The organism is Flexistipes sp. (assembly GCF_036172515.1).
In the GTDB taxonomy this organism is placed as follows: domain Bacteria; phylum Chrysiogenota; class Deferribacteres; order Deferribacterales; family Flexistipitaceae; genus Flexistipes.
The window spans coordinates 1-57,671 of sequence record NZ_JAXKVW010000006.1; the positions used below are offsets into that span (position 1 = coordinate 1).

The following is a 57,671-nucleotide window of genomic DNA, read 5'->3' on the forward strand; positions in this document are numbered from 1 at the left end:
AGCGAACAAGTTGATAAGGCAGGCATTTGGTGTATTGAAAAGTGGCAAACCGTATGATCCGGATCATGCAAATAATTTAACTTTGGTTGCAAAAAATGCTTGACTTTTAACACGGAACATCCCGAGCGAAGCCGAGGGATCTCTATCTATGTACTAACAATATCTGTGTATTGTCATAGCTCTAAAAAATGGGGGGGCGCCAAAAATTATTTTGTTGAATCAGCTTATTTAATATTATATGATATTTTTAAGCGGGCATAGCTCACCTGGGAGAGCGTCAGCTTCCCAAGCTGAAGGTAGCGGGTTCGAGCCCCGTTGCCCGCTTAATTTTATATAAATCCATATGTACTTCATAAGGTGAGATACATACTTGTAAATCATCTGGATATTTTCACTCGAAACAATAATAGTGAAGAATCTTGTGAAGTGGTTGAAGCTGAACACCATGAAATAAAAATTTTATGATAAATATAATAATTTTTACTGCTACGGTTTTTTGTATAGCAAGAAAACTGAGTTCAGAAAATTCAGGACAAATGGGTTGTACAATGTCCGGTTTTCGGCAGTTTTGCGGCACAAAAACGTCATATAAATAGCCATTACAGGAGGTTAGAATGAAGGCTAAGAAAGTTAACGTATCTGGTCTTGGACGTCTTTCTGCTTTTTGCCATGCAGTGATTGCAGGGGATTTTATTTATGTTTCCGGTACACTGGGAACAAAATCAAATTCTATGGAACTTGTAGAGGGCGGAACCGGTGCGGAAACCACTCGGGCCCTCCGGAATATTGAAATTATTCTGAATGAATGCGGAGCCTCACTGTCGGATCTTGTGAAAGTTAATGTTTTTCTGGCAGATATAAAGACTTTTCAAGACATGAATGAAGCATACCTTGAAGTTATGGGCAGTAATCCTCCAGCACGTATCACAGTCGGTGGAGCCGAATTAGCACGCGGAGCTGCAGTTGAGATTGATGTGGTTGCATATAAGCCAAATCCGGATTAAGGTGTGTTAAAACCCAATAAGGAAGTTTAATGAATTTTGGAACACTTTATCGGAAATCAGCTTTTACAGATAATCCCAAAGGAGGTAATCCAGCCGGAGTTTGGGTTGGTGAGACCTTGCCATCTGGCGATGTTATGCAACGAATTGCAGCTGAAGTGGGTTACTCCGAAACTGCTTTTATGGCACCAACAACCGGCTATTATCGAACAGTTCGTTACTACAGTCCTGAGATGGAAGTGACGTTTTGTGGTCACGCTACCATCGCTGCAGGTATAGTGCTCGGTGAGACTGAAGGGGACGGTAAATATCAATTGACAACTGCTGCGGGAGAGGTTTCCGTCATCGTTCAGAATGAGGGTGGGGTGCGTGAAGCCGCGTTGACTTCAGTGGAGCCAAAGTACACAGGTGCTTCCGATGTGCTTATCAACGAAGTGCTCTCTGCGCTTGGCTGGCAACCGAGTGATTTGGATGGTTCAATTCCTCCAGCCAGAGCATATGCCGGTGCATGGCATTTGGTATTGGCTGTCAATGATCAAAATAGACTGGCAAAGTTAAATTATGATTTTGAAAGGTTGAAGACCATTATGCTTAGGGAAGGACTTACTACGCTACAATTGGTATGGCGGGAGAGTGCAGATGTATTTCACTCTCGCAATCCATTTCCAGTGGGTGGAGTTGTGGAAGATCCTGCCACGGGGGCGGCAGCCGCAGCGCTTGGGGGGTATCTCCGGGAAGCCGAACTTATTACAGTGCCGGCTACCATATTAATCCGTCAAGGGGAGGCAATGGGCCGTCCGAGCCGCCTGACAGTCGAAATACCCGCTACAGGAGGAATCGTGGTAAAAGGTACTGCAGTTCCTATTGAAACAGAGTAAAGTTTAAAATAAGTTTTTGAAAAGATTAACCGGATTAGTGAAACTTTATTGATAATAAATTTACTTTGCTTTATCTTATTTTAATGAAAATATTTTTACTTGGCTGTGGCTTTGCGAGTTTATCGGCGGGTTTTTTGGGGATTTTTCTTCCAGTTTTGCCAACTGTTCCATTGCTTTTGCTGGCGGCTTTTTGTTTCAGCAAAAGTTCCGAAAGGTTTCACAACTGGCTTATTAATCACAGGTTATTAGGAAGTTACATCAGGGATTACCGCTCAGGAGAAGGAATTCCTGCAAAATCGAAAATAAAAGCAATTCTTCTTTTGTGGCTAACTATTGGAATTTCATTTTATCTAGTCCCATTTTCACTTATCAGAATAATTCTTTTTCTGATTGCAGCCGGTGTGACATACTATCTTATTACACTTCCCACAAAAAGTTTAAAAGAAGAATATTAGTTTTACTGTCAAGTTGCAACATAGCCTCGTATATATCATGAGTTCAGTTTATCTTTGCATCCGGGCAATATCCGGCATCATTTAAAGATCCATTTTTAAAAGTATAAGTCAAGTTTCGCACTTCTTTCGGTCATTGCGAAACCCTGTGGAGACAGGGTTGTGGCAATATCAAAATGATATAAAAAGAGAGATTGTTTCGTTGTATCACTCCCTGCCCTGTTAAATGCCACAGGCAATCAGCGAAGCTGATATTTAACAGGGTGAACAAAGACGTGCAATAAATGCAAGTGCGAAATTTGTGGTATAAAAAATACTCTCTCAGAGAAACTCGGGTATTAACAGTAATTGAAAAAGTTTATGAATGGTACTACCATTCATAAAGCGAATGTAGTTATATGTGATTCGGGTTAAACTTATAGTACTCGTAATAAATAATAAAACGTTATAAAATTAATTCTTTATGAAATGTTGTTGACAGAAATAGTATTTGTATGTACTAATGGTACTACCATTTGAATGTGGGGAAGATTATATGGAAAGTATTTTTGAAAAAGCAGATTCCGTAAGATCTGTTGAAGATATATGCCTGCAGATTGAAGCAGTAATTCTTGATGGTAGATTAAAACCGGGCGACAAACTTCCCAGTGAGAGAGAATTACAGACACAGTTCGGAAGAGGGCGAGGCTTGATCAGAGAAGCTTTAAGAATGCTGAAACAAAAAGATTTAATTGAAATCAGAAAGGGGGCCAAAGGCGGAGCTTATATTAAGAATGTGGGTTTATCTAATATCAGTGACTCTTTGTCTCTGTTCCTCAAACAAAAAGACATTGAACCCGATAAGATAATTGAGTTTAGAGAAAGCTTAGACAGAACAATTACAACGCTTGCAATCAGCAAAGGGAGCAGGGAACAAAAGTCAGACTTGTACAAAGAGGCTCTTTCCTTTTATGAAAAGATTAAAAACGGTATGGCTGATATGAACATCATAGGAGAAACTGACAGGAGGCTCAATATTACACTGGCAAAGATGGCTGCCAATCCGCTTTTTTTATGGGTTGTAGAAGCTATCCAGCAGGGGTTTTCTTCATATGATTATGCTTTGTATGAAGAAGAAAAGTTTCGTATAGCAACGGCTAAAAACTGGCATGACACGGCAAGAGAGATAATGAATGAAGACCCTGTTAAAGCACATCTTTATATCAGTAACCACTATTGTCTTTTAATGGAATGTCTTGATTAGAAATACAAAAATATTCGGAGGTGAACTGTGGGAACTTCAAAACAGTATGATTATATTATAGTCGGAGGAGGATCAGCCGGTTCTGTATTGGCTAACAGGCTTAGTGAAGATAACAGTGTGTTTGTTGTTGAAGCGGGTAAACCTGATTACAGGCTGGATTTCAGAATTCACATGCCGGCTGCTCTAACTTATCCGTTACAAAGTAAGACTTATAACTGGTGGTATGAATCAGAGCCTGAGCCTTATATGAACAACAGAAGGATTTACCATCCAAGAGGAAAGGTTCTTGGGGGTTCCAGTTGTATTAACGGGATGATATACATCAGAGGCAACCCTATGGATTATGAAAAATGGGCTAAGGAAGAAGGACTGGAAGATTGGGACTATGCTCATTGTCTTCCATATTTCAAAAAATTTGAAACACGTCTTAAAGGTGCTGATCCTTATCATGGTGATAGGGGACCCTTGAAAATTACTACTCCTGATTGCGATAATCCTCTTTTTGATGCTTTTTTTAAAGCTGTTCAGGAAGCAGGACACGATTTGACTGAAGATGTGAACGGCTACAAACAGGAGGGTTTTTCACCATTTGACCAGAATATTTACAGAGGAAGGAGGCATAATGCTGCCAGAGCTTATGTACATCCTATAAAAGACCGTGAGAACCTTACAATAAAACTTCATTCTCAGGCGACCAAGATACTTTTTGAGGGCAAAAAGGCTGTTGGTGTAGAGTATATTACAAAAGACGGAACAAGAGAAACCGTTTATGGCGGTGAGATTATAAGCTGCGGAGGAGCAATCAATTCTCCTCAGTTACTGCAGCTTTCAGGTATAGGAAATGCCGATGAACTTAAAAATTTAGGTATTGAGCCTGTTGCGGATTTAAAAGGTGTGGGTGAAAATCTGCAGGATCATCTTGAGCTGTATGTGCAGTATGCATGCAAAAAACCTGTCAGTATGTATCCTTCTTTGAAATGGTACAGACAGCCGTTTATAGGTGCCAATTGGTTGTTTTTCAGAAAGGGTGCCGGTGCTACCAATCATTTTGAAGCCGGCGGATTTATCAGAGGTAATGACGAAGTTGATTATCCTAATCTGCAGTTTCACTTTTTACCTATTGCAATAAGATATGACGGAAGTGCACCGGCTGAAGGGCACGGTTTCCAACTGCATGTCGGGCCGATGAATTCGGATGTAAGGGGTCATATAAAAATCAAATCAGACAATCCTCTGGAATATCCGTCCATATTGTTTAACTATCTTTCAACCGAAAAGGAAAGGAAAGAATGGGTGGAAGCAATTCGCAGGTCAAGAGAGATTATAAGCCAGCCAGCTTTTGATGATTTAAGGGGTAAGGAGCTGTCTCCCGGAGAAGATGCAAGAACAGATGAGGAAATTCTCGATTTTATTGCAAAAGAAGGGGAGAGTGCCTATCACCCGAGCTGTACCTGTAAAATGGGCTATGATGAAATGTCCGTTGTGGATTCTGAGTTGAAAGTGCACGGTGTGGAGAATCTCAGAGTAGTGGATGCTTCTGTAATGCCTTACATAACAAATGGAAATATATATGCTCCGGTAATGATGATAGCTGAGAAGGCTGCTGATAAAATTCTCGGAAACACTCCTGAGAAACCGGCTGATGTGGATTGGTATAAATATGAAAAATAGTTCGGAGGATGTTCGATGATTTATGGAAAAATGTATATCAACGGCTCCTGGACTTCTTCTGTAAATGGGCTAATAAGGGATATAATTAACCCATACAACTCTGAGGTTGTTGCAAATGTTTCTGAAGGCTGCAGAGAAGACGCTGAATTGGCGGTAAGTGCGGCCAGAGACGCATTTGATAATGGAGAGTGGCCGGGCTTAACCGGGGATCAGAGAGGCGAATACCTTTATCGTCTGTACGAGCTCATAAAAAGAGACAGAGAAGAGCTTGCGGAGCTTGAAAGCTTAGATACGGGAAAAACCGTCGAGGAAAGCCGCTGGGATATGGACGGAATTGCTGATACGTTTAAATATTATGCTGAACGGGCTTCAGAAGAGAGAGGCTACATTGTAGATTCCCCGATACCGGATACTTCGAGTATTGTTGTTAAAGAACCTGTAGGGGTTTGCGGCCAGATTTCCCCATGGAATTATCCATTGCTTCAGGCAAGCTGGAAGATAGCACCTGCATTGGCTGCAGGCTGTACAGTTGTTGCTAAACCAAGTGAAATTACCCCTTTAACAACCCTTAAAATTACTGAGCTGATTGAGGAAGCAGGAATACCGGCAGGTGTTTTCAATCTTGTGCTGGGTAAAGGCGATGAAGTCGGCGCTCTTTTGTCTGAATCGGAAAATGTTGACTTGATTTCTTTTACCGGCGGTATCGAAACGGGAAGAAAGATTATTAAATCAGCCAGCTCCAATATAAAAAAGATTGCACTGGAGTTGGGGGGGAAGAATCCCAATATTGTTTTTGCAGATGCAGATTTTGATTTGGCTGTTGACTTTGCGCTGAATGCGGTTTTTTTCCATGCGGGTCAGATTTGTTCGGCAGGCACAAGATTAATGATAGAAGATAAAATTCACGATGAGTTTGTTGAGGCCTTGAAATTAAAGATGAGTAAAATAAAGCTTGGCAGTGGATTTGACAAAGATACACAGATGGGGCCACTGATATCCGAAGAGCACAGACAGAAAATTGAAAGATATGTTGAAACGGGAATAACTGAAGGAGCTGATCTGGTTCTCGGCGGTAAAAGGCCGGAGGGAGAAAAGTATAAAAAAGGATTTTTTTATGAGCCCACTCTTTTCCTGAACTGCAATGAAAATATGCAGATAGTTCAGCAGGAAAGTTTTGGCCCGATTATCACTGTCGAGCGTTTTTACAGTGAGGATGAGGCTGTTAAAAAGGCTAATAATACTAAATACGGTCTATCGGCCGGTTTCTGGACTACGGATAATTCCAGAATAAACAGAGTATCTTCAAAACTTAAATTTGGAACAGTTTGGGTCAATGATTTTAATATATATTTCCCCAAAGCCCCCTGGGGAGGCTATAAACAGTCGGGAATCGGCAGGGAGCTTGGATTTGCAGGTTTGGATGAATATTGCGAAACAAAACATATTTATCAGAATTTTAACAACTCACCGTTTAAATGGTTCGGCTAATCATAACTATAAACAGTAATAAAGTAAAAAGCATATAGCGGAGCGGCTTAAACCAGAGCCGTCCGCACCTGAAAAACACAATCAAAAGGAGGAAGCATGAGTTATCTATTAAGAAACAGTATTATTGCAATTTGCATTGCCGTTATTTTTACCATTGCAGGTTTCTCTCCTGCAGGAGCCAAAGAGAAGGAAGTGCGTTTTGTGCACGTATCCTGGACGGGAGTGACAGTGAAAACTGAGCTGGCTTCCAAAATACTTGAAAGCCTGGGATACGAGGTAACCAGAAATATGGTTTCCGTGCCGATATGTTATAAAGCGATGGCTACAAATGAGGCGGATATTTTCCTTGGGAACTGGATGCCTTCAATGAAGAGCATAGCAAACCCTTATTTTGAAAAAGGTACCGTAGTAAAATATGTGGCTAATATGGAAAACGCCAAGTATACCTTAGCTGTTCCTGAGTTCGTTTATGAGGCCGGATTGAAGGATTTCTCCGATATAGCAAAGTATGGGGAACAACTGGATTGGAAAATATACGGAATAGAAGAGGGCAATGACGGAAATAAGATCATTCAGAAAATGATTGATAAAAACATGTTCGGCTTGGGGAAATTTGAGCTGGTTCCTTCAAGTTCAGCGGCTATGCTGTCTCAGGTTAAGTCGTTTGTTAAGAAAGGCAAATGGATTGTTTTTCTGGGATGGGCTCCACATTATATGAATGAAATAATCGATATGAAATACCTTTCAGGATCTACCCCCGAAACATTTGGACCCAACAATGGTTCAGCGACTGTTTACACAAATATAAGGAAAGGATTTGACAAAGAATCCCCAAATGTGTCTAAACTGCTTAGAAATATGAAGTTTCCTGTTTCAATGATGAATCAGATTATGAAGATGCTTTATACAAATTCGGATTTAACAACTATGGAAGCAGGACTTATGTGGATCAAAGATCATCCTGAAATGTATAAAAAATGGCTTGCAGGAGTAAAAACTCTGGACGGAAAGCCTGCCTTACCGGCTTTTGAAAATTATTTAGATTCTGTGGAGCTTTGAAATCTGAACTAAAATTATGTAATCGGAAGGGCGGCTATATCCGTCCTTCCGAAATATTTTTGTATATTATTTTTCAGCTAAACTCCAATAGAATATTTAATTTCAAGTTACAGATCTGAATGAGAAATGAGGCAGTTTTTCCAAATCCTGCTGAATTTTTTTCAAATACGTTTTTGAAATAGCTTTCCGGACTAAGTCATTGTTTTTAAATCGTTTGTCTAATATTTTTCCGTTGGTATTGATTTTTTGTATTATTATCTTTTGGTCGTTTTTCAAGTGGATATCTTTTTGTTTTAGAAGATTCAGAAATTTGAGAAAATCTGCTGCAGAGTAGGTTTTCCAAAGTGTGTGTCTTATTTCAAAATTTACTGAACTGCCTTTATGGATTTCGTAACTTTTTATCTCATTTAATGTCTCTAAAAAGATATCAAGTGTATAGTTTCTATTTCTTGTAACATATTGGATGTCTTCAGTATTCAACCCTTTCAGATCAAGGGCTATATAATCCAGATGACCGTTTCGTAAAAGTGTTTTTAATTTTTGCGGAAAGCTTCCGTTTGTATCCAGCTTAATGGATATTTTCATATCTTTTAATTTTTCAGTTATCTCAGCAATACGCGGATCCATTAACGGTTCACCGCCTGTAATAGTTACAGCATTTATGTTATTTTTTTTAATATAGTCAAAAAATTCATTGCTCACATTGTAGACTGATAATGGTAAGACCAATTCAGGGTTATGGCAAAAGCGACATCTTAAATTACAGCCATATATAAAAGCTGTTGAGGAAACTTTGCCGGGAAAATCAATCAAAGAAACCGGCGTAAAATCCACTATCATCAGCTATAGGCCGATAAATTTGTGTATACAATAATGTCCATTAGCATTTTTTTCATCCCTAACAATGTTATCTTTTATTTTTAAAACTAAATGCCGTAGGCAATCAACCTCTTTCAATTTCCTTACCCACCTCAACTACCTCTAACTACCCCCGAGCACATAAATTTTATGTGCTCGGTGCTCGGCCTCTAACTACCTCTTTTTTGTAGTCTTGCCTATGGTAAAATTCGTCTTTTTTGCCATCGTTCCAGTTTTCAACCGGTCTGTGATATCCGACTATCCTGCTGTATACTTCACACTTAGTACCCTCAGTGTTTTCAATTTCTTTTTCCAGTTCTTTGATACGTAACTCCAGCTCCTTTTTTGTTCCGTATTTTTTTTCTGCGATCATGTTGCCTCCTTTTTAATATATTCTACATATTTACCAGTCTTTCAGACTGATATTAAGTGTTTATTTATAAATATTGTATACACAAGTTTATCGGCTTTCAGCCGATGCTACATGCATTTGCAATTCTTTAAGCTCTTTCATAAGCTTTTCCTGAGCTTCCTGTCTGCAAAGCGGGCAGTTTCCGTACTCACCTTTGATATACCCGTGTACCGGGCAGATTGAAAAAGTTGGTGTTATTGTGAAGTAGGGGAGTTTATATCCATTTGAGACTTTTCTGATTAGTTCTTTTACAGATGAAGTGTCGTCCACAGATTCACCGACGAATATATGAAAGACTGTTCCCCCGGTATATTTCGTTTGCAATTTCTCCTGATGGTTCAAAGCCTTGAAAAGATCAAGTTTGCAGTTTACCGGCAGTTGGGTTGAATTAGTATAATAAGGTTTGCTTGTTCCGGCTGTTATAATATCGGGATATTCTTCTTTGTCTTTTTGGGCTAGTCTGTAACTGGTACCCTCAGCCGGTGTTGCTTCCAGATTGAACAATATATCATCTTCATCCTGAAATTCCTGCATTTTTTCGTTCATAAAATTCATCACTTTGTCTGTAAATTCCAGTCCCTCATCATGAGTGATATCCACTCCAATAAAATTCATAAGGGCTTCATTCATACCTATAATTCCAATTGTGTTAAAATGATTACTCCAGTATTCACCGAATCTTTCTTTTATATTCGAAAGATAATATTTTGCATAAGGATACAAATTTTCCTCGGTCAGTTTCTCTAATGTTTTTCTTTTTATGTTTAAACTGTTCTTTGCTGTTTCCATAAGTTTTTCAAGATTGCTGAAAAAATCATCTTCACTGTCTGAGGTGTACCCAAGTCTAGGTAGGTTGATAGTTACGACTCCTATTGACCCTGTTAATGGATTTGCACCGAAAAGACCCCCGCCTCTTTTTCTAAGCTGCCTGTTATCCAACCTCAGCCTGCAGCACATGCTTCTCGCATCTTCAGGATCCATGTCGGAGTTTACAAAATTTGCAAAATAAGGCAGTCCATATTTTCCCGTCATTTTCATTAAGTCATCCAGTATTTCTCTGTCCCAGTCGAAGTCTTTGCTTATATTGTATGTTGGAATGGGAAAAGTAAAAATTCTACCTTTGGCGTCTCCTTCTGTCATTACTTCGATGAATGCTTTATTAATAAGATCCATTTCGTTTTGAAACTCGCCGTATGTGTTTTCAATAAGTTTTCCGCCGTATACAACACTTTCGTTTTTCATCATGGATGGCACTTCCAGATCAAAAGTGAGATTTGTGAAAGGGGTCTGAAATCCCACACGGGTTGGAACGTTCAGGTTAAAAATAAATTCCTGGACTCCCTGTTTCACCTCCTTGTAAGTTAATTTGTCAAATTTAACATAAGGAGCCAGATATGTGTCGAAGCTTGCCAGAGCCTGAGCTCCTGCTGCTTCTCCCTGGAGGGTATAGAAAAAGTTTACAATTTGTCCCAATGCACTTCTGAAATGTTTCGGGGGTTTACTTTCCACTTTTCCATGGACGCCCCTGAATCCTTTTAAAAGCAAATCCCTTAAGTCCCAGCCGCAGCAATATACTGACAGAAGCCCCAAATCGTGTATATGAAAATCACCATTGGTGTGGGCTTCTCTTATTTCCGCAGGATATACTTTATTCAGCCAATATTTTGCAGTGATGGTGGAGGAGATGAAATTATTTAGCCCCTGAAGTGAAAATGTGGTGTTACTGTTTTCTTTAACTCTCCAGTCTGCACCTTTTATGTAATTTTCTATTAACTGCTCCATTTCATCAAAAGAGGCTTTCAAGTCGCGTATATCGGAACGCTGCTTTCTATAGAGTATATATGCTTTCGCCGTTTTTGCATGGCCTTCTTCAATTAGTATTTTTTCGACTTCATCCTGCAATTCTTCCACAGTTATCACACCGATATCAGCATATTTTTCATTAACAAATTTAACTGTTTGCAGGGCAAGTTTATTGGCTGTTTTTCTGTCTTCACCACCAACTGCTTTTGCAGCTTTGAAAATGGCATTTGCAATTCGCTCATAATCAAAAGGAACAACTCTTCCGTCTCTTTTAATTATTTTTTCAAGATTCATGTTTCCCCCTCTGACAATTTTTTCATTTGAGCAACTATTTTAAAAGATAGGGCAATTACAACAGAAAAGAATTCGGTTTAGCTGCATTTACTCAGGCAGAAACCTTCTGCTTTGCATGGCCCATACTTAGCCGGTATCAGACTGATGCTGAAAACAAATGGAAGCTTTAAATCGTAAGACTAAATGAAAAAAAGATTTTAGATATGTTGATAAGAGCAATAATGGAAAATTATTCATTCCACCCTCCGTAGATTTTACCGTTATGACGGTCAGGTTAGATATCCTGGCTTGCCATCTCTTCTGTCTGCCTGTAGCATCGGCCAAAGGCCGATAAATTTGTGTACACAATAAGTCAGGCAGACAGAAAACCTACTAACCGGCCTTCCCACCCCGCCCCAAAATTAATTTAGGTAATTTTGGGGCGAGACAGTGGCCAAAAAAAGCTTTCGTCCGGCTTACAGTTGCGGGGGCAGCACCGGCCTTTCACCGGTTTCCCTAACCTGATTAAAGAGTACCAAACTTATACTCGCCTTTCAACAAAAAAGACAAAAAAATTTAGAAAACCAATCCCAGCTTTTCAATAATTTTAGGAAATACGGCAAAAATATAGTTTAAGGTTAAATGTTGTGTATGATTACGGGATGATTTAAGTTTCACCTGTTTGGATAAACATTTACCATTTTGCAATCCTTCTATTTCCCTATTTCACAATTCACTATCTTCCTACCTTCTTATTTTCTCGATAAAGCCAATTAAAAAGTTTATCTGTTTTAACGTGTTTTTTGAAGACAGGGTTTTAATATATTGACATAGTTTAAGACATAATATATATGTAAGCCCACTTGTATACCGGCTTAAGTTTTGTGATTTTAAACAGCCGGAAATATTGGACAGTGTTGATGAAAATTCGTGTAATACTTGCTTCCAAGTTCAGAGATAAAAGTTATGAAAATATTGTTAACGAGTATATAAAAAGAATTTCTGGTTTTGGAGAAGCGGAGCTCATTGAGTTGCCGGATAACAAAATTGGCAGTTTAGATAATGACAGTACTATGTCGGACCGGGGTGTTGAAAAAATCTTAAAACAGGCGGAAAATCATTATCTGATTTCCTTGGATTTTACTGGAAAGCACTTTACCAGTGAAAATTTTGCTTCGTGGTTCAAGGGACGGATTGAATTACACAGGAAGCTGGCTTTTTTGATAGGGCCGTCAGGGGGATTGTCAAAAAGCTTGACAGAAAAGTCTAATGAGTTAATTTCCTTATCAAAGCTGACATTTGCCCATAAAATTGCAGCAGTTGTTTTGTTCGAGCAGATTTACAGGGCGATATGTATAAATACGAACCATCCATACCATAAGTAGGAGGACTTTTATGGAAGACGCAAAACTCCAGTACTTTAAAACGAAACTGCAGGAGCTGCGCAAGCAACTACTGGAAGATTTAAAAAACAGATATGATGAAGCAATAAATATAGGCAAGGATTCAGGTAAAGATTCTGCTGACGAAGCTTACAATATCTACAGCAGAAATTTGATGCTTGGCAGAGTGGAAACGGATGCGCTGAAACTCAGACTGGTAGAACAGGCTATAAGCAGAATCAAAGACGGCAGCTACGGTGTGTGCCTGGAGTGCGGTGAAGATATTGAAGAAAAAAGGCTGGAATATGTTCCTTTTGCCAGATACTGCACTGAGTGTAAAAGCGAGCTTGAAAAAAAAGGTGTAATTAAAATGTAACCTTAATCCTTATTTATAATACAAAGGAAGGTTCTTTATGACCGGAAAGAAGAAATTGATTCTTTTAATATTGGATGGTTGGGGGTTCCGGGAGAGTAAAGATCATAACGCTGTACAACTGAGCAACCCCGTTAACTTTAACAGACTTTGGAATAATGAGCCGCATATGCTGCTAAATGCCAGTGAAGAATATGTCGGACTGCCGTCCGGGCAGATGGGTAATTCTGAAGTCGGGCATATGAACATCGGTGCAGGCAGAGTTGTTTATCAGGATTTTCTCAGGATAAACAAAGCAATTGATTCCGGGAAAATTTTAGAAAATGATAATATCTCCTCCTTTTTTGCCAAAACCAGGAATTCCGGCGGGACACTTCATTTTTTCGGTCTTGTCAGTGACGGAGGGGTACACAGTCACATAAATCATCTCAAAGGACTTGTTAAAGCTGCAAAAGATTCAGGCATAGAGAGAGTCTGTATTCATGCTTTTATGGATGGGCGGGATACACCTCCGAAAAGCGGTATAAATTATATAAAAGAGCTGGATGAATATCTGAGTATAAACGGTTACGGAAAAATTGCCACTATTTCCGGACGTTATTATGCGATGGACCGGGATAAGCGGTGGGACAGAATAGAGAAAGCCTATAATGCAATTGTAAGAGGAAAAGGCAGGATAGCTGACTCTCCTGAAAAAGCAGTAAAGTATGCTTATGAGGTCGGAGAAACGGATGAGTTTATCACCCCAACTGTTATCGATGACGATTTTGTCAGAATGGAAAAGGGTGATGGTATATTTTTCTTTAATTTTAGAGCTGACAGAGCAAGACAGCTTACGACAGTATTTACCGATAAGAATTTTAATCAGTTTAAAACAGAGCCCGTAAATCCTTATTATATGACAATGACCAGTTATGACAAAACTTTTGATGTTCCTGTGGCTTTTCCGCCATTGTCTCTGGAAAATATTTTCGGTGAAGTGTTGAGTGTAAACAAATTTACCCAGATGAGAATTGCCGAAACGGAAAAATATGCCCATGTAACCTTCTTTTTTAACGGCGGCAGAGAAGTTGAGTTTAAGGGAGAGATACGTGAGCTTATACCTTCTCCCAGAGAAGTGGCCACTTATGATGAAAAACCGGAAATGAGCGTTAAGGAAGTTTGTGACAGGTTTGAGGAAAGATTTTTAAGCAAGGATATAGATTTTACCGTAATGAATTTTGCAAATCCTGATATGGTGGGACATACCGGTGTTGAAGAAGCTGCGGTCAAAGCATGTAAAGCTGTTGATGAGCAGCTGGGCAGAGTTGTTAAGATTGCCCGCGATACCGATTCAGTACTTGTTGTAACAGCGGACCACGGCAACAGTGAGCGTATGTGGGATGAGGAAAATAACCAGCCTCATACTGCCCATACTCTTAACAGGGTTCCCTTTATTATTTTTAATTATGATTGCAAACTCCGCTCATCATCTGATGCTAAACTGGCAGATATTGCACCGACTCTGCTGGATATTTTAAAAATAAAAAAACCGAAAGAAATGACTGGTGAATCGCTGCTTGTTAAATGAAATTTTTTATTCAGAATGTGCCGGCTGCAGTACAACAATTGAGCCTGGAAAATATCTTTGCAGGCAGTGTCTTGGAACTCTCCCCTTTGTAGCGGAAAGATGTGAATCATGCGGCTATCCCCTCGAGATTTCCGCCTCGTACTGCAGAAACTGCAGTTCAAATAAATTTTTTGATTATCTGTTTATCCCTTTCTGGTATAAAGGCGAGGTTAAAGAGGCGCTTAAGAATCTGAAATTCAGATATGGTTTCAGGGAGATAAGTTTTTTTAAATATCTTACCGGTCTTACAGAATGCCGTGCCGGCGATTATGACTTTATAACGCCGGTTCCCTCACATTTCCTGAGAAAATTCAGGCGGTTCTGCCACCCTGCTGATATCATTGCATCAACTATTGCTGAAAGATATGACAAGAAAAAGGTGGAAATTTTAAAAAGAAGAAAGTATACAAAATATCAGTGGCAGCTGAAAAAGAATATGCGTCACGTAAATGTCAAAAAAGCGTTTGAACTCAGAGAAGAAGTAAAAGATTCAAAAATTTTGCTTGTTGATGATATAATGACGACAGGAAACACTTTAAATGAATGTGCAAAACTGCTAAAAAGCAATGGAGCTTTCGGAGTGGATTGCTTGGTTTTATCGAAGGGTGTTTTTATTTAACAAAATGTTCATGCAGTTAAAGGTTTAGCTGCTTTGACAGATAAGTTTATAAAAATCAATTAGATAAAAAAGGAGGAACTAATGTCAGTTAAAGTTGCAATTAACGGTTTTGGAAGAATCGGAAGGTGTGCATTCAGAGCTGCTGTGGAAAAGGCTATGGATATTGATTTTGTTGCCATCAATGATTTGACAGATGCTGCAACCCTTGCCCACCTGCTACAATATGATTCTGTTCATTCAAAAGCCGGTTTCGAAGTGGATTATACAGATGATTCAATTATTGTTAATGGCAAAAAAATAAAGGTTTTGGCGGAAAAAGATCCCTCAAATCTGCCGTGGAAAGATTTGGGAGTGGATGTTGTTATTGAATCCACCGGTCTCTTTAGAAAAAGAGAGCAGGCTTCCAAGCATCTGCAGGCCGGCGCAAAAAAGGTCGTTATTTCAGCGCCTGCGGAGGATCCGGACATTACGGTTAATCTGGGTGTTAATTTTGATAAGTATGACAAAGAAAAACACAATATTATTTCGAACGCTTCCTGTACAACAAATTGTCTTGCACCTGTTGCCAAGGTTCTGAACGATAAATTCGGCATAGTCAATGGTCTTATGACCACAGTTCATTCATACACAAACGACCAGAAAATCCTTGATTTACCCCATAAAGATATCAGAAGGGCCAGGGCTGCCGCCGTCTCCATGATACCCACTTCCACAGGTGCCGCTAAAGCTGTGGGGCTTGTACTGCCGGAACTTAAAGGAAAACTTGACGGTATTGCAATCAGAGTACCCACCCCCAATGTCTCACTTGTGGATTTGAGCTGCACGCTTAAAAAACAGGTTACCAAAGAAGATGTTAACAGTGCAGTTAAAGAAGCATCAGAAGGTGAGATGAAAGGCATTTTGCTTTACACTGAAGAGGAGCTTGTTTCAGTGGATTACAACGGTAACCCTTATTCTTCAATTTTTGATGCTCCTCTTACAAAAGTGATGGACGGAAACAATGTAAAGGTTTTCAGCTGGTACGACAATGAGTGGGGGTATTCAAACCGAATTGCCGAGCTTGTAACAAAAATACTTTGAAATATTTAGAAGCACCTGAGGTAGTTAGAGGTATTTGAAGTAGTTGAGATTCCCCTGTTAAATGCCTGTAAAGGCAGCATTTAACAGGGGATTAAAAGTGCAGACCGTGCACTCAAATTAATTATTTTACTATTTTACCAATTCACCACTTCTCTACTTTACATTTTACTGCCTCACTGTATTAATTAATGTTTTGACATATGGAGGTTTGATAATGCTTGAAGGTGTGAAATTTATAAATGAAATAAACTTAAAATCTAAAAAAGTTTTTATTCGTGTTGATTTTAACGTTCCTGTTAAAAACGGTGTTATTCAGGATGCCACAAGAATAGACGAAGCTATGGAAACAATTTCATATGCCAAAAATGAAGGGGCAAAGGTTATGCTGGCTTCTCATATGGGAAGACCAAAAGGGAGTGTTAAACCTGAATTATCACTAAAGCCTGTCGCAGAGTATATTACCGGTAGATATTTTTACACTTATTTCGCAGAGGATTGCATAGGTGAAAGTGTAGAGAAAAATGTTAATAACATGGAAGATGGTGAAGTGCTTCTTTTGGAAAATCTTCGCTTTCACCCGGAAGAAAAGGCCAATGACCCTGATTTTGCAGCGAAATTGTGTGAATTTTGCGACGTTTATATCAACGATGCATTCGGGTCAAGTCACAGAGCTCACTCATCGGTGGACGGACTGCCCAGAAAATGCAGTGAAAAAGCTGCCGGTTTTTTAATGAAAAGAGAGCTTGAATATTTTGATATGCTTGTTAATAACCCTGAAAGACCTTTTTATGCTGTCTTGGGCGGAGCTAAAGCCAGTGATAAGATTGGTGTTATCGAATCGCTTATGGACAAGGTTGATAAGATTCTAATAGGCGGCGCAATGGCTTATACCTTTTTAAATGTACTTGGTGTAAAAACTGGGAAGTCACTGGTGGAAAATGGTCTTTTTGATACAGTGGAGAAAATCATCAGGAAGGCAGATAATAAGAATATGAAGATAGTCCTTCCTGTGGATCATATTTGTTCCACGGAATTCAACGGCAAGCCTGAATATGTTGATGAAAGAGATATTCCGGATAATCTTATGGGGCTGGATATAGGTAATAAAACCGCTGAGCTTTATAAAAAGGAATTGAGTGATGCGAAAATAGTTATGTGGAACGGCCCGATGGGTGTCTTTGAATCAAAAGATTTTTGTAAAGGGACATTCGATATTGCTGAGTATTTAGGCTCATTGGGTGCTGTTACTGTTGTGGGTGGTGGAGATTCTGTAAGTGCTGTTAAAAAAGCCGGAGTGAGCGGCAGTATAAATCATATATCCACAGGCGGAGGAGCTTCACTTGAGCTGCTGGAGAAGGGGACACTGGCAGGGATTGAAGCACTGAAAACGTGATGATGGTGAGATAGTGAGGTAGTGAAGTGGTGTATTAGTATATTGGTTTAGTTGTGTATTAGTTTAGTGGGCATTCAACATTGAACATAACCCATTACGCATCACGCATTACCCATTACCCATTACCCATCACTCCTCACGCATTACGGTTTTACGGCATCACAGCTTTTAAATGCGTAATTTCAGGAGCTGTCCAAACTATTTTGGTACTTGATTATTGCCCTGTTTAGTGATAAAAGTCACACTTTAAAAGATTCTTGTTATAAAAGGAGTAATCATGGATTACAAGGATACACTCAACCTTCCTAAAACCGGTTTTCCTATGAAAGCCAGCCTTGCGAACAAGGAGCCTCAAAGGCTTAAAGCATGGTATGACAAGGAGCTTTACCAGCGGATTCTTGAGAAAAGGCAAGGAGCAGAAAAATATGTGCTGCATGACGGTCCGCCGTATGCAAACGGCCACCTTCATATGGGTCATGCTCTGAATAAAATTCTGAAAGATTTCGTCGTTAGAATTAAATCAGCAGAGGGATATTTTTCACCTTATGTGCCCGGTTGGGACTGCCATGGTCTGCCTATTGAGCATCAGGTGGATAAGAAGCTCGGTTCCAAAAAGAAGAATATGAGTGTATCAGATGTGAGAAAAGAATGCAGAAAATATGCAAACAGATTTATAGATATTCAGCGGGATGAATTTAAACGACTGGGTGTTCTCGGTGACTGGGACAATCCCTATATTACGATGGATTTTGAATATGAAGCTGTTACACTGGCTGAATTATATAAATTTTTTAATAACGGCGGTGTTTATAAAGGTTTAAAGCCGGTGCATTGGTGTACAAGTTGTGTTACGGCATTGGCAGAAGCTGAAATTGAATATGCACAGCATACTTCTGATTCTATTTTTGTCAAATTTGGAGTTGATGAGAAAACGGCTAAAGAATTTGGCATTGAGGGAGAAAAAATCAGTGTAATTATCTGGACAACCACCCCGTGGACATTACCTGCAAACCTGGCGGTGGCTTTTCACCCTGAGCTTGAATATTCTTTTGTCAAGATTAAGTCCTCCGAGAATGGAAATCTTAAAGCCGGTGAGATAGTTGTTGTTGCGAAGAAGCTGGTTGAGGATTTGATGCAGGAGTTTGGTGTGGATGATTATGAAGAAATCAAGACAGCCTCCGGCATGGATTTTGAGAACAAGTATGCACACCATCCTTTTTATGACAGAAAATCCTTAATGATTCTCGGTGAACACGTTACCACCGAGCAGGGCTCCGGTATTGTACATACTGCTCCGGGACATGGTCAGGAGGACTACGAAGTCGGAAGAGAATACGGACTTGAAGTTCTTAATCCAGTGGATGACTACGGTATTTTTAAAGACAGCCTGCCTGTATTCGGCGGTAAAAATATTTTCAAAGCGAACCCAGAAATAGTTGAACATATGAGAGAAAACGGTTCACTGATTAAAAGCTCTAAAGTGGAACATTCTTATCCTCACTGCTGGAGATGCAAAAAACCCGTGGTTTTCCGGGCAACTCCCCAGTGGTTCATATCGATGGAAAATAATAATCTGAGAAAAAACGCTCTGAGCGAAATAAAAAAGGTCAAATGGATTCCTTCCTGGGGGGAACAGAGAATTACATCCATGATTGAGAACAGGCCTGACTGGTGTATTTCAAGGCAGCGTACATGGGGTGTACCTATAGCTGTTTTCACATGCCAGGATTGTGATGAAACAATAATTGATGAGGATATACAGGAGAAAGTACTTGAAGCCTTCAGAAAAGAAGGTGCTGATGCATGGTTTGATTACTCAGTTGAGGATTTTCTCGGTTCAGATTTTGGATGTCCGAACTGCGGTGGTAAGAAAATCAGAAAAGAAACAGATATCCTTGATGTCTGGTTTGATTCCGGCACAAGCCATGCGGCTGTCTGTGAAAAAAGGGATGAGCTGACTTGGCCGGCAAATATGTATCTTGAAGGCAGTGACCAGCACAGAGGGTGGTTTCACAGCTCCTTGCTGGAAAGTGTGGGAAGCCGGGGCAAAATTGCCTATAAAGAGGTGTTGACACACGGTTTTGTTGTTGACGGAGAAGGGAGAAAAATGTCCAAGTCAGTCGGCAATGTTATAACACCTGATGAGATTGTAAATAAATATGGAGCGGAAATTCTCAGACTGTGGGTCAGTGCGGAAGATTATTCTGAAGATGTGAGAATTTCCGCTGATATTATTAAGCGTCTTGTAGAATCCTACAGAAAAATACGAAATACTTCCAGATACCTTCTCGGGAATCTTTCCGATTTCCAGCCGGATGAGGATATGGTCAGCTACGACCAGCTGCTGGATCTGGACAGATATATACTGATTAAGTGGGAGAAAGCCAAAAAACGTATATTGACAGCTTTTGATAAATATCAGTTTCATACATTTTATCATACCTTTATTAATTTCTGCATAAATACGCTTTCATCCTTTTATCTGGATATTTTAAAGGACAGGCTATATACATATAAAGCCGATTCTCATTACAGGAAGTCGGCACAGACAGTCGTTTTTACCCTTATGAAAGAAATGTGTATTATTATGTCCCCCATTTTATCGTTTACAGCTGATGAAATCTGGGAATATCTTCCCGAATATGAAAGTAAAAGTGAATTTGTGTTTGAGGAAACTTTTCCGAAAATGCAGGAACACAATGAAGCACAGCTTGAAGAGAAATGGGACAAAATTACGGCTGTCAGAAAGGAAGTAAATAAAGCTCTCGAACTCGCAAGGGCAGAGAAACTAATCGGCCACCCTCTTGATGCAAGGGTTACTCTTGGCTCAAAAGAGGATTTAAAGGACGTATTAACAGCTGATGAGGGGATAAACAGAATTTTCATCATTTCTGAGCTGATTATTAAAGATTATGAGGAAATTTCCGATGGCTTTGAATCAGAAAATATGCCTCTTAAAATTTTTATCGAACAGGCTCCATATGAAAAGTGTGAGCGGTGCTGGGTGCGTTCGGATTCCATAGGTGAGGATGAAGAGCATCCGGGGATATGCTCAAGATGTGTATCTCAGGTTAAATAATCTTTATGAGGGGGATTTGCCCCTCTTTTTATTCCGGTGGTTCTGATGAAGAAATATATACTGCTTATTGCAGCTGTTGTAGGTTTGGATCAGTTTACAAAATATCTTGTTGTACATAATATGTCCCTTTATGAAAGCTTTCCTGTGATAGAAGGGTTCTTTAACATTACATTTATATTGAATCCCGGTGCGGCTTTCGGCATGATGGCCGATTTAAATGAGGCTTACAGGCAGCTGTTTTTTATAATAATCACGATAATTGCCATAGTTATAATTTCGATTCTGGCATACAGGGAAAAACAACACAAACTACGGTTTTTTTCTTATATGCTAATTATTTCGGGAGCTTTAGGCAATCTTATAGACAGGATATTTGTTGGAAAAGTCGTGGATTTTCTGGACTTTTATATAGGAAAATATCACTGGCCGGCATTTAATGTGGCCGATTGTGCTATTTCTGTTGGTATTTTTTTTCTGATTGTTGATATAATTTTTGTTAAGGAGGTAAAAAGTGGTGATTAAACCTAAAAGGGCTCTTTTGAGTCTTTCGGATAAAGAGGGGTTGACTGAGTTTGCTGAAGGCCTGGATAGATGCGGTATTGAGATAGTTTCCACCGGTGGGACTGCAAAACTTTTAAAAGAAAAGGGTTTCAATATTATTGAAATTTCTGATTTTACCGGTTTCCCTGAAATTCTGGACGGTAGGGTAAAAACACTAAACCCTAAAGTCCATGCCGGTATATTGAATATAAGAGAAAATGAAGAGCACAGGCAGACAATGGAAAAGCACGGTTTTGTTGATATAGATATTGTAGCTGTGAATCTTTACCCTTTTGAGAAAACTATAAGTTCCGCTTCAGTTACAACGAATCAAGCAATAGAAAACATAGACATCGGCGGTCCGACAATGATTAGAAGTGCGGCAAAGAATTTTAAGTATGTGACTGTTGTAGTGGATAAACGGGATTATGCCGTTATTTTGGATGAAATAAACACAGAAGGTGGTGTAAAATTCGAAACAAGAATGAATTTGGCGCGTAAAGCGTTTACACATACGGCGATGTATGACAGTATTATTTCAGGATATTTCAATGATTTGATGGGTATAAATTTTCCTGAGGAAATTGCGCTCCCCATGAGAAAAAAGCAGGACTTGCGCTATGGAGAAAATCCACACCAAAGAGCCTCATTTTATACATCACCGGCTGCTTCTGAGCCGGGTGTGACCAATGCGCATCAATTGCACGGCAAGGAACTTTCGTTTAATAATATTATTGATACCAATGCAGCTCTTGAACTGGTTCAGGAGTTTGATACACCAGCCTGTGTAATTGTAAAACATACCAATCCATGCGGCGTTGCTCTGGCTGATGATATTACAGAAGCTTACAAAAATGCTCTGGAATGCGATCCTCTAAGTGCTTTCGGGGGTATTGTGGGGTTAAACAGAGAGGTGGATAAAGAGCTGGCTGAAAATTTATCTGAAATTTTTCTGGAAGTTATTGCAGCACCCTCTTTTTCAGAAGATGCCATGGATATTTTAACAAAAAAGAAAAATATAAGATTGCTTGAAATTAAAGGTGATTTTTCTGTAAAAAATAAAGAATTGGATATGAAAAAGGTTGTTGGCGGCTATTTGCTTCAGGAGAAGGATCTTCAGACTTTGCCTGATGACAGGGATTTGGAAATTGTCACCGAAAAGAAACCCACGGGTGATGAGTATAGCGATTTAATATTTGCCTGGACTGTTGCAAAACATGTCAAGTCGAACGCTATTGTGTATGCAAAGAATAACAGAACTATTGGGGTGGGTGCAGGGCAGATGAGCCGTGTGGACTCCAGTAAAATAGCGGCTGAGAAAGCCAGAAACCCACTTGAAGGATCAGTGATGGCATCTGATGCTTTTTTCCCTTTTAGAGACAGTATAGACGAAGCTGCAGAGAGGGGGATAAAAGCTGTAATCCAACCCGGCGGATCGATCAGGGATGAGGAAGTTATAAAAGCTGCTGATGAGCACGGAATGGCAATGGTTTTTACAGGCATGAGGCATTTTAAACATTAATTTAGTGCTAAGTTTTAAGCGCTAAGTGCTAAGTGTTAAGCGAGTTAAGTAGTGAGATGGAGAAGTGGAGAGACAGAGGTTGAGGAAGTTGAAATGGTTGAGAGAGTTGAAGGGGACAAAGGAAATTAAACACTAAACCCGGAACTTGGAACCTTGAACGTTGAACTTTAAACATACACGGGGGTATTGAATGAATGTTATGGTTGTCGGCGGCGGAGGCAGAGAGCATGCCATAGCCTGGAAAGCAGCATGCAGCGGGAAAGTTGAGAAAGTGTATTGTGCACCTGGTAATGGGGGAACTGCTGCGGAAAATAAATGTGAAAATATAGATATAAAACCTTCAGATTTTGCAAACTTAGCTGACTTTGCCAAAAAGAACAATATTGAATTAACAATTGTCGGGCCGGAAGATCCCCTTGTGGAGGGGATTGTTGATTTTTTCGAAGCCCGGGGGCTTAAAGTTTTCGGTCCCGGCAGTGAAGCTGCTCAGATTGAGGCAAGTAAAGCTTTTGCTAAAGATGTGATGGATAAAGCCGGTATTCCCACAGCGGAATATCAGCGTTTTACTGATTACAACGAGGCACTTGCATATGTTGATAAAAAAGGTGTACCTATTGTGATAAAAGCTGACGGTCTGGCAGCAGGTAAAGGCGTTACTGTTGCTTTTGAAAGGCAAGAGGCAAAAGGGGCACTTAAAAATATACTTGTTGATAAAATATTCGGAGAGTCCGGCAGCTCGGTCGTTATTGAAGAATATTTGAGTGGAGAAGAAGCGTCATATCTTGCTTTTACAGATGGCAATACAATTTTACCTCTTCAATCCAGCCAGGATCATAAACCTGTGTTTGACGGAGATAAAGGGCCAAATACAGGGGGTATGGGAGCATATTCCCCGGCACCGGTTGTCACCCAGGATATTATGGATTATGTTACTGAAAATGTTGCCAATCCTCTCATAAATGAGCTTAAAAAGCGCGGTATTATCTACAAAGGAATTATTTATGCCGGATTAATGATAACTGATAACGGAGTTAAGGTTCTTGAATTTAACTGCAGGTTTGGAGATCCGGAAACACAGCCCATACTTTACAGAATGGAATCGGATATTACAGATGTGATTAGCAAATGTATTGAAGAAAAACTTGATTCTGTAAATATTGAATGGAATGAGAAACCATCAGTTTGTGTGGTGATTTCTTCAGGAGGTTATCCCAAAGCTTACAATAAGGGTTGTGAGATTACAGGTATTGAAGACGCAGAGACGATTGAAGATGTTAAAGTATTCCATGCAGGAACTGCTGAAGTGAACGGCAAACTGGTTACTTCCGGTGGTCGTGTTCTTGGTGTCACTGCTAAAGGGGGCGGACTTCAGAATGCTATAGAGAAGGCTTATAACGCTGTGGAAAAAATACGTTTTTCAAATATGCATTACAGAAAAGATATAGGAAATAAAGCCCTTGGGAGGATGAAATGAGCAAAGTCGGCATAATTATGGGAAGTAAATCTGACATCGAAATTGCGGAAAAAGTCATGGATACTTTGGACGAGTTTGGTGTGGAATGGGAAGTTACCGTTTCCAGCGCCCACAGAACTCCTGAAAAAACAGCTGATTGGGTAAAAAATGCTCCACACAGGGGAGTGAAAGTGATTGTTGCTATAGCCGGTGCAGCAGCTCATCTGGCAGGGGTGGTTGCCAGTGAAACATATATTCCGGTATTGGCAGTACCAGTGGCATCAACATCACTGCAGGGAATGGATGCTCTTTTATCAATGGTTCAAATGCCCGGAGGCGTACCTGTGGCAACAATGGCTATTGGCAAGGCCGGTGCTAAAAACGCTGCAATATTTTCCGTACAGATTATTAGTGCCGGTGATGAAATATTGGAGAAAAAACTGCTTGATTATAAAAAAGAGATGGCAGAGAAGGTTTATAAGGATGATGAGGAAATTCAGAGGAGATTGAAAAATAGAGGCTGACAGTTGCTTATAATGAAAGCAGATACGGCAGATGCTGTTAAAGTATTTAAAAAAGCAGTGTCGTCTCACTCTCCGGTAATCTTTCCCACAGATACCATTTATGGTATAGGTGCTGAGTTTTTTGATGTTTTTGCCAATGAGAAAATAAGCAAAATAAAGGGTAGGGAGGCTAATAAACCTTTTCCTGTATTGATATCTGATTTTAAGCAGATGGATGATTTGAAGATTACCCTTACGAATAAAACGAAAAGAATCCTTGATAAGTTATGGCCGGGTCCTTTCACTTTTATTTTGGAGACTGAACTTGAGGGCTATTCGTATGCTGTTAATAACGGCAAAATCGCAGTAAGGCTTCCGGATAAAAAATGGCTCAGGGATGCTATCAGTATGATGCATACCCCTTTTACAGCTACGAGTGCAAATTTATCCGGGGAGGTTTACAATGGAGAATTCAGAAATATTTTTGAAATTTTTAAAAATGATATAGATTATTTTTTATATGAAGAACCTTCATCACGGGGAAATACGCCTTCGACGATTGTGGATGTTTCCGGTGAGGAAATAAATATTTTGAGGAATCCTTTAGCAATAAATATGAAGGATTTACAATAGATTAATATGGATATTTTCAACTTTCTGCAGAATGAAACATTTATATTCTATGCTGCGGCTTTCTCTGTTTTGTTTTTTTTAATAGGTATTATTTTGGTTCCATATGTTATTTTGAAAATTCCACATGATTACTTCAGTTATTCTTCCAAAAAAGAGTATTTTTCACGAAAAAGGGATATTGCAGTATATTATGTGAAAATGGCACTTAGGAATGCCGCTGCACTTTTGTTGTTTTTTTTAGGTATTATTCTTCTTGTTGTCCCCGGTCAGGGGCTTTTGACAATACTGTTAGCTTTTCTTCTTGCCGATATACCAGGTAAATATAAAATAGAAAAATATCTGATAAAAAAAGAAAGAGTTTATAATTTACTCAACAGGTTCAGACAAAAATACGGTAAAAAGTCCTTCATTCTGCCTGAGGATTAAAGAGAGGGGAACTCCCCTCCCTTTTTACTGATTGTTGTTGTAAATTGGCATAGGTCCTACTACGTACCCGAAAGGGTTTACTCTTATGAGAAAATTGTTTTTATTTTCATCCTGTACTGTGTACTGATACATTGTTCCTCTGGGCATATTAAACTGTTCCTGATTTACAATTTCAAACCCTTTTAAATTTACTGACAGAAATTCTTCAACCTTTTTTGTCGCCTCTTTCTCGGTAAGCTGATTCACCTGCTGATTACCATAAAAAGGGCCGGGGCAATTGTATCCGGGCATCATTCCTCTTCCATAACCTGGTCCACCTCTGTGGTAGCCGGGGCCGCCATAAGGCTGTCCCTGATATCCCATCATGCCGCCTTGATATCCCATCATGCCGCCTTGATATCCCATCATTCCGTTGTGGTAGCCACTTCCCATTCCCGGGCCGTAAGCAAATGCCATTGTAGCTCCCAATGCTAAAACACCTAAAATTACAGCTAATTTTTTCATGATTTCCTCCTTTTTGTTTATTAGCTTCACAGATATAATGGCATAAAACATGCCAAAAAGTGTCATGTTGAGTAATTGTATGATAATAAAAGATAAATTGCAAAGTAGTCAAAATTAAGGTGTGAAAAAAATGCACAGTGGAGTATAGATTTTTCACAATCAGAGGTTATCAATTTGGGTTAAAACTTAAGAGCCCGGTCTAAAGGGAGATGTTTTAAGTGAAATAACAAAATAAAATGTTGTGGGCGCGGTTAGCACCTTAACTACCTCCCCGTCACCCATCACGCATCACGGTTTTTTACAATTCATTCATAATGGAGAGGTAAGTTTCTGCAGCTTTCTCAACCTCATTGAAATTAATATATTCCTCTTTTGTATGTGCATATGAAATATCACCCGGACCGAGAATAATAGGCTTAATACCTGACTGCCATAAAATGGGGGCATCGGAATCACTTTTAAAAAAGAAGGGCTTATACTCAAATTTATGTTTTTCAAAAACTTGCTTGATAAGCTGAGGCAGCATACCTTTTTCTGTCAGTTCAAAACCGTGGTGAATTGTTTCAAGGGAGTAATTTACTTCGTTATTTTTAAAGCTTCTGAAAATAAGATCTTCAATTTCGGCGGTCAGCACACCAATGGGATATCGTGTGGGTAGGTGCAAATCCAGATATGCTTCACATCTGTCCGGTGTGGCAAAACCGGCCTGGGAGCTGCTCAAGTCTCTTATGTTGTAAATGATATCGCTTACATCTTTCTCTATGTAATTGATTATAATATTCAAATAATCCATCATTTTTTTCACGGCATTTTTATCGGGTTTGGAAAGAGAGGCGTGAACCTTCTGCCCGTAAGCGGCAAGTGCAATTTCTACATAACCGAAATGCCCATAACACGGCTGCAGGTTAGTAGGCTCGCCTATGACTGCCCAGCGAAAGGAGTAGTCTTTTGATAATGCATATGCACCGTCTCCGGATTCCTCTTCACCAACTACCAGTGCTAACCCAGCGGTAAAATCCTTCTTATTATTTTCCTGAAAAGATAGAAAGCTTTCAATCATGGCGGCGCATCCGCCTTTCATGTCAACGGCTCCCAATCCGTAAATTTCATTTTCATAAATATCCGATTCATAATTTTCATAGTCGAAAGCCGGAACGGTATCTATGTGCCCAACAAAAATTGTGTCGCATTCTCCTGATTCCGGCATTACAATAATGTTGCCCCTTTCACTTTCAACTTCCTGAAATTCATAGGGAAGATTGTGCTTTTTCAGATAAGCCTGAAGAAAATCGGTCAGCTCAGTTTCCTTTCCGGAGGGGCTGTAAATATCTATCATCTCTGTGAGCAGTTTCTGCAATCTTTCACTGTTTATCATTATCCGGCACCGCCTCATCAAGGTTTAAAGTAAGATATATCTGCTCATTAGGTTTGGCAAAACCTTTTTTCATGAAAAATCTCAAAGCCTTTTTGTTATCAGCTTCGGTATCAACGAGAAGAACCTTTACGTCATTTTCCAGCATATATTTTTTAAATTCGTCAAACAGTTTGGATGCTATCCCTTTGCTTTCAAATTCAGGATCAACACACATCCATACAAGGTATCCATACTTTTTGGGAGATTTATTGACAATATAAGAAAGGATAAATCCTGCTATATTTCCATTTATTTCAGCTACGAAGCTGCTCTCAGGATCGTTAGTATAAAAATTTACCACCTCATACTCATCCCAAACTCTGTATAAATTGGGAAAACTCTGAAGTGTGAAAATTTTTTCTCCCAGATGGTATACTGGCGCCAAATCATCGATAGTTAGACTTCTGACTTTCAATGTTTTTTCGTTTGTTTTGCCCATTGTACTCCCTCTTAATGTTATTTTATATTACAATATAACACATTCATCTTCAATAGTTTTCATCTAATCCCAAGTTTTGGACTTGCGTAAAAAGTATTTGACAAATAATAAAATTTATAATATAAGATGCGACTCATTCGGGGCGTAGCGCAGTTTGGCAGCGCATCGGTCTTGGGAACCGAGGGTCGGAGGTTCAAATCCTCTCGCCCCGACCATTTTCTTCTTTGCTAACAGAAAGTTAGGCAATCGGTTTTTATATTGTGATAAAATTGTGATAAATCAGGCTATCAGATAGTCATCAAACTTCGATTCATAATCCTCATTTTCCATAAAATTTGCATAAACTTTAAAAAGTGTCTCGAAATTCTGATGACCTAACTGCTTAGCCACAAATCCTATCCTGTCACCCGCTTCCAATGCCAGTGACGCATAGGTGTGACGTGTCTGATAAATTATCCTGTAGGGAATATTCAATGCTTTCAATGTCGGCAGCCAATATGACTTTTTGATTTTGGCCGAACTGTGATAAGGCATACCGTATTTGTTGATAAACATGAACTCATTGCCCGATTCAACAAAAGCCTGATAATTTCTTAACTCTTTTATTACTTTCTTTGAAAGCTTTACATACCGTTTAGACCTCTTGGTTTTAACTGTATCCAGATCACCGCCCGTTATTCTCTCTTTCGTAAAATAGTAACCCTTATCCAGATTAAGATATTTCCACTTCATGGCCAGCACTTCGCCTATTCTCATCCCTGTGAAAAACAGTACAACAAACATTGTATAGATGTGATGTGGGTGGTTTTCTGATAAGTGATCGAGTATCCTGATAACCTCTTCTTTTTCAAACGGATGGATTTCAGGGTTTTCCACCTTTAAATTCTTAATCTCCTTTTTCAGGTCTTCGGCGATATAGTTTCTTTTTCTGGCATACTCAAGAACACCTCTGAGTATTATCAGATGATTATTTACAGCCTTGTTGCACAATTCGTATTCTTCCTTGAGAAATAATACGAAATCATCAAGATCGGCCAAATCGATATTGTTGATTTTTCTGCCTTCGAAAAATTCCAATATTTTTTTGGAGTTGTGTTCATAGCCTTTAAAGGTGGTTCGCTTTAAAAGGGTCTTCTGTCTTTTCATATACATTTCCATTACTTCATGGAAATATTTGGATGCCTTAACCCTTCTGGTCCTGCTTTTCTTATATTCAGGGAACCACTTTTCCAGGATAAACGTGCCTTCTGATATTTCATGTTTGATGATGGTGTGGTTCGCTTGTTGCAATGCCCTGTTTTTCTTTGTGTCATCCAATCCAAGCGGAATGCGGTATTGTCTATCGTCATATGTAAAACTCATCCACAGTTTATTATTTCTCGCATATACACCCATAAACTACCTCCGTTCACCACGGAGGCCGAAATACTCAAGCATCCTCTCCTTAATAAAACGGACATTTCTGCCTACATAGATGTAATGATAACCTTTCCTCAGCTTCTTCTTAAACTTGGTGTTTCTCAATGACTGCGGGTTCCACTTGATAATTTCTGCCATTTCATCAGTTGTCAGTAGTGTTTCACCGTCAGTTTCCGCAGTCACGTGTTCTGATACCACTTTTTGAAGACGCTGAATTTCATCGGTTACATCGATAAGGGCAGTCTTGCCGTTAACAGAGATTTGCCTGAAATATCTTTCATTTGCCTCTGCTACCAATCCCTCGGCGCCTATTAAATTTTCAATCAACCTGTTGCCTGTTTCCTTAATACTATATCCATAATTGCTTTTGCAAGGATTTTTCATACGATTATCCCCCTCTTTCTCAAGAAAAAGGGATAATCATCCCTTAAAAATTTATTCTGCGCAGACAGTTATACTCACCGAAATATTTTTATTTTTGTATAACCACGCACAAATACTATATTATAAAGTACAGTACTTTATAATACTTTCTCTGGATAAAGTATGTGAAGCTTTGAGCTTGGTTTGTAGATTGGCTTTACACGATTTAAATATCGTGAAAAATTTAATCCAAAAGAGAAAAATATCCGTTTTTGGACACACTAATATTATTTGATTTGATCTTAGAAGTAGAAGGTGTTACTTTAAAACAAGTTATGACATGTTTTGAAAGAGTCAAGAAGAAATTTATGGCAGCATAAATATTTACTCGGGAGGCAAGACTTCCCCATATTTTCTGCGCCATTTTTTTATACTTTCATACTCATTTTTTGTTACATATATTTTTTTCTTGCCATCGATTGATCCTATTATCTTTGTCACATTATAACATAATTCCCGTCTTTCAATCGCTTTGAAAAACTTGTTCATATCATAAAGATTTTGTTGCAGATAATACTTAGACAGAGACCCCTGCTGACACTTACTTATTAGGTACTTGTAATAAGCGTTTTTGTGATCGTAGTTTATGCTTTCCAGATCTGTAACTTCAAAATAATTCTTCTGTATAAATACAAAAAATTCTTTTATAAGCCGTCTTGCCTGCTCTACAGAAGATTTCGTTCCCTTCAGTTTACACTTTCTTTCAAACTCACTTTCCAATGTTTTTTTCATAATTATTTCCCCCTTTTATTCTTATGTATTTATTTGCCAAGATAATAACTGGTAATATCTACGCGATGATGACCCAATTCTTCGCTGATTTGTAGCCTAACCTCTAAATCTTTTTCCTTTTTAACGGGATTTTCCTCAAAAGCGTCACGTTTAACAGGCGGCTCATGTCCTGTGAGCTCTATATACCTTGTTTGTGCATAATGATGCCTTTCCCCGTGGAAGTTGTATTTTATACCTGTCTCTTCCCTGAAGTTTCTTATCACATTATATGAAAATGCTTTCCAGTCCTTATATCTGTAGTTATCAGGAATTAAAGAATTATTAAGCCGAAATTCTTTGCGGAATGCTCTTACTGAGTTTATTAATTCTTTCTGTTTCTCGAAAGCTCTTAATGTTCTTAACTGGCCACCTTTTGTTCCCCTCAGTATATCTATAGTACCGTTTTTATGCAGTTCTTTGCCAGTAAAGAGGGCCGATTCCTTAAATCTAAGCCCCAACTGTCTTTGCAGCTCAGTTTGGATTCGTAGAGCTTCATATTTTATATCACCAGTTGATAAATATTTATCTGTTAAAAATTCTGATAATTTTTGATGCGTATAATCAGTAATACTCTTATCGACATTATCAAATCTTGAGCCTCTGTTTAACCCATATTCTTTAGCTGAAATATTGAGATCGGTACGGTAATAATATGTAAAAATTGTGTTTAATGATGAAATAATATTTGTAGCGTGCCCCGCAGATATTTCATTGTTGTCCAACCTTTCCTGAATATAATTTGCAAAATCAGACATCTGTTCAGAATCAAGCTTTGCAAGATTTTTCAAACCGTATTCTTCCTTGGCAAAATCGGCTAACAAGCGAATAGCTTGTGCTGATTTTTGCATTGTTTCTTCATTCTTTGACTTTACAACTTCCATTGCCATGCGGAAACTTGCAGCTTTCCGTGATAAATCCTTTTCCCCGTTGAAATTACGCCTTGTTTTTGACATACTTCACCTCTCTCTTTAATTAATACGTAACAAATAAAAATTTGAGCTCATCAGCTCAAAAGAGATTTTCTTGTGTGAGTTTTTACAGATAATACGCTACAAGGAATGTATGTTAGCGAATCCTCCTGGTTTCAGGCACCAAGAAGCCTTGTATCATCTATATTAACTCACTTCTCCGATAGTGAGATTTAAAGGATTTAGACACAGTCATGAATGGCGTAGCAACCGACTGGCATTATATCGGGACACTTTGTAAGGCCTGATACAATGACATAACTGTGAATTTTATGTTTTTTATGTAGATAATGGCTTGCTTGTAAAACCCATGAATAAAGGCTTAGGCGTATCTTATATTTTTTACATTCACCTTTGGTAAGGTGAACGTAAAAAATATGTCTTTGTGTGATTTATTGTTATTGTGATTTACAGCTTTGCTGTTCATCAACTGTAGTTGATGAATTTTGATTTTTGATATAACTCCATGGTATGACTTTATCAGAATAGTAGAAACTATAATTAATTTATGGCACCGTTCGTATAAGTCAAGGGGAAATCCAATTTTGTTTATGATTGTTTTGATGATATCTTTATAATATGGTAACATAAGCTTATGTTTGTTGGTAATGATATTGATTATAGCGAGGTGAGAAAATGGATGATGCAAACCTAACCTTTGAAAGTTATGATAAGCTTGAATTAAAACCATTCGCTGAGAGATTAGAAAAATACATTAAAGTTGAACACCTATTTTTTGATGAAAGTCTTGTAATAAGTCTCAATGCTTCATTTGGTTCAGGAAAGACCACATTTCTTAAAATGTGGAAAAAGAGAATTGATAAAGAAGAAAGTTGTTTTGGTAATAAACCGACAGTAGTTAAAATTAATGCATGGAAAGATGATTATTGTGGGGATCCATTTATTTCTCTTGTTTCTTCATTAATCGAAGAATTTGGCGTTAACAGCAAGGAAGGTAACAAATTAAAGAAAGTAATAAAAAAAATTAGTTTAGGAATGGCCAATCAAGCTATTAAAAAACATACAGGAATGGATATATCAGAAGTGTTAAAATATCCTGAGGAACTTGCCTTGCCAAGTCCTTTTCAAGTCTATGAACAAAAGAAGAATGCCCTTGAGGAAATCAAAGAAATCATAAAAGAGTTTATATCTGAGGATAAGCTGAGTATTATATTTTTTATTGATGAATTGGACCGTTGCAGACCTGATTACGCCATTTCTTACCTTGAAACCATAAAGCATGTTTTTGATATTAAGGGTATTGCATTTATCTTGGCTGTAGACCGCAATCAATTAGAATGCACTGCTAAAGTTGCATTTGGTAATGATATGGATTTTCCTGAATATTATAGAAAGTTTGTTCAACGAGAAATTCTATTACCTAAACCCACTGCTGATGCCAACAAAAAACTAAGCAGAGAACTCACAAAATATTACCTACAGCAAAATCATATACGAAATTGTTGGCGCATAATAGAACATGGTATGAGAATAACTGAATTAATAAATTCTTTAGAACTTACACCACGCCAAACACATGAGGCATTACGAGTATTAAGCCATTATTTAGGAACTGATGAAGGTGACAAGAGTTTAGAAGAATACCCAGCTGCAGGAATAATTTTAATGTCAATTGTAAGAACAAAAAAACCCGATATTTATGAAAAGCTTGGTAAAGAAGGAATTGAACCTACAGATGCAAAGATTTTGTTTAATAATATGATTCAAGATAGTAAAGAATGGTGGTTTAAGATGTGTTTATCTGAAAACTGTATAAAAATAAATGGCAAGAGTTTCAAAGATATATTTGTTGAGGCTGGAGTACCAGATGTGTGGGAAGCAGGAGATTCTTATCTTCAAGAAGAACAAAGATTAACAAATCATCAAAATCAATTTAAACGTTATTACTCAGATATTGAAGATTTATTAAACTTTGAAAACTGAAATTTATATTAATGTAATTTAACTGAAATATTAATATATGGGTATATTTTAGGCCTCCGTGGTGTATTTGATTTTTTGATTGTGATAAAATTGTGATAAAAATGGGTTATATAGGATAACCCGAGATTAGAGAGGATTATACCAAAGTCTTATCTGACATATGTTTAAAGCATCTAAATTACTCTTGTGTAACCATTTATTTGTGTTCAAATCCTCTCGCCCCGATTATTTTTCCTTTTACTAACAGTATGTTAGCCATTCGAGTTTCGGATTGTGATAAAAAAAATCATTCTAACAACATTTTTGTATCAACCTGTTAAAATTTATAGTTTTCTTAATTATTTTTCATTTGTTTCTTTAACATGTTATAGGCTTCGCAGCTTTTTTGAAGATTCATGTCGCAGGCCTTTTTGAACAATTTTTTCGCTTTTTCTAAATTTCTTTTAACAGATTTGCCGTTGTAATATATTGCAGCCAAATTGTAACATCCTTTTGCATTTTTGCCGTCACAGGTTTTAGTGTATAAATTTATAACTTCAGAGTAATCATTTGCTGCCACTTTTTCAGTGTCATACATGACGGCTAAATTAAAACATGCGTTTAAAGCTCCCGTATCACATGCTTTTCTGTACAATTTTTCTGCTTCAGCATAATCCTGCTTAACTCCCTGACTGTTTTCATACATATATGCAAGGTTCAGACATGCGTTTGAAATTCCATTACTGCAGGCCATTTTATAATACTTTGCAGCTTTTTGATTGTTTTGCTCTATACCTCTGCCTTTGTTATAGATAAGTGCCAGGTTGTAGCAGCTTTCGATAATGCCGCTTTCACACGATTTCTGATACAACTCAACAGCTTTGGCATAGTTTTGTTTTACTCCCCGGCCGTTTTCATACATATAAGCCAAATTTGCACATGCTTTTGCAAATCCATTACTGCAGGCTTTCTCAAGTTTAAGCATTTTATCGTTTGCAGTGACAGTATTTACTGCAATAAAAAACATAAAAATGACGATACAAGGGATGCTTATCTGTTTAAAATTCATAAATACTCACCCACCTGGAAATTATATTATTTATTATACCATTCACATCTGATTGCTGCAAACTATGTTATTTGGATAATAAAAGTGATTCATACTTCTACAAACAGTTTTATTAATGGAAGTGTTGAATAATTTGTTCTGTTCATTTAAAATTATATAAATATATTATCTCATCTTATCTGGAGATTAAATGCCTGGAAAAATAATTCTGAGTGTATTATTGGCCGCTTTACTGTTCTTTTCTGTTTTTGCAATTACAAAGCCTGAGATAAGAAAAACGGTGCTTGTTGAAAGAACCACTGAATATCTTGATACCAATATGGAAAGGACAGCTGTTTCCTTTGCCGTATCGAGAGGTGTGAATGCGCTGGTTTCTTTCCTTCAGGATGCTGATTTGGAAATGGGAGTAGGAGTCAGCGCACAATTTTCACCGGGTGAATTTCTCGATCCGCTCAATGATATGGTTGAACGTTTTTCCTGGCTGATGCTTTTGTGCTTTACCGTTATCGGGGTGGAGAAAATATTGTTTGAGATTTTCCAATCTATCGGTTTTTTTCTGTTGGCTTTTTCCTCTTTATTCTTTTTGTTATGTATATGGTGGAAAAAGGTGTTCAACTACTCTAATATTTTTCTGAAATTTGCTTTTTTAGGGCTGATACTGATTTGTTGGATACCTGCTCAGGCTGCGATTGGTGATCTGATGCATAATAATTATCTGAAGCCCGATTACGAACAGGCACAGACTTTTCTTAAACAACACGATAGTAAAAATGAGATTGAATCCTCGGGCTGGTTTGGCGATATGAAAAGCATGTTAAGTGTTAAGGAAAGAGTGGAAAATCTAAAAAATGCTGCTGAAGAGTATTATGATAAAATAATGAATTTGATAGTGATTTTTACTCTTGAGTCGATCCTTTTGCCTCTGGTGACTTTATTTGCCGGTTTAAAAATCCTCTCTTTTACATTCGGCAGAAATACGAAAATGAACGAACTCGCAAATCACATCACACGAAAAATTTTAAAGGGCTGATTTCCTTTATTATCAGGCTTGTTTTTTATTGAAGCACAATTTCATATATGTTTAGCATATTTAAACAGAAGTAACAGATCTTTCCATTTTCGGCTGATATGACAGAAAAAAACGTATGTATTCGTCTAAGGCGAATATATAGAATGCTAAACATATTTACCAGTCTTTCAGACTGGTGCTAGCCATAGGTATCCTTGCGAAAACCTATTAAGACAGGGTTTTAGCAATCTCAAAACAAGAAAAGTATAGAGGTTGCTTCGCCTCCGCCCAAGGGCAAATTCCCTGCCCTGTTAAATCCGGCTTTGCCGGGTTGCAGTGCCAGCACTTAACAAGGCGAGCAAAAAACTTGCTGAAGGCGCAAGTGCGAAACTTGAATTATAAATAAAAAAACTCCTCTAATGTATAGAAAATAAAAATATCATTTTATGTTATATATCTTTTGCCGAAAAATAAAATTTGGCATCAATTCTGTTTTACACTTTTTTTAAATATAAATGTATGATTGTAATTACATTTGACCTCAGTTAAAAGTCATTCATCCCTTTGTTTCATTTTAATAAGAGTAAATTCATGTTTTTGAGATTCCTTTGACCTTGGTTCAAGACTTTTTCTAAAATCTCTTTGATATTTTAGCTTATCTAAAGGTAATTTATCATTCATAAAATATTATATTAGAGATAAATCCTAATATCAACCCAGATATGATTTTTTTCAATTTTCCAAAATTTTCAAAGGGCTGAACTCCTGTATGTTAAGGTTTGCCTTTTTATGAATTGATTTGTTAAATGAAATATCCTCAGAGAAACATCGGATATTTTTAAATTGAAAAAACAAAATATAGCTTGACTGAACAGCATGTTTGCATTAATTAATTTAAAATAGGAAAGTTTTAAAATAATGAACAAAAAATTGGGAGGTAATGTTATGAATACTGGTTTTAAAGGTTTTTTGGCAATTATTTTCGTTTTAACAATGTCTATATCCGTTTTTGCTGCGGATACAATTAAGCTGGGAGTTGCCGGTGCTCATTCAGGGGATTTGGCATCATACGGTATTCCCACTGTAAGAGCAGCACAGTTTGTTGTAGATGAATATAATAAGAACGGTGGTATCGACGGAAAGAAAATCGAGCTGCTTGTAGAGGATGACGAGTGTAAGCCGGAAAAAGCTGTTAATGCGGCAACTAAGCTGATGTCACAAGGTGTTGACGCTGTTGTCGGCCATATATGCAGCGGTGCTACAAAAGCCGCACTTTCTATCTATCTTTCACAGATGATTCCAGTTATTTCTCCTTCTGCAACCAACCCTGCTCTTACACAGAGCGGAAATTATCCTAACTTTTTCAGGACAATTGCTCCTGATGATGCACAGGCCAGACTTGAGGTGGATTTTGCAGTTGACGAACTGGGGCTTAAAAATATTGCGGTAATACATGATAAAGGTGATTACGGTAAAGGGCTGGCTCAGTTTGCCAAAAAATTTATAGAGGAAACTGAAGGCGTTAACGTTGCTTTATTTGAAGGTGTAACGCCGGGTGCTCTCGATTATTCAGCCATTGTTCAGAAAATAAAAAATTCTAACGCAGACGGTGTAATTTTTGGAGGTTATCATCCCGAAGCTTCCAAGATTGTCACACAGATGAGAAAAAAGGAAATGGACATCCCTTTTATCTCCGATGATGGTGTAAAGGATGAAACTTTTATAAAAGTCGCCGGTAAATATGCTGAAGGCGTCTATGCAACCGGTCCGAAAGATGTCTCTAGTAATCCGTTGGCAAAAGAAGCGGAAAAGAAACATATGGAAAAATATGGCGAGCATTCAGGTGCGTTTTATCTTAACGGTTATGCTGCAGCACAAGCTATATTGAATGCTATAGACAATGCTGATTCCACAGATCCGCAGAAGGTTATGCAGGCTATGAGAACTAACTATGTGGAAACTCCTCTTGGTAAAATTAAGTTTGATGAAAATGGTGATGCAATTGGTGTCGGCTTTTCTGTTTATCAGGTACAGGACGGCGAGTACGTAGAGTTAAATTACTAAAATTCAATAATTTCTGCCGGGCTTTTTAGCCCGGTTTTATTTTAGGTAACTGAATAAAAGGGGATTTCACAATGGAATACTTTCTTCAGCTGTTTTTTGCCGGCCTTACCAAAGGTAGTATTTACGCATTGATAGCTCTCGGATATACTATGGTTTACGGCATTATTCAATTAATTAACTTTGCCCATGGGGAAATTTACATGATAGGGGCTTTTACTGCCCTTATTGCGGCTGGAGTTTTATCCGTTTTTAATTTACCGGTTGTCGCTATCTTTATCATTGTGACTCTTGTGGCCATACTTTATTCTTCAGCCTACGGTTATACTATTGAAAAAATTGCCTACAAGCCTTTGAGAAATGCTCCGAGGCTTTCAGCACTGATAAGTGCAATCGGCATGTCGATATTTCTGCAGAATTATGTTTTGCTGGCACAGACATCTGATTTCCTGCCGTTTCCTTCCCTTATAGGACAGTTTAAATTTATGGAACCTTATAATCATATTTTGTCTTCTTCCGGACTTGTTATAATCATATCAACATTTATTGCTATGTTGCTGCTGTCCTTATACATTAAATTTACCCGTATGGGTAAGGCAATGAGGGCTACCGCTCAGGATAAAAAGATGGCTCTTTTGCTTGGGATAAATGTGGACAGAGTAATTTCAACCACGTTTGTTGTCGGATCTGCTCTTGCAGCACTCGGCGGTGTTTTAATTGCCAATCATATAGGTCAGATAAATTTTTATATCGGTTTTATTGCAGGAATCAAAGCTTTCACTGCAGCTGTATTAGGTGGTATCGGCAGTGTTCCTGGGGCGGTGTTGGGTGCCCTGATACTTGGATGGACGGAGAGTTTTTCCACAGGATATATTTCAAGTGATTATCAGGATGTTTTTGCCTTCATACTGCTTGTGGTGATTCTTATCTTTAAACCCAGCGGAATATTGGGTAAAAAGACGGATCAGAAGGTGTAAAAATGTTTTCTGAGATAAAAAAATCGCTGCTTGTTTCCATTTGGTTTATGTTTCTGACTTTTCCTATTATGGTAATAAAAGTAAACACAATTGAAAATACCATTATATGGAGATGGGAAAATCTTGTTTTGGTAGGTCTCGGATCTTTTTTTCTCTCTTTTCTGTGGAGGTTTATGCACAATAAGAAAGCCACAAAAAGAAGACAGGATTATAAGGACGCATTATCAAAACTTTTTTATGATAATTTGATAGAAAATAAAAAGGTTTTTATACCTGTAGTTGTAGCTTTAATAATTTTTATTCTGCTGTTTCCGAAGTTATTTTCGGCATATCAGGTCACAATTATGACCACAGCTCTTATTTATGTAATCCTGGGATTGGGACTCAATGTCGTTGTAGGTTTTGCCGGCCTGCTTGATTTGGGTTATGTGGCTTTTTATGCAGTAGGTGCTTATACCTATGCTCTTCTTAATTTTAATTATGACATAAGTTTCTGGATTGCACTTCCTCTTGCCGGTATACTGGGTGCTTTGGCAGGTATTTTACTCGGTTTCCCCGTACTAAGGCTCAGAGGTGATTATCTGGCCATTGTTACTTTAGGCTTTGGTGAAATAATACGTCTGGTGCTGGAAAACTGGGGTGAGTTTACTCATGGTCCCAGCGGTATTGCCGGTATAAACAGGCCCAATTTTGGTTTTGATTTAAGTATTATGGGCAGTATAAATGCAATATACTATTTTGTATTTTTCTTTGTCCTTGTGACTATATTTTTTACAAATCGATTGCAGAATTCACGGATAGGCAGAGCATGGGTGGCTTTGAGAGAGGATGAAATAGCCTGCCAGGCCATGGGTGTGGATAAAACAAAAACAAAACTTTCGGCTTTTGCTTTTGGAGCAACATGGGCAGGGTTCATGGGGGCTGTCTTTGCAGCAAAAACCACATTTATTAATCCGGCCAGTTTTACATTTCTGGAATCAGCCATAATTCTTTCCATAGTTGTTTTAGGTGGTATGGGCAGTATTCCGGGTGTTATTCTCGGTGCACTTATTTTGATACTTCTTCCTGAATATCTAAGGGCTTTTTCTGAGTACAGAATGTTGATTTTCGGCGGTGCCATGGTTCTTATGATGGTTTTCAGACCTCAGGGACTGATTAAGAGTAAACGAAGGCGGTATAACCTTGAGTCTATGTCCAAAAAAGAATTAAAGGAGAGACAAAATGCAGCCTCTTCTTGAGATAAACGGTTTAACGATGGATTTCGGAGGCTTAAGAGCGGTTGACAATATTGATTTTAATATCTACTCAAAAGAAATTGTTGCTCTCATAGGCCCGAACGGTGCAGGCAAGACTACGTTCTTTAACTGTGTGACCGGTATGTACAAACCCACCGGTGGGGACATCTATGTATATACTGACGGAGATAATAGAAAACGTATAAATGGTCTTAAGCCTAATAAGGTTACCGAATTGGGTCTTGCCAGAACATTTCAGAATATCAGGCTTTTTAAAGGGATGACGGTTCTTGAAAATGTCATGATAGGCAGACACTGCAGAACCCATGCAAATATTTTCTCTGCTCTGATGAGAAACAAACGTATAATCCGGGAAGAGTATGAGTCAGCCTCTTATAGCTATCATATTCTTGAAAGAGTTGGTCTGGACGTGTTTGCCAATGAAATTGCTGAAAATCTGCCATACGGGGCTCAAAGGAGACTTGAAATTGCGCGGGCTCTTGCAACGGAGCCTAAGGTTTTACTGCTGGATGAGCCTGCTGCCGGACTTAACCCTCAGGAAACGGACAATTTGATAGAGATTATAAAGATGCTGCGTGATGAAGAAAATATTTCTGTTTTGCTTATAGAGCATGATATGGGTATGGTAATGAAAATTTCTGAAAGGATTACAGTAATGGATTACGGCAAAAGGATTGCCGAGGGTCCTCCTGGTGAAATAAAAGAAAATCCTGATGTGATAAAAGCTTATCTCGGAGAAGACATCGATGCTCAGGCTTAATAATGTCAATACTTTTTACGGAAATATACAGGCTTTGCATGATGTAAGCCTTGAAGTAAAAGAGGGTGAAATTGTAGCCCTCCTGGGAGCAAACGGTGCCGGGAAAACCACAACACTCATGACAATCAGCGGAATAGTTCCTCCGCAGACAGGTGAAATTTTTTATAATAAAACACCCCTTCATTTGATGAAGCCGGATGAGATTGTAAAGCTGGGTGTTTGTCAGGTACCTGAAGGCAGACATATTTTTCCTCATCTCTCGGTAAGTGAAAATATTGACCTTGGAGCTTTTCTCAGACGCGATAAAGAGCAAATCAGAAAAGATATTGAATATGTGTATGATTTGTTCCCGCAGCTGGCTGAGCGAAAAAATCAATTGGGAGAAACACTAAGTGGTGGAGAACAGCAAATGTTGGCAATCTCAAGGGCTCTTTTGTCAAAGCCTAAATTACTGCTCCTTGATGAGCCTTCATTGGGTCTTGCACCTATTATTGTGAGACAGATTTTTGACATTATTAAACAGATTAATCGTGAAAGTAAAACTACAATACTGCTGGTGGAGCAGAACGCTAACCTTGCTCTTCAGATTGCGGATAAAGGTTATGTTATGGAGACGGGGAAAATCAGGTTGTCAGGTGATGCCAAAGACCTTTTGAACAATGATGACATAAAGAAAGCTTATCTCGGCGGTGTCTAATTAAAGCTGTATTCGGTTAATTCCCCATTACCATTTGTTTTAAATTGAAGTGCAAAAGCTTTATGATTATGTTTACCAAATATATCTTCGTTAAGCATAAACTTCAAATCGAAAATCTCAAAATCGTATTTTCCTCCGCCTTTAACAATAACCGGATAATCCACGAACCAGAGATAAGTCTTTAAGAATTTACTGCTGAAATTGTAAGCAGTACTTTCTTTATCAAATTTCCTGTAACTTTTGAACGCTGCCGGATCTATCTTCTGGTATGTTTTTACATCTTTTACTTTGTAAGTATCCTTTCCTTCTATTATCACCTTCCAATAAAGAGGTGTTAAAGCTGTCGTGGTTACTATCACCTTGTTATCCGTTAATTTTGATACCTTAGATTTCACAAAGGATTTAACTCCAAGGTTAGCAACGGGGTAAAATAGAAGAAATGCTGAGGCAATTATTGCTGTTTTACGGCTTCTTAAAATAAAAGCAAAAATCAATAAAGTTATAAGTGTTAAAGTATAAAATGGATCAATGATGAAAACCGATGATAAAGCAAATCTGTGTCTGCTGAAAGGGGCAAGCAGTTGGGTGCCGTAGCTGGTAATATAGTCCAGGTATATGTGAGTATACATTATTGAGGCAGCGGTAATTGAAGAAAACAGAAAACTTTTCTTAAAAATGTATTTTAATAAAAATGCAGTCAAAATACCCAGTATCAATCCGCCCCAGACAGAATGAGTGAAACCTCTGTGATAGAGCAAATAATCGGCTTTAGTGCCGAAAAATGATATCGCGTTGTCAATATCAGGCAATAAAGCAAGACTGCCGAAAAGTACAACAGATTTCGTTTTAGCTTTAAAACCGAGTGTTTTTGACAAAACAACACCGCTGGTAAAATGGGTAACAGGATCCACAATCAGCTCCGAATATCATATTAATTATAATTAATATGATTTCTGATAATTAATTCAATATATTATGTGTGAGTGAGAGATGTTTAGGTAAAGGTGAAGGTAGAGGTAGAGGAAATGGCAAAAAGTTATTTATAGCCTTTTTTGATCTATATCGCTGCTGCCGAATATCTTTGTAAGTAGGCGTTCTTTTACTTTTGTGACAATTTCATCATAATTGTATTCTTTTAAAGGGATTTGACCGCCTGCAGATTTCATGTGTCCGCCGCCTGTTCCGATACCTCTGACAAGTCCAAGAGCAATGTGACCGACTTTTCGTTTTGTGGATTTACACCTTAGAGAGAAATAGCAGATATTATTGATTTTCCCAATTACAAACGTCCATTTGATGTCTCTCATTCTTAGAAAAAAGTCGGAGGTTTCAGCTATCAGATCGGCATTTCTAACATCAGACAAATTACAGAATATAAGATCATTTATGACAACAGCATTCTCTGTGGCTTTTTTCATATTTTTAAAATAATATTTCGGCAGTTCAGGATTTTCTATTTTTGCCAGCTTGTTGAGAGATATTCCTGGGAGTATGTATCCCATCATTTCGGTATCAACCTTGCTGTTACTTCTACCTGATCCGAGAGTGTCCGTTTTTATTCCGTAGAATAAAGCAGTGGCCGTATTTGTGTCAGGGGTAATATTCAGTTGTTTATAATATTCCGTTATGATTGTACTTGTACTTCCGTAATTTTTTCGTATGTCGTGCAGCTCCACTTTCTTTGTATGGGATCTCAAGTTATGATGATCAATAACTATATCCGGGGAAATCTTTTTCTGTATAAATACGTTACCGGCAGTGGGCTGCGTATCCACCAGTACAAGACAGTCATATCGGGCGAAATTAAGTTTGGCGGAGAGGTGCATATCTATTTTACATAATTTCACCAGCTCTCTGTTTTCAGCTCTGCCTATGAGACCGTGATAGGCCAATGTGCATCGTTTTTTCTGAAGAGCACTGAAAAGGGTTTTCAGAGCAAAGGCTGAAGCTATGGTATCCGGGTCAGGGTTATTATGCATCAGGATTAGTATTTTTCGTTTTGGCTTGATATATTCAAGAATTTTATTGATCATAATTCACATCTTTTCCCCGAAGGTGAGGACAATGTTGTTCATACTAATATCTGTAAGGAAATTGTATTCATCCTTATAAAGGTTAAGCTTATTGATTAAATCTTTTCTGGTAAATTTGCTGAATATTTCCATCTGCATATCACTTTGGGAATAACTAATCACTTTGAAATCGAGAATTATTCTTTTTTCCTTTAGGTTCTGCATGAGTTTCTGAATTTTGCCGAGTGAAGGGAAATTTTTAGCAACTATTTGGTATTCCTGAGTCGGCAGGTTTGTCTCAGGTAGTTTTATTAGATTTTTTCTGACATATTTCAGTGTATTGTTAAAACTTTTTTCAAAAGCGTCGATAAAAGCTTCCTTTTTTGTGCTTTTCAGAGAAGAAGCTACCGATTTTATTTCCGGGAAACTGTTGTCTTTTTTGTATATGTTTGTCAGTAAAGTGAGTCTGCATAAGTAATTTTCATCAAGTTTGGTATATTCTGTACTGACTTTCATAAAGAAAAGAAATTTTGCTTTACTCATTCCGAAAACAGTTATTAAGTCTTTAAAAGAGGAATCTTGAGGTATCTGGAGGCTGAATTCCTGCTGGTGCTTTGTAGTAAAGTTATATTCTTTGAAAATGCCGGAGATGTTTTCATTTAGGTAGGAGCTACTGACAAAATCGCTTTGCGTTGTATTGTCCTGTATTTTTATATTGTAAACGGCTGAATGCAGAAAGTTGTTAAGAAAATACTTTAAATCACTTATTGCCACCTCATCAAGATTCAGTTCAACTTCATATTTTATTTCAAAATTATCCACTCCTCTTTTTAAAATTCTGTAATACGATATAAACTTGAAAAACTCAGGAGTTATTTCCGGGATGTTTGTCTTGTCAGACTGTTGATAATATTGGGCTATTCCGTTCATCAGGGCATTTTGCAGCGCCAGATTGTTTGCTTTTTCGACATTCCCACTTTCAATCACTGCACTGCCTTCACTCGTTATAAGAACTGCGTGCGCGTTGAAAGAGATAAGAGTCATCAAGACAATTAAAGCGCTTATTTTTTTTATGGAAAAAGCTTTATAAAATTTTATAAGACCTTCCTTGTTAATAGAGTGTACTTACCTTTTGCAAAGTTGTTATGATATAACATGTCACATCCTAATTCAATAAATTTTTATTTTCCGCTTAAAATTTCTTTCTGAGCTCCGCCGAGCCCTTTCAGTTTTACAATAAGAAAGAGAGTTTTTTCTGTGTCAATGTTGGTGCCGCTCTTTGCAATTTCTTCATATTCCTCTTCGGAGTAGCTGAAACCGAGACTCCAGCAGTCCGAATTGTATATTATTTTGGCAGTGTATTCCTGGGTTTTGAAGTTTTTGAAATTATAGGAAAATTCATCCATTTTTTTATAAGATTCGTGCACAAAAGCCAGCTCGAAAGGCTGAATATCGACACCGATACTTGACTGCCAGGTTGTATTCTTTTCCTCTTCTTCCACTGCTTTATCAAAGATAAATTCCGTTTGAGCATAAAACGATTTATAATTGATTCTCAAACGGTTTTCCATATATTCGGTTTCATTTTTTTCATAGTTATAATGATTCTCAAAATAAAAATGGGTCAGATCTTTGTAGTTAAAATTAATTTTTGTCTCCAGCGGTTCCCATTGGTTTTTTTCTAAAGCCGTATCATATCCCTGCGTGAACGATTGTTTAAGGTTCCAGTCTTTAGAGGTCAGATAGTTGGTAAGGGTATAGGTATAGCGTTTTTCCTCTTCAATCCTGTCGTCTTCTATAAAATCGGGAATTCCCTGTTGGTTGAGATAAGGTGTCTGTGAATATTCAATCGTATTGTAAATGGAGTGTTTAAAGTATTTATAATTTTTATAGATTTCATTAAATGAAATTTTGTAGCCTATGTTGTAAATATATCTTTCTAACTCGTTGCCTTCCTGATCTAATTTAAGAAGGCTGCCATCATCGGTTTGACTTACATTGAACTGTTCGGAGTAGTCGTACCATCTGGTGTAATACTGCCTGTAATGGGGAGTAAATGTTAAAATCTTCAGGTTGAAAGGTTTATAAAAGTTCAGATAACCGTTGTTGCGCTTTATTGTTGTCTCTTTGAACGATGTTTCTTCTTCGTTCTGATAAATCATATCGGTTTTCTTTATACGGTTATAATCGAAATGATAATCTATATACAAAAGCTTTGCGTCCATAAAGTTTTTTTCAAGAGTAACTTCTGGTTGTTTTATAAGATGGCTTTTGGAAAAGCCTTCCTGACGGTCAAAATATTCCATTTCATCCCTGTATTTTATATACAGATTCCCCAAAGGCTTATAAATGTTCAGCCGCATTTCGTTTATATAGTAATTTTCGGATTCATCGTCGCTGTTTTCATTCTCAGAGGCAACCATTGAGTATTTGTCGAAATCCCTTTTATACCTGAAATCAGAAACATAGTCTGTGTTGAATCTCAACTCAATGTCATCAGTCAGGTAAATATTACTTTTATTAACGATTTTCCATCTTTTGTTTTTGTTAGCTTCTGAATCTCTATCGTAAATATACTCGCCGTAAAGATAAATGTCTTCTTTTCTGCTTTTATTATATCTGAATTCGGCCAAATACTGCAATCCGCGGAAAGAATAATAATTCAGCCCGAATGTTGCATCCTTATCCACACTGATATTCCAGAAATACTTAGGTGTGAAGAAGGCTCCCACCTCACTGCTGTATCCTGCATTGGGAATGAGAAAGCCACTTTCCCTGTCCGTTTTGATAGGCCATATAAAATAGGGGAAATACAGTACAGGTATATTTTTTATATTGGCTGTCGCATCGTCTGCAGTAAAATATTCTCCGTAATTGATGCGGGCTTTATCCGATCTGAAAGACCAGTCGGGAACTTCTCCGCTGCAGCTTGAAATCGTACTGTTGTGCAGTATGTAATTGTTTTCTCCGATTTTCTCAATTTTTTGTGCTGTAAAATAGTGATAAGGTTTGTAAAAACCTTTGCCATCCCTGATTAAACCTTTCCTGGTGTCAAGGTCAATTTTAATATAGGAAGCGTGTATTATATTGTCTTTATCTCTAAATGTTACATTGTCCCATGCTCGGGCAATATTTTCCTTTCTGTCAAAACGGACTTTATCCGCAGTTAGTGTCATATCTTTGTATAAAATCAGTACGTTGCCGGCAGCTGTAACTGTATTATTATCTTGTGATGTCACTCTGTCTGCCTCCAGGGTGACTTTTTCTTCGGCTTTAACCGGTATAGATATTAGAAAAAAAGAAAAAATCAAAAATAATATAATATTTCTCAAACGGCACCTTTGATATATTTTCTGCACCAGGCACAAAAATACAGTGAGCCTGTTATTAATACCTTTTGCAATTCATTTTGTTTTAAAAAACTGTCTATTATTATCTTTGGGTCTTTTATCCTGTAAACTGCGTCAATGTCAATATTGGAAATATCTATGCTTCTGTCATTGTCCGGTATTTCGGTCAGATAGATTTTTTTTGCTTTTGTTTTAAGAATATTCACAGATGTTTCCACATCCCGTTCGTTTGTACACGAAAATATTACGGCATCATATCTATCTTTTGATTTCTGGATTCTGTAAAGAGCAGCGATATTATGAGCGCCGTCCAGTGTGAAATTTCCGATTCTTTCCATTCTGCAGGGCAGAGTTTTTAAATTTACAGCTTTTATCTCAATCTCTTTGTTTGTAATAAATTTATAAATTTCAGATGACAGAGAAAAGTTAATATCTGCCGTATCCAGGTTTTCTGAATCTTTTAAAAAATAAAGATTTTTGTCTGGTAGAAGCTTGGATATATGGGTATTAATAAAATTTTTGTTGTCTCCTATGAAGATATCCGAATTATCTTTGCATATGGCAATTTTTTCTTCAATTATTTTGTAAATATTTTTACCTAAAAATTTTATGTGATCCTGAGAAATTGTTGTGATAACAGGGATTTTCTTATTTAAAATGTTTGTAGCATCGTATCTGCCGCCGAGACCTGTTTCTATGATTGAGATGTGGGGACTTTTGTCCGAGAAAAAATCAAAAGCTATTAATGTAAGTGCCTCAAAAAATGTCAGGGCATGTTTTTTAATTATGTTCAGGTTCTTATGAAATAAATGCTGAAAATCTTTATAATTTATGTTTTCGAGGTTGTATTGTATACGCTCGGTGATATCATCTATATGAGGAGAAGTGAACATAGCCACATTGCAGCCGTCTTTGCGAAGCATCTGTGCCAGATAATAAGCTGTGGAGCCTTTTCCGTTTGTTCCTGCAATATGTACAATTTTTCCTAAGTTTTTTTCACTAAAACCGATATCCGTAAGTGCATTACTAATGCGGTCAAGAGTAAGGTCCAATTGCTTGAATTCTTTGCGTGAATTAAAAAAGTCGGATAAAGTTACATCCATTTATCCGAAAAAATCCAGCATTTTTGAAATGGTGGGCTTCCAGTCCTTTCTGTGCAGAACCATGTCAACCATTCCATGCTCAAGCAGAAAATCGGATTTCTGAAAATCGTCCGGCAACTTTTGTTTGATTGTTTGTTCTATTACACGCGGGCCGGCAAATCCTATAAGAGCATTGGGTTCGGCTATTATAACATCACCGAGCATTGCAAAACTTGCTGTGACACCGCCCGTTGTGGGGTCTGTCAGAATGCTTATATGAGCCAGTCCCGAGCGCTCAAGCTTTTTCAGAGCGGCTGAAGTTTTGGCCATCTGCATCAGCGAGAGTATGCTTTCCTGCATACGTGCACCGCCGGAACAGCTGATTGTGATAACATGATTTTTATTGACAATTGCAGACTCTATCAGGCGGGAAATTTTTTCACCAACGACACTGCCCATACTGCCGCCGAGAAAACTGAATTCAAATGCCCCGATGTTAACACTTCTGCCGTTTACACTGCCTATTCCCGAAATGAATGCATTATTAAGTTTTGTTTTTTTAGTAGCAGATTTAAGTCTGTCAGTATATTTTTTAGAGTCTCTGAATTTTAATGGATCCTGGGAAACAAGGTTTTGATCGATTTCAACAAAAGAGTTTTCATCAACAATAATCTGAATTTTTTCCCTTCCGGAAATTTTAAAATGGTTTCCACATGACGGGCAGGCGTGAAAGTTCTTCTTTATCTCGTCTTTATAACTTATTTCCTGACATTTATCGCATTTAATCCATAAGTTTTCTTTAATTTCTTTTTTATTTGCCGTCTTTACTTTTTTTATTTTGTCAAATAAAAGCCCTTTAAGTCCCATTGTATACCTCCATAGGTTTGAAATACATATTCTATCGGTTTTAAAACAAGATGCAAGAAAAAAGTGCGATTATATATTCATATGATTGGATGCAGATAGATGGTGAAGTGGTAAAGTAGTAAAGTAGAGAAATGGTGAGATAGGGAAGTTGAAAAGCGGGGTATTTTAAAATATCATATTCATGTTATAATAAGAACAGATGAAACCAAGGGAGGCAGTCCATGAAAAATACAATAATTATTTCCGATGAGGCCGATGAAAAGGACTATCCGGACGCCATTATTTTGAATGAAAGCGACGCATTGAACCTTTATTCGGCTAAAAGCGGTGAGCAGGTTGTATGTGAAAGTCCTAATGTGGATTATGTGAAAGTGGAGGATGATTTTTTTGAGTTTTTTGGAGAGGATTTCGGGAGTATTAGATTTGACAGGCGTTTTGTGAAACTGGTGGTTAATAAGTCATATTATGTGGGTCAGAAACTCAGAGCCAACAAACCTTACGATATCCGGTAAAGCTTTCAAAATGATTTGATATAAAACATCTACAACCTCTCCCTGAAAGTCTCGTTATGTTTATAAAATTTGAGCTTTGAATAATTCAGTAAGCGCGGCTTCAGCCGTACAAAGTTTATTTCGAAACCCTGTATTATCAAGCATGCGGGACTACCAGGGCACTTAATAATTAAGTGCCCTGGCCTAAAACTGAGAAAAACACATTATTCAAAGCTCTTAAGCTCTAATAGTGTCTATATTTTTGTTCAAAGTTAAAAATAACAGTGTTCTGATAACACAGGTTGAAATATTCAGAATAATTTCATAGCACAAATATTAATATGCTTGCATCTTTTTTATTAGGCAATTATTTCTTTGGTAGCCAATATTTAAAACAATTATAATGAATGTATAAACTGAATGCTTGTTCGCTCAGTAAATATATAACATCTTTTTGTATATGATTATAAAAAGCTTGCCATTTAGTAAAAATTAATATATGTTTTAACAATACCAATATAAAGGAGGCTTTATGAGAAAGGCAAAGATAGCGTTTTTATACGTATTTATGGCTTTACTATTTCCAACATTTGTTTTTGCTAACGGTTTCCAGATTAATGAACAGGGGGCTAAAGCTCTCGGTATGGGTGGGGCTTTTGTTGCACAGGCGAATGATCCGTCTGCTCTTTACTTTAACCCTGCAGGAATTACTCAGCTTGAAAGAGCCCACCTTTCTCTCGGTGTTTCACCGATAACACCCAGAGCTTCATTTGAGAGTGATGTCACAGGAAAAACCACAGATGCAGATGTAAATACTTTTTTTATTCCAAACTTCTATTACACGATGAAAAATACCGAAAAAATAAGTACAGGGTTGGCGGTATTTTCAAATTACGGTCTTGCAACAGAATGGCCTGAAAATTGGGAAGGTAGATACGTTACCGGAGGTACGAAGGCCGAGATTATTACGATGACGATTAATCCGAATATTGCCTATAAAATCAATGACAAAATAAGTGTAGCAGCGGGTGTTGATATCCAAAATATGGATATTACACTGAAAAATAAGCTTGCAATGTTGCCTTATAACGGGAGTATTTTAATGCTTAATTCAGACGGTGACTCCAAGCTTACTGCAGATGACTGGGCTTACGGGTGGAATGCTGCAGTTCATTATAAAATTACAGAAAACTGGAAAGCCGGGATTTCCTACAGAAGCGAAATTAAACATGAAATAAAAGACGGAACTGCTGAATTGTCACTTCCTTCAGGTTATCTTATTGGAAGCGGCCCGGTGCCTGCCATGAATATTCAGAAAACGGGAAGTGCTGATATAACATTACCTGAAATTCTTTATTTAGGTACTTCTTACGAAATAGGTAAATTTACTTTTGAACTGGACGGGCAGTGGACAGGTTGGTCATCTTATGATGAATTAAAGATTGAATTTGAAGACGGAAGCCAGCAAGTAAGCCCCAAAAACTGGGAAGATGTATGGGCAATAAGATTGGGGGCACAGTATAGTGTTAACAAGATGCTTGATTTGAGAGCGGGTATTATCAGAGATTATTCACCGATCCCGGATGACACTGTTGATCCTCTTGTACCTTCCGGAGACAGATGGCTGTATGCTGTGGGGCTTGGATTCAATTTTCACCGGTTAACAATAGACGTTGCGTATAATTATCTTGATGATGAAAACAGAGAATTTGATAATGAAGTGGGTAAGAAAGCTCCGTACGGTTATGTTGCACCGGAACTTACAGGGGAATTTAAAGATATAGATGCACATATCTTCGGTGTAAATGTTTCCTATAAATTTTAAATAAAATGATTTTTTCAGGAGGAGTTTTATATGTTTAGAAAAATTACGTATGTTTTGTTTATATTATTTTCCGTTTCTGTTTTGGTTTCATGCGGCGGAGGCGGTTCGGATGATGTGGAGACTGTAAGTTATAATCGTCTGAAGTTTGATACTGCTGAATCGAATATGTCCATACCTTTTCCCAATGATGTTATGTGGCAGGAAACAGGTGGCATTGTTAATCTGACAGCACAGGCAGTGGGTCCTTCTGAAACAGCTCTTTATTCAGCTATCAAAGCACTGAATATTAAGGGTCTCAGCCCCAATACACCGATTGCCATTCCCCTGGCGAGCGATATTAAGCTGAGTAGCACTTCTCTATACAATAGTATCAGAATATTTGATTTGACAGGTTATCAGGTTAATCCAACTGCCAACAATTTTTTTACTGATATCGAAATTAAACAAAACGGTAATATAATCAATGTTTATCCGTTAAACCCTATGGCAGCCGGTCACAAGTATCTTGTAATTATAACCGGGGATCTTAAGGATTACCGTGGTTATCCTGTAATGCCTTCTCCAATTTACAAAACATTAAGGGATACGGATAATTGCAGTACTCTCGATTCTCAGGATTTGCAAAATCTTTGCAGTATTTATGATCCGCTTTGGGATATAGCTGCAAACCTGACGGGTAAGAGAAAAGAAAATCTTCTTGAAATATTCACATTTACCACAGCTGATAAAACGTTGGGATTGAAGGATTTTGGTGTAATACAGCAAGCATTATTAACCAAAGATTTCTCCATTATCGACAATAGCTCTATCGAAGGATACAGTTATGCTAATGTGTCTGCGGATAATGCCTCGAATGAATATGTTGAAGTGGATGCTCTGAGTGACTTGCCTTTGTTATGTCAAAACTTGTACGCACAAAATCCAACTTTACTTCCAGTAGTCAGTGACGGTACAACCTATTTTAAGTCGCCTAATCTTTATGAGCTTGCATCTATTCAGGCTATACTGGAAAATTATAATTTTCCGGATAATCAGTCGAATTATGGTGCTGTTTGTACTTCTATATTTGACAATTCCTCTCTATATGACAATGTTTCAATGAAAACTGCTGTAAACACTCAAACTCCAAATGGCATTGTTTTATTTCAGCACGGTCTCGGAGGGAGTAAATCCAATGTCGACTTAATTGCCAATGAGTTCAGCAGTTATATGGTAGTGGGTATGGATCTGCCGTGGCATGGAGGCAGAGTTTTAAATGCAGATTTGTCTGAGACAATTTGTGATGAAACTCAGTCCGGAAGCTGTTATTTAACGGACAATCCAATATATGACAGACTTAATATTTACCAGTCACTTCTGGATATGCATACACTCACAAAAATGTTCGGCCTGCAGGCCGTCAGTCAGGGATTACCTCTGTATCTTGCAGGGCAGTCGATGGGATCTATTACGGGCTCTATGCTTATGAATGTTGATAATATTACCACATCAAATGTTGCTTTGCAGGCTACAGAAGGACAAAAGGCGGGTAATTTTATCAATAAAGGCTTGCTGAATGTCGGCGGCGGCAATTATGCGGTGCTGCTCAATGAAGCTACAAACAGTCTGATAACAGATTTGCTTTCGACACTGAATCTTGAAAAGCACAGTATCGAATACTATACAACACTCGGTGTGTTTCAGCTGCTTCTTGATCCTGTGGATCCAGCTTATTTTGCTGACAATACAGCGATAAGCGGTAAAGTTCTGCTTCAGTCTGCAAACCATGATACGGTTATACCCAATGTATCAAATAAAGTACTTGCGCATGCTTATAATTTTGATCCCGGAGTAACAATTACCGGAGATGATACAGCAGCTTCAGGTGCGATAGCTTCTCCTTCTGCCGGCTGGTATATGTTCGGCAGCGGAGATAACTGGGTCAATCATGGATTCATGCTTAATACTTCTAATTTAAACGATTTATATCCCGAAGCGTTTGGTTATCTGAACCAGACCTATGTGGAAAATATGCAGGGGCTTGCAATAACACAGGCTTTGAATTTTTTGAGTGCTCAGCCTCAATAAGAATAAGCAAAACACTTAAAGGCGGCTCAGCTGAGCCGCCTTTTTTATGAATATATTTCCACTATATTTAACTTTCCTCCCCATTAATATTATATCAAGTTTCGCACTTCGTTTTGTCATTGCGAAACCCTGTGGAAACAGGCTTGTGGCAATCTCAAAACAAGAAAAATAGAGAGATTGCTTCGTCGTTTTCACTGCCTGCCCTGTTAAATGCCACAGGCAATCAGCGAAGCTGATATTTAACAGGGTGAACAAAGACGTGTAAAGAGTGCAAAATTTGAGATAATATGTTAAAATAAATAAAAAGCATTAATTTATTGTAGCAGATAATTAAAAAAGTTTTGCCGTTGTAAATTTTTTTGAAAATATTTGCATTTGAGCTGAGGTTGTGTTATTACACGTATGAAACTTTTAACTTACAAATATGTAATATTGAAAAATACAAGCGGAGGAGAAAGATATGGAAGATAATATAATTATAAGAAGACCTGTAGTGAAAGATGCCTTTGGAATTTGGACATTAATAAAAAATTCCAAACCTTTGGATTTAAACTCTAAATATGCTTACATGCTGTTCTGTACTCATTTCAGGGACACGTCTGTAGTTGCCATCGATCCGGACCAGGATGATAAGGTTGTTGGTTTTGTCTCTGGATACAGACCTCCTGTGCAGCCGGATGCACTTTTTGTGTGGCAGGTGGTTGTGGACAGTTCCATGCGCGGCAGAGGGCTGGCTCCGAGAATAATCAGAGATATTTTGGAAAGAGAGTATAATCAGGATATTAACTATATCCAAGCTACTGTTGGCCCTTCAAATAAGCCTTCAGAGGGGCTCTTCAGGAAACTTGCCAAATATTATGACGCCAAATGTGAAACATCTGTATTTTTCAGTAAAGAAGATTTTGGAGAAGGTGATCATGAAGAGGAAGTACTGTTTCATATAGGGCCTATTAAGAGGGGGTGATGAGTAAATTTTGATATAATGTGTTTGTTGATACTGAATACTTAAAGAAAAATTAATATTTATAAATAATCAGGAGGAATTTAATTATGAGAATTTTTGAAAATCTTGAATCTGAAGTGAGAGGGTATATACGCTCATTTCCTACAATTTTTGAAAAAGCAAAGGGTGCACTTTTGTATGATGAGCAGGGTGAAAAATATATCGATTTTTTTGCCGGAGCCGGTACCCTGAATTATGGACACAATAATGACAAAATATCTGAAGCTCTGATTGAGTATTTAAAGAATGATGGAGTCGTTCACGGTCTTGATCTTGCAACAACTGCAAAGAAAAATTTCTTACAGAAATTTTCAGATACAATATTGGCTCCGCGTAATTTGGAATATAAAATTCAATTCACCGGCCCCACAGGAACAAATGCAGTGGAAACGGCTATTAAAATTGCCCGTATGGTTAAGGGGCGTTCCAATATTGTATCATTTACAAATGGATATCACGGTTTGACTATGGGGGCCCTTGCTCTTACAGGTAATGCATTTTACAGGGATGAAGCCTACATCAGCCGTAGTAACGTCTCTTTTATGCCTTATGACGGATATTTCGGTGACGATGTAAATACAATTGATTATTTGCGAAAATTCTTAGACGATCCCAGCAGCGGTCTTGATCTTCCTGCTGCAATTATTCTGGAAACTGTTCAGGCTGAAGGCGGCGTTAATGTTGCCTCAAGTCAGTGGCTTAGGGATCTTGAACAGCTCTGCCGCGACTACGATATTTTGCTTATAGTTGATGATATCCAGGTTGGTAATGGCAGAACTGGCGAATTCTTCAGCTTTGAAGAAGCCGGTATTAATCCGGATATTATTACAATGTCCAAGGCTATCGGTGGAGGTTTACCTCTGGCACTTGTTCTTTTAAAACCGGAGCTTGATCAATGGAAGCCGGGAGAGCACACTGGAACGTTCAGAGGGAATAATCTTGCTTTTGTTGCATCAGCAGTTGCCCTTGAATACTGGGACAACGATGATCTGAGCCAGGCTGTAAAAAGTAAGTCTGAGGTTTTGAGAAACAGACTGGAAGAGATTGCAGAAAAATACCCTGATGCAAACGCTTCTGTGAGAGGCAGAGGCTTGGTTTACGGTCTGGAGCTTCCTGAAAAGAATTTTGCTTCTGAGGTTTCCACAAAATGTTTTGAAAAAGGTTTGATTATAGAGCTTGCAGGTGCTTTGGACCAGATTGTTAAATTCCTTCCTCCACTTACAATTAAAGAGGATGTTTTAAAAGAGGGTTTGGATATTATTGATGAAAGTATAGGTGAAATTTTACAGGAGAAAAAAGAACGTTTAACAGGAGAGTTTTGATGATTGTGAAGCATTTAAGTGATTTGAAAGGAACCGATGACGAAGTCTACGGGGAGAAGGGGACCTGGGTTAGCCGCAGGTTTCTTCTGAAAAAAGACGGCATGGGTTTTTCTTTTCATGAAACAACAATATTTGCAGGAACTGAAACATATCTTTGGTATAAAAACCATCTGGAAGCCGTTTACTGTGTCGGCGGAGAAGGTGAAATTGAAGATTTGGGTACGGGGAAGATACACCCTATCAAAGACGGGACTATGTACGCACTGAATAATCATGATAAGCATTATCTCAGGTCGAAAAAAGACATGAGGTTAATCTGTGTTTTTAACCCTCCTCTTGTTGGACGCGAGGACCACGACGAGGACGGAGCCTACCCTCTTTTAGATGAATAATACAAAAAAGGCGGGGAATTCCCCGCCTTTTTCGTTCAAGGTTCAACGTTCAATGTTCAACGTTCTGGGTTTTTCCTCTAACTACCTCAACTACTTCAATTACCTCAATTACCTTTAAATATCTTCCTTCCATGGTTCATAAATTTTAAATCCTTCAGCAATCAGATGATTTTGCACTTTTTTCTTAAAAATACTGTCTATTCTTACAGAAACAATGCGGCTGTTATTTTCGGCGTGTACAGTCATTATGCTTATTATGTTAATATCCATTTGCTTAAATTGGATTGCCAGTTCCTCCAGCATCCCCGGCTTATCTTCAAGTACAACATCAATCCTGCTTCCCACTTCTTCCAGACTCATTATTTTTACCATTGCCCTCAAAATATCGTATCTTGCAATTATACCCAGCAGGGAGAAGCTGGAGTCAATTACAGGCAATGCGCCGATCATATTCTGATAGATTAACAAAAGGGCATCATCCAGTGTGTCATACTCTGAAATCGTTATGGGAGTATAAGACATGATTTCATCGACACGGATATTTTCCGTTGAAGCATTTTTGCCGAAAGCTTTTCTTATATCACTGCTTGTGACAATCCCTTTAAGAATATTTTCACTGTTAATCACCGGAAGGTGCTTGATATTCTTTGTGCTTATGATATCAGCAGCGGTACTTAACAAAGTGTCAGGAAAAACAGTGACAACATTTTCACTCATCCAATTTTTTACAAACATAATTGCTCCTTTACTGTAAAGTTCTAAATTCAATGTTCAAGGTTCAGCTTTGAACGACCACCAATACACAAATACACCATTCAACAAATAAGCACAGTTGCATATTTATTCATGATATCGTTTCATATGGTAGAGATTTCTCACTTCGTTCGAAATGACAGGACTTTATGTCTAACAGCGATAGCTAAATATGCTGTAGGCATTCTTCCGAGTGGAACGAAGTGGAATCGAGGAATCTCTATCTATATATTAACAATTTCTGCGTATCTGCTTACTAAAATAACCCGAACATATCAGCTGTTGCAAGTGCGTCGAAGATGTTTATGTCGTAGCCGTCAGTCATTACGTCAAGCGTATTTAAAACACAACTTGCTAAAACCTCGGGCTCATAACCACCTTCCAAAAAAATCATGATTCTGTCTTCACAATATTCTGCAGCCAGATATTTCAGAGCGTAAAAAATTCTGCGGAATCCATTTGTGCTCAAAGAAATATCACCCATAATATCATCTTTATGACCGTCATAACCTGCTGAAACCAAAATAATTTCCGGTTTAAACTCGCAGACAGCAGGGTACAATTTCTTAAGCAGTTCTTTGAAATAATCATCATCTCCGCTTTCCGGTTTCATCGGTGAATTTATAGTGAAACCTTTTCCACTGTTCTTACCTGTGTCAAAAAATCTTCCTGTCCCGGGAAAAAGGAAAGTCGGGTGTTCGTGAATGCTGTAATAGAAAACATTTTTACTGTCATAAAAGATGTTTTGGGTACCGTTTCCGTGGTGTACATCGATATCTATAACCATTATTTTTTGAAAAACTTTGGAATCCAAAAGATATTTTGCTGTAATCGCTACATTATTGAAAAAGCAAAAACCGTAAGCCCTGCTGTAATCGGCATGATGTCCGGGTGGTCTTGATGCAACAAAAAGCTGCTTGAAATCTCCGTTTAAAAGGAGATCTGATGCGTACAGTCCGCTAAAGCTGCTCTTTACAGCGGTATCAAAACTTGTTGAATCAATTACATTTTCTTTATTCTGAAAATAACTGTTTCCTGTATTAGACTCTTTTTTAAAATTCTCAATA

General features: G+C 38.0%; 53 protein-coding genes, 2 tRNA genes and 1 riboswitch (1 of these 56 running past the window's edge). Of the genes, 35 read left to right on the top strand and 20 right to left on the bottom strand.

All coding sequences use genetic code 11. From position 1 onward, the window contains the following. The first annotated feature begins 251 nt into the window (after positions 1-251). The 8 genes from UMU13_RS05630 to UMU13_RS05665 all read left to right on the top strand — a co-directional run bounded on the left by UMU13_RS05630 (position 252) and on the right by UMU13_RS05665 (position 7,792). Positions 252-324: transfer RNA gene (locus UMU13_RS05630), tRNA-Gly, on the top strand. Between the two features lie 290 nt (positions 325-614). Beyond that, positions 615-1,004, top strand: a complete 390-nt coding sequence (locus UMU13_RS05635) for a RidA family protein (RefSeq protein WP_328217698.1) — start codon at positions 615-617, stop codon at positions 1,002-1,004. A 29-nt stretch (positions 1,005-1,033) separates the two neighbouring features. Next, on the top strand, positions 1,034-1,879 hold the full coding sequence (locus tag UMU13_RS05640; RefSeq protein WP_328217699.1) for a PhzF family phenazine biosynthesis protein: 846 nt from the start codon (positions 1,034-1,036) through the stop codon (positions 1,877-1,879). 83 nt (positions 1,880-1,962) lie between these two features. After that, positions 1,963-2,334 (top strand): YbaN family protein, encoded by a 372-nt coding sequence (locus UMU13_RS05645; protein WP_328217700.1) that lies wholly within the window; start codon positions 1,963-1,965, stop codon positions 2,332-2,334. A gap of 532 nt (positions 2,335-2,866) precedes the next feature. Further along, complete coding sequence (locus tag UMU13_RS05650; RefSeq protein WP_328217701.1) at positions 2,867-3,574, top strand: FadR/GntR family transcriptional regulator; 708 nt, start codon at positions 2,867-2,869, stop codon at positions 3,572-3,574. 27 nt (positions 3,575-3,601) lie between these two features. Further along, entirely contained in the window at positions 3,602-5,245 is a 1,644-nt protein-coding gene (betA, locus tag UMU13_RS05655; RefSeq protein WP_328217702.1) for a choline dehydrogenase, read from the top strand. 15 nt (positions 5,246-5,260) lie between these two features. After that, positions 5,261-6,733 carry an aldehyde dehydrogenase family protein gene (locus tag UMU13_RS05660; protein ID WP_328217704.1) on the top strand — a complete coding sequence of 491 codons (1,473 nt, stop codon included), beginning with the start codon at positions 5,261-5,263 and terminating at the stop codon, positions 6,731-6,733. 96 nt (positions 6,734-6,829) lie between these two features. Next, positions 6,830-7,792 carry an ABC transporter substrate-binding protein gene (locus tag UMU13_RS05665; RefSeq protein WP_328217706.1) on the top strand — a complete coding sequence of 321 codons (963 nt, stop codon included), beginning with the start codon at positions 6,830-6,832 and terminating at the stop codon, positions 7,790-7,792. 102 nt (positions 7,793-7,894) lie between these two features. Here the strand turns inward: UMU13_RS05665 and UMU13_RS05670 are convergent, their stop codons facing one another. The 3 genes from UMU13_RS05670 to UMU13_RS05680 form a co-directional block, all read right to left on the bottom strand. Next, positions 7,895-8,632: an anaerobic ribonucleoside-triphosphate reductase activating protein gene (locus UMU13_RS05670; RefSeq protein WP_328217708.1), complete on the bottom strand. Its 738-nt coding sequence runs from the start codon at positions 8,630-8,632 to the stop codon at positions 7,895-7,897. A gap of 166 nt (positions 8,633-8,798) precedes the next feature. Further along, positions 8,799-9,023 carry an anaerobic ribonucleoside-triphosphate reductase gene (gene nrdD / locus UMU13_RS05675; RefSeq protein WP_328217709.1) on the bottom strand — a complete coding sequence of 75 codons (225 nt, stop codon included), beginning with the start codon at positions 9,021-9,023 and terminating at the stop codon, positions 8,799-8,801. 87 nt (positions 9,024-9,110) lie between these two features. Beyond that, positions 9,111-11,159 carry a ribonucleoside triphosphate reductase gene (locus tag UMU13_RS05680; protein WP_328217710.1) on the bottom strand — a complete coding sequence of 683 codons (2,049 nt, stop codon included), beginning with the start codon at positions 11,157-11,159 and terminating at the stop codon, positions 9,111-9,113. A 256-nt stretch (positions 11,160-11,415) separates the two neighbouring features. Continuing rightward, positions 11,416-11,703, bottom strand: a riboswitch (cobalamin riboswitch). A 355-nt stretch (positions 11,704-12,058) separates the two neighbouring features. Between UMU13_RS05680 and UMU13_RS05685 the strand changes: the two genes are divergently transcribed. The 13 genes from UMU13_RS05685 (at position 12,059) to UMU13_RS05745 (ending at position 25,750) form a co-directional block, all read left to right on the top strand. After that, on the top strand, positions 12,059-12,523 hold the full coding sequence (locus UMU13_RS05685) for a 23S rRNA (pseudouridine(1915)-N(3))-methyltransferase RlmH (RefSeq protein ID WP_328217712.1): 465 nt from the start codon (positions 12,059-12,061) through the stop codon (positions 12,521-12,523). Positions 12,524-12,533: 10 nt separating this feature from the next. Further along, on the top strand, positions 12,534-12,896 hold the full coding sequence (locus UMU13_RS05690) for a TraR/DksA family transcriptional regulator (RefSeq protein WP_328217714.1): 363 nt from the start codon (positions 12,534-12,536) through the stop codon (positions 12,894-12,896). 37 nt (positions 12,897-12,933) lie between these two features. After that, complete coding sequence (gene gpmI / locus UMU13_RS05695; protein ID WP_328217716.1) at positions 12,934-14,463, top strand: 2,3-bisphosphoglycerate-independent phosphoglycerate mutase; 1,530 nt, start codon at positions 12,934-12,936, stop codon at positions 14,461-14,463. Further along, positions 14,453-15,121, top strand: coding sequence for a phosphoribosyltransferase family protein (locus UMU13_RS05700; protein WP_328217718.1), 669 nt, complete (start codon positions 14,453-14,455; stop codon positions 15,119-15,121). Before gpmI ends, UMU13_RS05700 begins: the two co-directional genes overlap by 11 nt. An 81-nt stretch (positions 15,122-15,202) precedes the next feature. Then, the gene (gap, locus tag UMU13_RS05705) at positions 15,203-16,201 is read left to right on the top strand and encodes a type I glyceraldehyde-3-phosphate dehydrogenase (RefSeq protein WP_328217719.1); all 999 of its coding nucleotides are present in this window, start codon (positions 15,203-15,205) and stop codon (positions 16,199-16,201) included. Between the two features lie 214 nt (positions 16,202-16,415). Continuing rightward, complete coding sequence (locus UMU13_RS05710) at positions 16,416-17,594, top strand: phosphoglycerate kinase (RefSeq protein ID WP_328217721.1); 1,179 nt, start codon at positions 16,416-16,418, stop codon at positions 17,592-17,594. A 277-nt stretch (positions 17,595-17,871) separates the two neighbouring features. Then, on the top strand, positions 17,872-20,673 hold the full coding sequence (ileS, locus tag UMU13_RS05715; RefSeq protein ID WP_328217723.1) for an isoleucine--tRNA ligase: 2,802 nt from the start codon (positions 17,872-17,874) through the stop codon (positions 20,671-20,673). A gap of 45 nt (positions 20,674-20,718) precedes the next feature. Further along, positions 20,719-21,195: a signal peptidase II gene (gene lspA / locus UMU13_RS05720; protein ID WP_328217725.1), complete on the top strand. Its 477-nt coding sequence runs from the start codon at positions 20,719-20,721 to the stop codon at positions 21,193-21,195. Beyond that, positions 21,185-22,735 carry a bifunctional phosphoribosylaminoimidazolecarboxamide formyltransferase/IMP cyclohydrolase gene (gene purH, locus UMU13_RS05725; RefSeq protein WP_328217727.1) on the top strand — a complete coding sequence of 517 codons (1,551 nt, stop codon included), beginning with the start codon at positions 21,185-21,187 and terminating at the stop codon, positions 22,733-22,735. Before lspA ends, purH begins: the two co-directional genes overlap by 11 nt. Before the next feature lie 190 nt (positions 22,736-22,925). Continuing rightward, positions 22,926-24,209: a phosphoribosylamine--glycine ligase gene (purD, locus tag UMU13_RS05730; protein ID WP_328217729.1), complete on the top strand. Its 1,284-nt coding sequence runs from the start codon at positions 22,926-22,928 to the stop codon at positions 24,207-24,209. Continuing rightward, positions 24,206-24,712 (top strand): 5-(carboxyamino)imidazole ribonucleotide mutase, encoded by a 507-nt coding sequence (gene purE, locus UMU13_RS05735; RefSeq protein ID WP_328217730.1) that lies wholly within the window; start codon positions 24,206-24,208, stop codon positions 24,710-24,712. The genes purD and purE overlap by 4 nt, the downstream gene beginning before the upstream one ends. 12 nt (positions 24,713-24,724) lie before the next feature. Continuing rightward, positions 24,725-25,324: an L-threonylcarbamoyladenylate synthase gene (locus UMU13_RS05740; RefSeq protein WP_328217732.1), complete on the top strand. Its 600-nt coding sequence runs from the start codon at positions 24,725-24,727 to the stop codon at positions 25,322-25,324. 6 nt (positions 25,325-25,330) lie between these two features. Then, the gene (locus UMU13_RS05745; protein ID WP_328217733.1) at positions 25,331-25,750 is read left to right on the top strand and encodes a hypothetical protein; all 420 of its coding nucleotides are present in this window, start codon (positions 25,331-25,333) and stop codon (positions 25,748-25,750) included. 24 nt (positions 25,751-25,774) lie between these two features. Here the strand turns inward: UMU13_RS05745 and UMU13_RS05750 are convergent, their stop codons facing one another. The 3 genes from UMU13_RS05750 to UMU13_RS05760 form a co-directional block, all read right to left on the bottom strand. Continuing rightward, on the bottom strand, positions 25,775-26,254 hold the full coding sequence (locus tag UMU13_RS05750; RefSeq protein WP_328217735.1) for a PepSY domain-containing protein: 480 nt from the start codon (positions 26,252-26,254) through the stop codon (positions 25,775-25,777). Positions 26,255-26,552: 298 nt separating this feature from the next. Further along, positions 26,553-27,629 carry a M20 family metallopeptidase gene (locus UMU13_RS05755; protein WP_328217737.1) on the bottom strand — a complete coding sequence of 359 codons (1,077 nt, stop codon included), beginning with the start codon at positions 27,627-27,629 and terminating at the stop codon, positions 26,553-26,555. Further along, positions 27,616-28,107, bottom strand: coding sequence for a GNAT family N-acetyltransferase (locus UMU13_RS05760; protein ID WP_328217739.1), 492 nt, complete (start codon positions 28,105-28,107; stop codon positions 27,616-27,618). Before UMU13_RS05760 ends, UMU13_RS05755 begins: the two co-directional genes overlap by 14 nt. 138 nt (positions 28,108-28,245) lie before the next feature. Between UMU13_RS05760 and UMU13_RS05765 the strand changes: the two genes are divergently transcribed. After that, positions 28,246-28,322: transfer RNA gene (locus tag UMU13_RS05765), tRNA-Pro, on the top strand. A 64-nt stretch (positions 28,323-28,386) separates the two neighbouring features. Here UMU13_RS05765 and UMU13_RS05770 read toward each other — a convergent pair. The 4 genes from UMU13_RS05770 to UMU13_RS05785 form a co-directional block, all read right to left on the bottom strand. Further along, entirely contained in the window at positions 28,387-29,502 is a 1,116-nt protein-coding gene (locus UMU13_RS05770; RefSeq protein WP_328217741.1) for a tyrosine-type recombinase/integrase, read from the bottom strand. 3 nt (positions 29,503-29,505) lie between these two features. Then, positions 29,506-29,910, bottom strand: a complete 405-nt coding sequence (locus UMU13_RS05775; protein WP_328217743.1) for a hypothetical protein — start codon at positions 29,908-29,910, stop codon at positions 29,506-29,508. A gap of 363 nt (positions 29,911-30,273) precedes the next feature. Next, positions 30,274-30,681, bottom strand: a complete 408-nt coding sequence (locus tag UMU13_RS05780; RefSeq protein ID WP_328217745.1) for a hypothetical protein — start codon at positions 30,679-30,681, stop codon at positions 30,274-30,276. 29 nt (positions 30,682-30,710) lie between these two features. Beyond that, positions 30,711-31,673: an integrase domain-containing protein gene (locus UMU13_RS05785; protein WP_328217747.1), complete on the bottom strand. Its 963-nt coding sequence runs from the start codon at positions 31,671-31,673 to the stop codon at positions 30,711-30,713. Between the two features lie 651 nt (positions 31,674-32,324). Between UMU13_RS05785 and UMU13_RS05790 the strand changes: the two genes are divergently transcribed. Further along, positions 32,325-33,632, top strand: a complete 1,308-nt coding sequence (locus tag UMU13_RS05790; protein ID WP_328217749.1) for a KAP family P-loop NTPase fold protein — start codon at positions 32,325-32,327, stop codon at positions 33,630-33,632. A gap of 334 nt (positions 33,633-33,966) precedes the next feature. Here the strand turns inward: UMU13_RS05790 and UMU13_RS05795 are convergent, their stop codons facing one another. Further along, positions 33,967-34,680: a tetratricopeptide repeat protein gene (locus UMU13_RS05795; protein WP_328217751.1), complete on the bottom strand. Its 714-nt coding sequence runs from the start codon at positions 34,678-34,680 to the stop codon at positions 33,967-33,969. Positions 34,681-34,870: 190 nt separating this feature from the next. Here UMU13_RS05795 and UMU13_RS05800 point away from each other — a divergent pair, with 190 nt between their 5' ends. Further along, positions 34,871-35,710 (top strand): hypothetical protein, encoded by an 840-nt coding sequence (locus UMU13_RS05800; RefSeq protein ID WP_328217753.1) that lies wholly within the window; start codon positions 34,871-34,873, stop codon positions 35,708-35,710. Positions 35,711-36,241: 531 nt separating this feature from the next. On the opposite strand, the gene UMU13_RS05805 is transcribed toward UMU13_RS05800, so the two are convergent. After that, positions 36,242-36,370, bottom strand: coding sequence for a hypothetical protein (locus tag UMU13_RS05805; protein ID WP_328217755.1), 129 nt, complete (start codon positions 36,368-36,370; stop codon positions 36,242-36,244). 264 nt (positions 36,371-36,634) lie between these two features. Here UMU13_RS05805 and UMU13_RS05810 point away from each other — a divergent pair, with 264 nt between their 5' ends. From UMU13_RS05810 to UMU13_RS05830, 5 genes are all read left to right on the top strand, one after another. Beyond that, positions 36,635-37,753, top strand: coding sequence for a branched-chain amino acid ABC transporter substrate-binding protein (locus tag UMU13_RS05810; RefSeq protein ID WP_328217756.1), 1,119 nt, complete (start codon positions 36,635-36,637; stop codon positions 37,751-37,753). 71 nt (positions 37,754-37,824) lie between these two features. Beyond that, entirely contained in the window at positions 37,825-38,727 is a 903-nt protein-coding gene (locus UMU13_RS05815) for an ABC transporter permease subunit (RefSeq protein ID WP_328217758.1), read from the top strand. Positions 38,728-38,729: 2 nt separating this feature from the next. Beyond that, positions 38,730-39,965 carry an ABC transporter permease subunit gene (locus UMU13_RS05820; protein WP_328217760.1) on the top strand — a complete coding sequence of 412 codons (1,236 nt, stop codon included), beginning with the start codon at positions 38,730-38,732 and terminating at the stop codon, positions 39,963-39,965. Further along, complete coding sequence (locus tag UMU13_RS05825; RefSeq protein ID WP_328217761.1) at positions 39,949-40,743, top strand: ABC transporter ATP-binding protein; 795 nt, start codon at positions 39,949-39,951, stop codon at positions 40,741-40,743. The genes UMU13_RS05820 and UMU13_RS05825 overlap by 17 nt, the downstream gene beginning before the upstream one ends. Then, a complete protein-coding gene (locus tag UMU13_RS05830) occupies positions 40,730-41,440 on the top strand; it encodes an ABC transporter ATP-binding protein (protein ID WP_328217763.1) in 711 nt (236 codons plus the stop codon). The genes UMU13_RS05825 and UMU13_RS05830 overlap by 14 nt, the downstream gene beginning before the upstream one ends. On the opposite strand, the gene UMU13_RS05835 is transcribed toward UMU13_RS05830, so the two are convergent. The 6 genes from UMU13_RS05835 to accD form a co-directional block, all read right to left on the bottom strand. Then, a complete protein-coding gene (locus UMU13_RS05835; RefSeq protein WP_328217765.1) occupies positions 41,437-42,351 on the bottom strand; it encodes a metal-dependent hydrolase in 915 nt (304 codons plus the stop codon). The genes UMU13_RS05830 and UMU13_RS05835 overlap by 4 nt on opposite strands. Before the next feature lie 129 nt (positions 42,352-42,480). Then, complete coding sequence (locus tag UMU13_RS05840) at positions 42,481-43,473, bottom strand: DHH family phosphoesterase (protein ID WP_328217767.1); 993 nt, start codon at positions 43,471-43,473, stop codon at positions 42,481-42,483. A 3-nt stretch (positions 43,474-43,476) separates the two neighbouring features. Then, positions 43,477-44,496 (bottom strand): hypothetical protein, encoded by a 1,020-nt coding sequence (locus tag UMU13_RS05845; protein WP_328217768.1) that lies wholly within the window; start codon positions 44,494-44,496, stop codon positions 43,477-43,479. A gap of 137 nt (positions 44,497-44,633) precedes the next feature. Next, a complete protein-coding gene (locus UMU13_RS05850; protein ID WP_328217769.1) occupies positions 44,634-46,691 on the bottom strand; it encodes an LPS-assembly protein LptD in 2,058 nt (685 codons plus the stop codon). Between the two features lie 89 nt (positions 46,692-46,780). Next, on the bottom strand, positions 46,781-47,905 hold the full coding sequence (locus UMU13_RS05855) for a bifunctional folylpolyglutamate synthase/dihydrofolate synthase (RefSeq protein ID WP_328217770.1): 1,125 nt from the start codon (positions 47,903-47,905) through the stop codon (positions 46,781-46,783). Beyond that, positions 47,906-48,751, bottom strand: coding sequence for an acetyl-CoA carboxylase, carboxyltransferase subunit beta (accD, locus tag UMU13_RS05860; protein ID WP_328217772.1), 846 nt, complete (start codon positions 48,749-48,751; stop codon positions 47,906-47,908). It lies immediately after the preceding gene. Positions 48,752-48,972: 221 nt separating this feature from the next. On the opposite strand from accD, the gene UMU13_RS05865 reads away from it, so the two are divergent. From UMU13_RS05865 to UMU13_RS05890, 6 genes are all read left to right on the top strand, one after another. Then, entirely contained in the window at positions 48,973-49,263 is a 291-nt protein-coding gene (locus UMU13_RS05865) for a hypothetical protein (RefSeq protein WP_013885982.1), read from the top strand. Positions 49,264-49,774: 511 nt separating this feature from the next. Beyond that, complete coding sequence (locus tag UMU13_RS05870) at positions 49,775-51,067, top strand: OmpP1/FadL family transporter (RefSeq protein ID WP_328217773.1); 1,293 nt, start codon at positions 49,775-49,777, stop codon at positions 51,065-51,067. A gap of 30 nt (positions 51,068-51,097) precedes the next feature. Next, a complete protein-coding gene (locus tag UMU13_RS05875) occupies positions 51,098-53,134 on the top strand; it encodes an Ig-like domain-containing protein (RefSeq protein ID WP_328217774.1) in 2,037 nt (678 codons plus the stop codon). A 460-nt stretch (positions 53,135-53,594) separates the two neighbouring features. Then, positions 53,595-54,098: a diaminobutyrate acetyltransferase gene (ectA, locus tag UMU13_RS05880; RefSeq protein WP_328217776.1), complete on the top strand. Its 504-nt coding sequence runs from the start codon at positions 53,595-53,597 to the stop codon at positions 54,096-54,098. A gap of 86 nt (positions 54,099-54,184) precedes the next feature. After that, entirely contained in the window at positions 54,185-55,459 is a 1,275-nt protein-coding gene (gene ectB, locus UMU13_RS05885) for a diaminobutyrate--2-oxoglutarate transaminase (protein ID WP_013885985.1), read from the top strand. Further along, positions 55,459-55,851: an ectoine synthase gene (locus UMU13_RS05890; protein ID WP_013885986.1), complete on the top strand. Its 393-nt coding sequence runs from the start codon at positions 55,459-55,461 to the stop codon at positions 55,849-55,851. Before ectB ends, UMU13_RS05890 begins: the two co-directional genes overlap by 1 nt. A 114-nt stretch (positions 55,852-55,965) precedes the next feature. Here UMU13_RS05890 and UMU13_RS05895 read toward each other — a convergent pair whose 3' ends face one another. Together UMU13_RS05895 and UMU13_RS05900 are read right to left on the bottom strand one after the other, a co-directional pair. Continuing rightward, positions 55,966-56,586 (bottom strand): CBS domain-containing protein, encoded by a 621-nt coding sequence (locus UMU13_RS05895; protein ID WP_328217778.1) that lies wholly within the window; start codon positions 56,584-56,586, stop codon positions 55,966-55,968. 274 nt (positions 56,587-56,860) lie between these two features. Continuing rightward, a protein-coding gene (locus UMU13_RS05900) for a histone deacetylase family protein (protein WP_328217780.1) crosses the window boundary here: on the bottom strand, positions 56,861-57,671 show its 3' portion. The gene runs 197 nt beyond the window's last position; only the last 811 of its 1,008 coding nucleotides appear in the window; its start codon lies off the right edge, out of view — the gene reads right to left on this strand; the stop codon is at positions 56,861-56,863.

Coding starts and splice junctions, on each gene's coding strand:
- UMU13_RS05690 (WP_328217714.1), top strand. CDS start 12,534: ATGGAAGACGCAAAACTCCAGTACTTTAAAACGAAACTGCAGGAGCTG.
- UMU13_RS05680 (WP_328217710.1), bottom strand. CDS start 11,159: ATGAATCTTGAAAAAATAATTAAAAGAGACGGAAGAGTTGTTCCTTTT.
- UMU13_RS05810 (WP_328217756.1), top strand. CDS start 36,635: ATGAATACTGGTTTTAAAGGTTTTTTGGCAATTATTTTCGTTTTAACA.
- lspA (WP_328217725.1), top strand. CDS start 20,719: ATGAAGAAATATATACTGCTTATTGCAGCTGTTGTAGGTTTGGATCAG.
- UMU13_RS05855 (WP_328217770.1), bottom strand. CDS start 47,905: ATGGATGTAACTTTATCCGACTTTTTTAATTCACGCAAAGAATTCAAG.
- purE (WP_328217730.1), top strand. CDS start 24,206: ATGAGCAAAGTCGGCATAATTATGGGAAGTAAATCTGACATCGAAATT.
- UMU13_RS05805 (WP_328217755.1), bottom strand. CDS start 36,370: ATGAATGATAAATTACCTTTAGATAAGCTAAAATATCAAAGAGATTTT.
- UMU13_RS05770 (WP_328217741.1), bottom strand. CDS start 29,502: ATGGGTGTATATGCGAGAAATAATAAACTGTGGATGAGTTTTACATAT.
- UMU13_RS05785 (WP_328217747.1), bottom strand. CDS start 31,673: ATGTCAAAAACAAGGCGTAATTTCAACGGGGAAAAGGATTTATCACGG.
- UMU13_RS05740 (WP_328217732.1), top strand. CDS start 24,725: ATGAAAGCAGATACGGCAGATGCTGTTAAAGTATTTAAAAAAGCAGTG.
- UMU13_RS05775 (WP_328217743.1), bottom strand. CDS start 29,910: ATGAAAAATCCTTGCAAAAGCAATTATGGATATAGTATTAAGGAAACA.
- UMU13_RS05755 (WP_328217737.1), bottom strand. CDS start 27,629: ATGATAAACAGTGAAAGATTGCAGAAACTGCTCACAGAGATGATAGAT.
- UMU13_RS05840 (WP_328217767.1), bottom strand. CDS start 43,473: ATGATCAATAAAATTCTTGAATATATCAAGCCAAAACGAAAAATACTA.
- UMU13_RS05780 (WP_328217745.1), bottom strand. CDS start 30,681: ATGAAAAAAACATTGGAAAGTGAGTTTGAAAGAAAGTGTAAACTGAAG.
- ileS (WP_328217723.1), top strand. CDS start 17,872: ATGGATTACAAGGATACACTCAACCTTCCTAAAACCGGTTTTCCTATG.
- ectA (WP_328217776.1), top strand. CDS start 53,595: ATGGAAGATAATATAATTATAAGAAGACCTGTAGTGAAAGATGCCTTT.
- UMU13_RS05760 (WP_328217739.1), bottom strand. CDS start 28,107: ATGGGCAAAACAAACGAAAAAACATTGAAAGTCAGAAGTCTAACTATC.
- UMU13_RS05895 (WP_328217778.1), bottom strand. CDS start 56,586: ATGTTTGTAAAAAATTGGATGAGTGAAAATGTTGTCACTGTTTTTCCT.
- UMU13_RS05750 (WP_328217735.1), bottom strand. CDS start 26,254: ATGAAAAAATTAGCTGTAATTTTAGGTGTTTTAGCATTGGGAGCTACA.
- UMU13_RS05665 (WP_328217706.1), top strand. CDS start 6,830: ATGAGTTATCTATTAAGAAACAGTATTATTGCAATTTGCATTGCCGTT.
- UMU13_RS05845 (WP_328217768.1), bottom strand. CDS start 44,496: ATGACTCTTATCTCTTTCAACGCGCACGCAGTTCTTATAACGAGTGAA.
- UMU13_RS05670 (WP_328217708.1), bottom strand. CDS start 8,632: ATGATAGTGGATTTTACGCCGGTTTCTTTGATTGATTTTCCCGGCAAA.
- UMU13_RS05890 (WP_013885986.1), top strand. CDS start 55,459: ATGATTGTGAAGCATTTAAGTGATTTGAAAGGAACCGATGACGAAGTC.
- accD (WP_328217772.1), bottom strand. CDS start 48,751: ATGGGACTTAAAGGGCTTTTATTTGACAAAATAAAAAAAGTAAAGACG.
- purD (WP_328217729.1), top strand. CDS start 22,926: ATGAATGTTATGGTTGTCGGCGGCGGAGGCAGAGAGCATGCCATAGCC.
- UMU13_RS05815 (WP_328217758.1), top strand. CDS start 37,825: ATGGAATACTTTCTTCAGCTGTTTTTTGCCGGCCTTACCAAAGGTAGT.
- UMU13_RS05640 (WP_328217699.1), top strand. CDS start 1,034: ATGAATTTTGGAACACTTTATCGGAAATCAGCTTTTACAGATAATCCC.
- UMU13_RS05795 (WP_328217751.1), bottom strand. CDS start 34,680: ATGAATTTTAAACAGATAAGCATCCCTTGTATCGTCATTTTTATGTTT.
- UMU13_RS05875 (WP_328217774.1), top strand. CDS start 51,098: ATGTTTAGAAAAATTACGTATGTTTTGTTTATATTATTTTCCGTTTCT.
- UMU13_RS05645 (WP_328217700.1), top strand. CDS start 1,963: ATGAAAATATTTTTACTTGGCTGTGGCTTTGCGAGTTTATCGGCGGGT.
- UMU13_RS05745 (WP_328217733.1), top strand. CDS start 25,331: ATGGATATTTTCAACTTTCTGCAGAATGAAACATTTATATTCTATGCT.
- nrdD (WP_328217709.1), bottom strand. CDS start 9,023: ATGATCGCAGAAAAAAAATACGGAACAAAAAAGGAGCTGGAGTTACGT.
- UMU13_RS05710 (WP_328217721.1), top strand. CDS start 16,416: ATGCTTGAAGGTGTGAAATTTATAAATGAAATAAACTTAAAATCTAAA.
- UMU13_RS05830 (WP_328217763.1), top strand. CDS start 40,730: ATGCTCAGGCTTAATAATGTCAATACTTTTTACGGAAATATACAGGCT.
- UMU13_RS05865 (WP_013885982.1), top strand. CDS start 48,973: ATGAAAAATACAATAATTATTTCCGATGAGGCCGATGAAAAGGACTAT.
- ectB (WP_013885985.1), top strand. CDS start 54,185: ATGAGAATTTTTGAAAATCTTGAATCTGAAGTGAGAGGGTATATACGC.
- UMU13_RS05660 (WP_328217704.1), top strand. CDS start 5,261: ATGATTTATGGAAAAATGTATATCAACGGCTCCTGGACTTCTTCTGTA.
- UMU13_RS05635 (WP_328217698.1), top strand. CDS start 615: ATGAAGGCTAAGAAAGTTAACGTATCTGGTCTTGGACGTCTTTCTGCT.
- gap (WP_328217719.1), top strand. CDS start 15,203: ATGTCAGTTAAAGTTGCAATTAACGGTTTTGGAAGAATCGGAAGGTGT.
- UMU13_RS05870 (WP_328217773.1), top strand. CDS start 49,775: ATGAGAAAGGCAAAGATAGCGTTTTTATACGTATTTATGGCTTTACTA.
- UMU13_RS05790 (WP_328217749.1), top strand. CDS start 32,325: ATGGATGATGCAAACCTAACCTTTGAAAGTTATGATAAGCTTGAATTA.
- UMU13_RS05825 (WP_328217761.1), top strand. CDS start 39,949: ATGCAGCCTCTTCTTGAGATAAACGGTTTAACGATGGATTTCGGAGGC.
- UMU13_RS05820 (WP_328217760.1), top strand. CDS start 38,730: ATGTTTTCTGAGATAAAAAAATCGCTGCTTGTTTCCATTTGGTTTATG.
- gpmI (WP_328217716.1), top strand. CDS start 12,934: ATGACCGGAAAGAAGAAATTGATTCTTTTAATATTGGATGGTTGGGGG.
- UMU13_RS05685 (WP_328217712.1), top strand. CDS start 12,059: ATGAAAATTCGTGTAATACTTGCTTCCAAGTTCAGAGATAAAAGTTAT.
- UMU13_RS05800 (WP_328217753.1), top strand. CDS start 34,871: ATGCCTGGAAAAATAATTCTGAGTGTATTATTGGCCGCTTTACTGTTC.
- UMU13_RS05650 (WP_328217701.1), top strand. CDS start 2,867: ATGGAAAGTATTTTTGAAAAAGCAGATTCCGTAAGATCTGTTGAAGAT.